Raw genomic sequence first — 56274 nt, forward strand, 5'->3', positions numbered from 1 at the left:
CTGAGCCAGGATCAAACTCTCCATAAAAGTGTTTGACTTGCTCATTTGTAATGCTGACGAAATTCATTGCTGAATTTCTTATATCAAACGTTTCACTCGTTGTTCAGTTTTCAAAGAACAATTTCGCTCAGATCACTTATCTTTCGACTCATTTTCTTTCGCTCTCGTCCGCCGTGTTTCTCAGCGGCGACTCTTATAATATATCATTTCGTTTCTTTTATGTCAACAACTTTTTTTAAGTTTTTTCAAAAGTTGTTTTTCGACTTGTTTGAAACTTGATGACTTGTCCCTCTCACGAACAATGTCGTTCAGAAGGGAACAAAAAATAATTTATCATAAATGCCAACCCGCGTCAATCATTTGATACAGTCCACTTTATGGTAATTTAAAGAGAGGTATTCATTTCACATTGGGATGATACGATGGTTCCTTACGTAACGAGATAAATCCTTAGGCGTAGCTATACGAGCATACATTCGAAATACCGTTCTGTATCTATTAGCAATAGCTCTTCTTACTTCTTTATCTAGACGGTTATCACCTAGATCAAGCAGCATTTCATCAAGTTCCTTTCTAAGCATATACCCCAGTTCCTTGCATTCCTTTTCGTTGAATAAGAATCCTAGCACAAACGTTATCCTCCTCTGACAACAACTAAAACATTTCTCTTATGTTGGAACAAAAGCGGCCCTAATCCCTTATCTAAGGATTGCGTTACCTTAGATAAGTGATGGACCGCTTTACTGTTATGCACAAATTCGCATCATTTTATCACATAATCATCTGAATAAAATTATCTTTCTTCTCAAGACCACACTATTTCATCTAAATGCTTGAGCGATAAAGCTCCATAATCCACAATGTCACTGTACTTTCGATTAAAGCTGCCACAAGCAGTATAATCGTAATCCACACTGCAGCTGCCCCTGTTTTCTTCGACCATTCCTTGATCGTCATCCCGCTACCGCGTTTAGAGCGTGTCATTCGCTGAATAGCCAACACCCCAAATCGAATACCGAAGGCAGCAGCTATTATGATAGCTGGCAATTCTAATATACCATGAGGAAGTATTCCCACAGTAAACTGCATAAAGACGTTCAATCCTTCGCGGTGCATATCAAAGAATAAATACCCCAATACCATTCCATTCACTACTAAAAGATATAGTGGGAATATTCCGAACACGATACCAGAGAACATAACGAGTACGGCTTTGATAGCATTATTGAAAAATATAAATATAAACAACGTCACAATAGGATTGGCAGATTGGTGTAATGATTTTGCTATTTCCCCAAGCTGGGATATCTGGCTGTCTAAAAACTCGTGGAATCCTGTCCACATCCATCCCACCATTATACTTCCAACGAATAAAAAGGCTGAAAACAAGATATACCCTTTTATCTCACCTAACGTTCGTACAAACGAGCGCCAACTTAACACATCCATTCACTCCTTCATGTCGTAAACTCACAATATAACCCGCTCCGGGATATGATTGTTTGTCATATCTATGTATAACTCAAGCATACAGTGTATTAAACAAGCGTGACAAGCCATGCAAGTACTTGAGTTCACGCATCATAGCATCGTTATATGAGAGGAGCGCACGCTGCATGAACAGTTTTTATGTGATTAGCGGAAAAAAGGTAAAGCGCATCTTCTTCATCATCGTCGCCGCGTTGTTTGCAGCCGGTGTCGTCGTGGTGGAGAGCGACAACATCACAGTCTTCTCCGAAGGTAGTCCTTCAGCCATCTATAGTGTTCCTACCGATAAAAAAGTTGTAGCACTAACGTTTGATATTAGCTGGGGAGAAACTCGAGCACAACCTATACTTGATATTTTAACTGAGAAGAAGCTTGAGAAGGCCACGTTCTTCTTATCTTCCCCTTGGAGCAAAACTCATCCTGAGATTGTAAGAAAAATGGTTGATGCCGGCTATGAAATAGGCAGTCATGGTCACAAGCACGTAAATTACAGCAGTCTAAACGATGAAGAAATCAAAAAGCAAATTAGTACAGCACATACCATTTTAAGCGAGCTCACGGGTAAACAACCTAACCTGATCCGCTTACCTAACGGCGACTTCGATAAACGAGTGCTTAAAATAGCGAATCAAATGAATTATAAAGTAATCCAATGGGATACCGATTCTCAAGATTGGAAAAATCCTGGCGTGGATACGATTGTAAAACGTGTTGTGGATCGTGCCCATAATGGCGATATTATTTTGCTCCATGCCAGTGATTCGTGCAAACAAACTCATCTTGCCCTCCCGGCCATTATTGATCAGCTTAGAGCAAAGGGCTATGAGTTCGTTACCGTATCAGAACTTATCCAACAAACAGAGATGAATAATAAAGCGATTCAAGACACTAGCATCCAGCCCGTGCAACCTCAACCGCATATTCATGATGCCGCTGGAGCGTAAGTTTCCAACATCAATAATAAAGAGCTGACCACTATTGGTCAGCTCTTTACTGTTTTTGCAGCGAATCCCGCTTCTTGGGGCAATTCCATCTTGTTCTTTCCTATTCTTCCTTCCAATACTCGTGAAAGGATAAGAATTTGATAAGCATTGCATGCTACTAATGGGATAAACAAGAACCAAGTCGCAATTGGACTCATGTTCAATGCAAACGTCATTTCAATTGTCGTTCCAACAATCATATAAAACAAAGTGGGAATCAATGCTGATGACGTTGTTATTTTCATTTTTACAATCGCAATCCCTACGGAAAACACGAGTAAGGTTAAACCTAATACAACATCTTGGATCAAATCCCGCTCTTGTCCAAGTAAAGTACGTAAAAACATGACATCCAATAAAACGATGACCGTAAGAACAACTTGTATATACGGCCACGCTCGTCTAAACATTCCATTTGCAAGCAAATTAAGAGTCAAATAAGCAAAAAAGCCCATCTGCGCAAATACACTAATTGTAAAGCCACTTAAAATAAGCTGAAAAATGTTCATTAGTACATCTGCAGGACCTCTAAGATTGGACAATTCCTGTTGATAAAGCTGCATGGACAAGCCTGTTATCAACATAACTGCCCCACCCAGACAAAGTGTCGTCCAGAATAAGTAAGACCATTTTTTTAAATTCAAGCTGCTCCACCTCCGCAATATTCATATTTTACCAGCGTTATCAGCAAAAGACTATCGTTATCGAACATAATTCATAATTTTTTCCCCATACTACATGAAGGTGCTTCTGTAACCGATCCCTACTGACAGCACGTTGAAAGGAGACCTGTACATGCGATCCGGATTTATTCGACTTGGTATAGCTTGTATTGTACTTATGCTTGTCGCTACATCATGCAGTCAAGAGCCACAATCATCAGGAAATAAAGTGGAGTATAAAGAGCTAAAGTCGATGGTTGTAGATATTTTAAAGACGGAAGAAGGACAAAAAGCAATTGAATCTGCTCAATCCGGCGGCGGAAGTTCCATGCAGATGAAAACATTGAATACCCAACAGGAGGAACAAATCCGACTTGCCGTTAAAGACACACTCGTGTCCCCTGATTACGAAAAGGTAATTGAAAAGATTATGAAGGACCCTAAGTTTGCCGGGGAGTTCGCTAAAACCATCAGTAAAGAAGACAAACAAATTCATAAGGATTTAATTAAAGACCCTACTTATCAAAAAGCTGTAGGCGATATTTTGAAATCACCTGATCTCATGAATGCTTATTTGGAAGTTACAAAATCACCTGAATACCGTAAACAATTAATGGCTTTAATGAAAGATGCGATGAATAGTCCATTATTTAAACTAGAGGTAATGGATATGATGACAAAAGCAGTAAAAGAAGAGCTCCAGCCTAAAGAGAATAAAAAAGAAAAAGGTGGTGAAGGCGGAGTTAGTGAGAAAGAAGATAGTGGCTCAAGTGAAGGAGACGGCTCTGACAGTGGTGGAGGCGGAGGTCAAAAAGGTGGGCAATAACTCTGGGTACGATTTTCTTTGTACTACTTACTTCTACAGGATGACAAAAGCGGACCCATATTGGTCCGCTTCTTTATATAAGTTGCGCTATTCACTTAGTCAATTAGTCAACTAAGATACAACACCATTATCAATTAAACGCTGTGCCAATTCATTGTATAATTGCCCAATTGGATGTGACTCACGATATACAGAAGGTGAGAAATCCGGCTCCGAAGGATGGTTCTCTGGCGCCCCTAATGGAATCTGAGCTAGCAGAGACGTGTGCAGCGCCTCGGCTAATTTACCGCCACCGCCACGACCGAATACATATTGCTTATCCCCACATGCTCCACACTCTAGGTAAGCCATATTTTCAACAACACCAATGATTTCATGCTTCGTCGTTATTGCCATAGCCCCTGCTCTTGCCGCTACAAACGCAGCCGTGGAATGTGGCGTTGTTACGATAATTTCCTTCGTTTGCGGAATCATCTGATGAATATCTAATGCGATATCTCCTGTACCTGGTGGTAAGTCGATAAGCACAACATCAAGCTCTCCCCAATTAACTTCTTGGAAGAAGTTGCGCAGCATCTTGCCTAACATAGGTCCCCGCCAAACGATTGGACTGTTATCTTCTACAAAAAAGCCCATCGACATTACTTTAACACCAAAGCGTTCGATCGGAATGACTTGTTCGTCTTGAATAACGGGTCTGTCTTCAATCCCCATCATATCAGGTACACTGAAGCCGTAAATGTCGGCGTCTATGATACCAACCTTCTTACCTTGTCTTGCTAGTGCAACAGCTAAATTTACAGTGACAGTAGATTTCCCCACTCCCCCTTTGCCGCTTGCTACACCAATAAATGCAACGTTCGAGGAAGGCGATAGTAATGGACTAAGCACTTCTAGACCAGCTCCGTGCCCTTGAGGGGTAGATTGTCCGGAATTTGAACCACGTTCAGCATTCCCCTGACTCGCAGATCCAGCAGTAGTCCGATGACCCAAGCCAGCAGCCGTCATCTCTTGATCAGATGCTAAACGAATTCGCACATGAACATCCGCAACTCCACCGCTGACTAGCTTTGATTTAATTTGCGCTGTCAATTCATCACGTATAGAATCGCTAGCCCCATCCGGTGCCAGTATAATCGTAAGTGCCACTTGCTCAGGTTTGACCATAATATCCCGTATCCATTGCAGCTCAATAAGGTCTTTTCCTGATATCGGTTCTTGCAATCCATGCAACAGGTCTAAGCATTGTTCTCTTGTTATCATAAGATGCACCTCGTCTCTATGCGCTCAAATGCTTGTGCGATGTTTCCTTCATCCTCATTTATTATAGCACACCGTTAATCTTTACCAAGCTTTTCTCCTGATAAATAACGAAGAATTCCTTTATAAATGGAAGCGGATACTTTGCGCTGATATGCACTGTCCGCCAACATCCTGGACTCATCCGGATGAGAAAGAAAGCCAACCTCCACAAGTGCAGTAGGTACATTTACAGACTTGAGCAAATACAGCCCTCTATCATCCGATTTTGCCACACGTTCTGTATTTTCTAAATTGCGACGTATTTCTGCTTGTATAAACTTAGCCAACGCTTCATTATCTGGAACATGGTTTGAATAAAACGTCTGGGCCCCCCGCCAACGATTCGAAGTGATACTATTCATATGAACTGAAATAAATACGTCTGCCTTCTTCTTCTCTACAAAAGCTACTCTGCGCTGTAAATCCTCGGACTTTCTTTTCGCCATTTTCTTCGTACTTTGATCGGCAAGGTCGTGGTCAGCCTCTCTCGTCAAATAAACAACAGCTCCTGCTTGCTGTAGGTAATCCCGCAAATATAAAGCAATTAACAGATTAATATCCTTCTCGATAATCCCCTGTTTGCTTACTGCGCCTCCATCTGCTCCTCCATGCCCAGCATCAATAGCAATCACTTTACCTGACAATGGAAGCGACCATTGATTCCAACTTTTCTTGGACGGCGCCTCAGAGATTAGCAATCCAATAACCAATACAAATAGGCCCAAACAAATAAACCATTGTTTCATTGAACCCAGATTAATAGATAAAAAACGCGTTCTCCGCGGTTTATTGTTGTCGTTCCACACGAAAAAGCCCACCTCCGCTCCAATAGCATCTCTAATCACTATATGGGCAGTGGTGGACAAATATACTACGCATGTCCTTCGGTTATTTTCGATATTAATTCCTTATACGGTTGTTGGTTCTATAGCCATGCCTTCAATAAGTATTTTCGCAACCTCAGGACGTGAGAATTCTGGTGGCGGGCAAATACCATCTCGCAGTAAGGCACGAACCTTGGTTCCTGACAGAGTTAAATGATCTTCTTTGCCATGTGGGCATGTTTTGTTTGATGCCATGTTGCCGCATTTCGTACAGAAGAAGCTGTGTTCAAAAAATAATGGAGAAATACCAAGCTCACTCGCTTCAAAGTTCTTGAATATCTCTTGAGCTTCGTACGTTCCATAGTAATCACCTACTCCTGCGTGATCACGACCTACAATAAAGTGAGTACAGCCGTAGTTTTTGCGAACAATCGCATGGAATATCGCTTCACGTGGACCCGCATAACGCATAGCCGCTGGGAATACACCAAGGAATGTACGATCTTTAGGATAGTAACCTTCTAGCAAAGCAACGTAGCTCTTCATGCGAACATCTGCAGGGACATCATCTGACTTCGTTTCACCAACAAGCGGGTTAAGGAACAATGCATCTACGATTTCCATTGCACTTTTCTGAATATATTCATGTGCACGATGCACCGGGTTACGAGTTTGGAAACCAACTACTGTACGCCAGCCTCGTTCTGCAAATAGCCTGCGCGTTTCTGCTGGGTCAAAATAATACTCTTGAAAACGATCGGGTTGGGGGCGCTCAAGCAGGCGTATGCTTCCGCCAACATACGTATTAGGACGTTCAAATAATTTTTGTACACCAGGATGTTCACTATCATCTGTCTTAAATACCTGTACAGCTTCATGCTTCTGATCAACTGTATAAATGGACTCTACTTGAATAGAGCCATATGTGATACCGTCCTCTTCACCAACTAGAGCAGCGATCTTACCAACTGATAGAAGCTTAACTGTATTGGCATCAACCGCAAGCGTAATCGGAATGCTCCATACCGTACCATCAGCAAGTCTCATGCGATCTACAACACTGCGATAATCCCCTTCATTGAGAAAGCCTGTTAGAGGAGAAAATGCACCTACACCGATTAAATCAAGATCAGATATGGTCCAACGGTTTATCGGAATGACTGGAGCGTGTTGTAATTGCGTTAGAAGTGCCTCTCGTTCTGTATTAGATACACGAAGATCCACTAATGATCCTCCATGTGCAGGTATTGCTGTCATGCTTCTATTCCTCCCTACTTTTTTTATAACGTATCGTATTACTTATGCAATCCACACTCTACCTTGCCTGTTCCTGACCAACGTCCTGCACGAGGATCCTCGCCAGGCATAACTTGTCTTGTGCAATGAGAGCAGCCGATACTCGGATAGTGATTGTCATGAAGTGGGTTGTAAATAATATTATTATTACGGATATATGCCCACACATCTTCCCAAGTCCAATGTGCAATAGGATTGAACTTTACAAGGCCAAATTTCGTATCATATTCGATTTTTTTAGCATTAGCACGAGTAGGTGCTTGATCACGGCGAATACCAGTAATCCATGCATCGTATTTGCTTAATATTTGTGTTAAAGGTTCTACTTTACGGATGTTGCAGCATTTGTTGGGATCACTCTTCCATAATTCAGCTCCAAACTGCTCATCTTGTTGTTCTGGAGTAATTGCTGGTGCTGCACGTACAAATTCTAAGTTGTAATGAGATTGTATTTGGTCGCGAGTGTGGTAGGTCTCTTCGAAGTGAAAGTCTGTATCGAGGTAAAAAATATCAGTTGAAGGACTAATCTTCTGTACCATATCAACCAGAACGACATCTTCTGCCCCAAAGCTGCATGCAAACGTTATATTCGGAAACGTTTCTATTGCCCACCGAATGATTTCTTCAGGGCTAGACGTTTCAAATAACTCAGCCTTCTCAGCTATTAAAGCTTCTTTCTCCAATAAGTTCATTACCGCATCCTCCACCATCTTTAAATTCCTAGTATTTAGGTGTGTTTTATATACTTAATAAGTATAGTTTGATTTTAAGCAAAGTCAATCCATTTTTTGACTAATTGAGGCGTTTTAGCTATAACTTTTTCTTATTTTGGGTTAAAGGGCTTGTTCGTGATAACGAATAAACTTGATTTGGCCTTGGGATCCACGAGTGATCATGCTCTTGAAGGGGAAGATCATTGGGGTTTGATTTAAAGTATGCAAAAAACCTCTTCTGTGTAAACACAGAAGAGGTTTGATACCCATTGTAATCCAATATTAACGTTTGGAGAACTGAGGTGCGCGACGAGCTGCTTTAAGACCGTATTTTTTACGCTCTTTCATACGAGGGTCACGAGTCAAGAATCCAGCTTTCTTCAAAGCAGGACGAAGTTCTGGGTCTGCTTTAAGCAATGCACGGGAAATACCGTGACGAATTGCGCCTGCTTGACCAGAGATACCACCACCATGAGCCAATACCAAAACATCGTATTTGCCGATTGTTTCTGTAAGGTTCAATGGTTGCTTGACGATAAGTTTCAATGTTTCCAAACCGAAGTATTCATTAAGGTCACGCTTGTTGATTGCGATGCGGCCTTCACCTGGTATTAGGCGAACGCGCGCTACGGAATGCTTACGACGACCTGTCCCATAGTATTGTACTTGTGCCATGAAACTGTCCTCCCTTTTATTTATCCGCGAAGTTCGTAAACTTCTGGTTGTTGTGCTTGATGTGGATGAGCTGCGCCAGCATATGCTTTAACGCGAAGCTTCATTTTGTTACCCATGCGAGTCTTAGGAAGCATTCCTTGAACAGCAAGTTCAAGCATACGCTCAGGCTTCTTAGCAAGCATTTCGTGAGCTGGAGTCACTTTCAAACCACCGGAGTAGAGGGAGTGACTGTAGTAATTTTTGTTTTGCAGTTTCTTACCTGTCAAAACAATTTTCTCAGCATTGATGATGACTACGAAGTCGCCACCGTCAACATGAGGTGTGAATGTTGGCTTGTGCTTACCGCGGATAAGTGCCGCAGCTTCAGTAGCAAGACGACCAAGCGTCTTACCTTCAGCGTCGATAACGAACCATTTACGCTCTACTTCAGCTGGTTTCGCCATGTATGTTGTACGCATGAAACATCCTCCTAACAAGTTCATTGTTCGCTTTAATTCAAAAACCGTATATATCGTTCAATCTGTTACATTTAAATGTTAGCTGTTGCATTAGCGCATTTCTTTATTGGGGGCCGTGGGAAGCCATAAAGAAACACAAATCTTATTTTACAATACAAAGCTCGAATTTGCAAGTCGTTTTTGTTCTTTATAAAGTTTTAGATTCGTTCTTCCCCATCATATTCGACACTCCACAGCAATAAACCATGTGCTACGGCCATTGGCCCTGCAGCATCACGATGATGAGTCTTCATAATAGCTGGAATATCCTCAGGACGTAGTTTGCCTTCCCCAACCCACATCATCGTCCCTGCGATAATTCGCACCATATTATATAAGAATCCGTTACCTTTTAAGAACAAATGAATCCGACCACGGCCAGCTTCATCACTTCCTGCATGCTCGACTTCCACCCATGAGCGAAATATCGTGCGAACATTGGATTGCTTCGTTGACTTCGGCGATGTAAAAGATGTAAAGTCATGCTCACCTTCTAAATAAGCTATTCCTCTCCGCATTGCCTCGATATCAAGTGGACGCGGATGATGGAACTCATATAAACGTCGGAATAAGTCCGGGTTACGTTCTGCTAGAATGGTGTAACGATACGTCTTTACCTTCGCCGAATAACGAGCATGGAAGTCCAACGGTGCCTCCCAAGCTTCCTGAACGACAATGTCATTAGGCAGCCTAGAATTCATCGCCAGTACCCAGCGTTCGATCGGAATAGCGGATGTCGTATGAAAGTTGAACACTTGTCCCCTAGCATGTACACCCGCATCCGTACGCCCAGATGCCGATATCGTAATTTGATCGCTCGTAAGCTTCGTAATCGCTGCTTCGATTCGTCCTTGAACCGTGTCTTGATCAGGCTGTCTTTGAAAGCCGCTATATGCAGTACCATCATAAGACACAGTCATTCCGATATTTCGCATACTTCCCTCCGGTCTACGATATACACAAAAAGAAAAGCTCCTCGAGGGAGCCTTCTTCCACGCTGCTCATGCTGCGTTATTGCGCTATATCATATGCATCTTACCGCTATTAAGCGCGGTCAACTAGTTCCAAGTAAACCATTGGCGCGGAATCGCCACGGCGAGGACCCAATTTCATGATGCGCGTATAACCGCCTGGACGCTCAGCATAACGAGGTGCCAAATCCGAGAATAGTTTCTGGATTGCATCTTTCTCGCCATCTACAGTCTCACGACGAACGAATGCAGCCACTTGACGGCGTGCATGCAAGTCACCACGCTTCGCCAACGTGATAAGTTTCTCAGCGATAGAACGAACTTCTTTCGCTTTAGCTTCCGTTGTTTGAATGCGCTCGTACAAGAACAGATCAGTTACCAAGTCGCGGAACAACGCTTTACGAGCGCTGGAATCACGACCCAACTTTTGGTATGCCATATGTTTCCCCTCCTTCTAAGCCAAGTCCCGATTAATCTTCCATGCGAAGGCCTAATCCTAATTCTTCAAGCTTCTCTTGAACTTCTTCCAAAGACTTGCGGCCCAAGTTGCGGACTTTCATCATGTCTTCTTCCGTCTTCGTAATTAGCTCTTGAACAGTATTAATGCCTGCACGTTTCAAGCAGTTATAGGAACGAACAGAGAGATCAAGCTCTTCGATAGTCATCTCAAGCACTTTCTCTTTCTTATCTTCCTCTTTTTCAACCATGATTTCCGCATCTTTCGCTTCGTCCGTCAATCCTACGAAGAGCATCAAATGCTCTGTAAGAATTTTCGCACCAAGACTAACTGCTTCTTCTGGTTGAGTGCTTCCGTCTGTCCATACTTCAAGCGTAAGCTTGTCGTAGTTCGTCACTTGTCCTACACGCGTATTCTCTACACTGTAATTTACACGAGAGATTGGTGTGTAGATCGAGTCAACAGGAATGACACCAATAGGTTGATCTTCATTCTTGTTGCGATCTGCAAGGACAAAGCCACGGCCACGATTCGCATAAATACGCATATGGAGACGGGAGCCTTGTGACAATGTAGCAATGCGAAGATCCGGGTTCAAAATTTCCACATCGCTATCCGCGCGAATATCTCCGGCAGTAATTACCCCTTCACCTTCAGCATCGATTTCGAGAATTTTCTCTTCATCGGAGTGAATTTTGAGTGAAAGGGACTTCAGGTTCAAAATAACCTCTGTTACGTCTTCATAGACACCAGGGATTGTAGAGAACTCATGAAGTACGCCGTCAATTTGCACAGAAGTCACTGCCGCACCTGGCAAGGAAGAAAGCAAGATACGGCGCAGGGAATTCCCAAGTGTCGTACCGTAGCCACGTTCAAGCGGCTCGACTACGAACTTACCGTAAGTACCTTCTTCATTGACATCAACGGTTTCAATCTTCGGCTTTTCGATCTCAATCACTATATAACCCTCCTTCAAAACGTCGCTGGCGTTAAACCATTAAACACCTACGGTCGGTCGATTCATGCAGTATGCCTAAACAACCATTATTCCCAACAGGCGTCATTATAAACGACACGTTAGCCACACACGTAAATTATACGCGGCGACGTTTTGGCGGACGGCAGCCATTGTGAGGAACTGGAGTTACGTCTTTGATCATGCTAACTTCCAACCCTGCAGCTTGCAAGGAACGGATGGCAGCTTCACGGCCTGCGCCTGGGCCTTTAACCGATACTTCTACCGTCTTCATACCATGTTCCATAGCTGCTTTAGCAGCTGATTCTGCAGCCATTTGTGCAGCAAACGGTGTGGATTTACGCGAACCGCGGTATCCAAGACCACCGGAGCTTGCCCAAGAAATTGCGTTGCCGTGTGTATCCGTGATTGTTACGATCGTATTGTTGAACGTAGAACGAATGTGTGCCACACCAGCTTCAATATTTTTACGGTCACGACGTTTTGTACGTACGACTTTTTTTGGTTTAGCCATTGCTACTTATCCCTCCTTACTTCTTCTTATTTGCTACCGTACGACGAGGGCCTTTGCGTGTACGAGCATTAGTTTTCGTGCGTTGACCACGAACAGGCAATCCACGACGATGGCGAACACCACGGTAACATCCGATATCAACCAGACGCTTGATGTTCAAAGAAATTTCACGACGAAGGTCACCCTCAACCTTAACCGTTTTATCAATTGTTTCACGAATAGCGTTTACTTCGTCTTCTGTAAGATCACGAACACGCGTATTAGCATTCACACCAGTTGCTGCGATTACTTTTTGAGATGTTGTCTTTCCGATACCGAAAATGTATGTCAAGGCGATCTCAACGCGTTTATCACGTGGCAAGTCTACACCAGCTATACGAGCCATTTACGCTACACCCCCTTCAATTATCCTTGTTTTTGTTTGTGTTTCGGATTTTCACAAATTACCATAACGTTACCTTTGCGACGAATGACTTTGCATTTCTCGCAAATGGGCTTAACAGAAGGTCTTACCTTCATGCTGAATACCTCCCAGTCCTTAAGTTGCACGCGTAGAACCGTCTCGCATGCAGTCTGTTGGTTTGCAAGTGCATTGCAAGCGCTCCTTGAAGCTCCGAGTGCTAGTGCTACTTACGATATGTGATGCGACCTTTGCTCAAATCGTATGGCGATAGCTGTACGACCACTTTGTCCCCCGTCAGGATACGGATAAAGTGCATCCGCAGCTTTCCAGAAACATGGGCAAGAATCTGATGTCCGTTCTCTAACTCAACTCGAAATGTCGCGTTTGGCAACGGCTCGATGACCGTTCCTTCTACTTCAATCACATCTTCCTTGGCCAACGTGATTCTCCTTTCTATTCCGCATTTGCTTCATTCAACTGCTCCGCATACTTCTGAATGACGTAGCGAAGCTTGCTGTTTGTAACCCGTCCGCTTTCGTTTAAACTCTGGACAACTTCGCGGCTTATATCCTTCTGCAACTCCAGATGAAGCAGGTTTTTACGTTTCGGTTGTTCAAACTTGCGTTTGTCCCCGTCCGCGATAAAGACAAATCGCTCAGGCTCCAAGCCAACGATGATAGCGAGCTTGCCGGCGTCTCTGCCTTGAGCCACTTTGACAAACTGCCCGATCTGCGGGTTCAGAATATTATTCATCCCCTCACCTACTCTTGCAATCTCGTCAAAATTTCGCAACCGTCCGGTGTTACTGCAACTGTATGCTCAAAGTGAGCACACCATGTTCCATCCACCGTCACGACCGTCCAGTTATCCGCAAGTGTTTTCACATAACGCTCACCAATAACGACCATCGGCTCAATCGCGAGTACCATACCCGGCTTGAGTCGAGGCCCACGGTTCGGGCTACCGTAGTTCGGAATCTGTGGTTCTTCATGAAGACTCGCACCGATTCCATGCCCGACGTACTCACGTACGACGGAAAAACCTGCATCTTCAATGACACGTTGTATGGCATGAGAAATAGTGTACAACCGTTCATCTGGTCGAACTAGCTCCAAACCAGCGTAGAGAGAACGTTCTGTAACGTCCAGCAATCTCTGCGCTTCTTCAGAAATCTGTCCAACACCATATGTCCAAGCTGAGTCACCATGGTACCCACGATACTCTGCGCCGATGTCGATGCTGATGATGTCGCCTTCGTTTAATACGCGGTTACCAGGAATACCGTGCACCAGCTCTTCATTGACTGATGCGCAAATGCTTCCAGAGAACCCGTTGTATCCCTTGAAAGAAGGAGATGCTCCTTGGCTGCGAATGAATTGTTCCGCGATAGCATCAAGCTCCCGAGTCGTAATGCCCGGCTTGATCGATTGGGCCATAAGACGATGCGTTTCCGCAACGATTCTCCCTGCTTCTCTCATAAAGCCTAATTCCACTTCGGACTTACAAATGATCATTCGTTTAACCTCGCAGTAAAGATACGACTTCAGACGTCACCGTATCAATTTCCTTCTCCCCGTCAACATCACGCAACAAGCCTTTGTCACCGTAATAGTTAAGCAAAGGGGCTGTCTTGTTGATATATTCATCCAAGCGTGTGCCAACTTTCTCTTCGGAATCATCCGAACGTTGGTATAGCTCACCCTGGCACTTATCACAGACACCTACTTGTTGTGGCGGGTTAAAAATGACATGGTACGTCGCGCCGCAAGACTTGCAAATGCGTCTGCCTGTGAGACGTGCCAGTAATAATTCACGGTCAACGCTCAGGTTGATGACATGGTCCAATTTGCGACCTAGTGTTCCTAACATGTCGTCCAAAGCTTCAGCTTGAGCCAACGTGCGTGGGAAACCGTCCAATAAGAACCCTTTCTCACAGTCCGGCTGAGCGAGACGCTCTCGCACAATCCCGACTGTAACGTCATCAGGAACGAGCAGACCTTGATCAATGTATTCCTTTGCCTTTAAGCCGATGGGCGTTTCCTCGCGCATTGCTGCACGAAACGCATCGCCTGTGGAGATATGAGGAATACCGAACTCCGTTACAATGCGTTCAGCCTGCGTCCCTTTACCTGCCCCAGGAGGCCCCATGAATAGAATGTTCATCGAATGTCACTCCCTTTTTGGTAAGCATAGGCTTAACTTTCGTCGGAAGTGTATGCTTTCGATGGCATTCGTTAAGCCTCTGCTTTACAAGAAACAGCACAATAGGTGCCGACCTAAGTCAGTACCTATTGCCTATTTATTGATAAAACCTTTGTAGTGGCGTTTAATCAACTGGCTTTCAACCTGTTTCATCGTATCAAGCGCTACGCCGACAACGATAAGAAACGACGTTCCACCAAGCTGTACTTCACGCGGGAAGCCTGCAAGTGATCCAAGGAACACTGGTAATACTGCAATTAGAGCCAAGAAGATGGCACCAGAAAGAGTAATACGAGACATCACTCGTGTCAAGTAAGTAGCTGTAGCTTTACCCGGGCGAATGCCTGGAATATAGCCACCGTTCTTTTTCATTTGATCCGCCATTTGCTGTGGATTCAATTGAACGAACGTGTAGAAGAACGTGAAACCGATAATAAGCAGAACGAAAATGGTCATACCAAGCGGCTTATCAGAAGACGTATTGTTAATGATCCATTGAGCCCATGCTTTATCAGCCCAGAACTGAGCGATTACTGTTGGGAACATTAGTAATGAAGAAGCGAAGATTACTGGGATAACCCCTGCACCATTCACTTTAAGTGGAATGTGCGTATTCTGGCCTCCATACATTTTGTTTCCAACAACACGCTTCGCATATTGTACCGGAATCTTACGAGATCCTTGCTGGATGAAAATAACCGCTACAATAATTAGCAAGATCACAATTGCAACAATGACCATTTTAAGAATGCCAAGGAACAGTTGTCCATCACCGTTAACAAATTGTGATTCATACATCTTCCCGAGAAGTGTTGGAATACCAGCCACTATACCCGCAAAGATGATAATGGATATACCGTTGCCAATACCTTTCTCAGTGATTTGCTCACCGAGCCACATGAGAAATGCGGTACCAGCTGTCAAAACAATGGCGATCACTACGTAATCCGTCATGGTCGCGTTTGGTATCATCTGCATTCCGTACATTCTATTGAAACCAACAGCCGTACCGATTGCTTGGATTAAACCTAAGATTATTGTTCCATAACGCGTAAACTGAGCAATTTTACGTTTACCAACTTCGCCTTCTTTCGCCCATTGTGCAAACTTCGGAACCACGTCCATGGAAAGAAGCTGCATGATGATCGATGCCGTGATGTATGGAAAGATACTCATTGCAAAGATGGAAAATTGGAACAACGCACCGCCGGAGAAAGTATTCAGCAAGCTAAATAATTCTGTTCCAGCGGTGTTGCTTTGAAAGACCGATGGATCAACGCCGGGAACCGGAATAAAGGACCCGACGCGATAGATGATAAGGACACCAAGAGTAAACAAAATCTTGCTTCTCAGATCCCCTATTCGCCATATATTCGATACGGTCTTAAACATTAGATCACCTCGGATTTACCGCCGGCAGCCTCGATCTTCTCTACCGCAGATTGAGAGAACTTGTTAGCTTTAACCGTAAGCTTAACAGACAAGTCACCAGTACCCAAGATCTTGATTCCGCTCAATGGGTTCTTGATGATACCTTGCTCCATAAGCAATTCCGGAGTTACTTCAGTTCCTGCTTCGAAACGGTTCAAGTCCGCTACGTTCAACACAGCATACTCTTTACGAGTTGGATTCGTAAATCCACGCTTAGGCAAACGACGGTACAATGGGTTTTGTCCGCCCTCAAAGCCTGGACGAACACCACCACCGGAACGAGCATTTTGACCTTTGTGACCGCGACCTGCTGTCTTACCGTTACCGGAAGCGATACCACGTCCGCGACGGAAGCCATCCTTACGGGAGCCAGGTGCTGGAGAAAGTTCATGCAAATTCATCGTTCGTTGCACCTCCTTAAATATTTATACTGTTATATATCAATCGAGTGTTCGATCGTAATTCATTTGTTGAAATTGATTGTTTCAAAGCTTACGCTTCGATTTCTTTAACTTCAACCAAGTGAGTCACTTGTTTTACCATGCCGCGAATCGCAGGGCTGTCGTTCTGAACAACCGTCTGGTTCAGCTTGCGTAGGCCCAAAGTGTTCACCGTCTTACGGTGAGTTTCCGGGCGACCGATCAGACTGCGAACGAGGGTAATTTGCAATTTAGCCATTGTCGTCCCCTCCTTATCCTAACAGTTCCTCTACGGATTTGCCACGAAGCTTAGCTACTTGCTCTACAGTTTTCAAACGAGACAAACCTTCAAGCGTAGCGTTTACCATGTTCATGGAGTTTGAAGAACCTAGGGACTTCGTCAAGATGTCGCCTACACCAGCCAACTCCAACACAGCACGAACCGGGCCACCAGCAATAACTCCTGTACCTTCAGAAGCTGGTTTAAGAAGAACTTTACCAGCGCCGAAGTGACCAATTACTTGGTGAGGAATTGTTGTGCCAACGAAAGGAACATGAATTAGATTTTTCTTAGCGTCTTCGATACCTTTGCGGATTGCGTCTGGTACTTCGGATGCTTTACCGATTCCTACGCCAACCCAGCCTTTGCCGTCGCCGACAACGACAAGTGCGCTAAAGCTGAAACGACGTCCGCCTTTTACAACTTTAGAAACGCGGTTAATTTGAACAACTTTTTCAGATATTTCTAACGTGTTTGGATCAACTCGCAAGTCGTTAACCTCCTTTTGTTAAAATTCTTAGAACTCAAGACCAGCTTCACGAGCTGCGTCTGCCAATGCTTGAATACGTCCATGGTACAAGTAGCCACCGCGGTCGAATACCACATTTGTTTGGCCTTGCTCTTTAGCACGTTTTGCAATCAATTCGCCAACTTTAGCTGCCGCTTCTACGCTGCCGCCGTTTTTGATTTGATCACGCAATTCTTTGTCCATTGTCGAAGCGGAAGCAACAGTTACGCCCTTCACATCGTCGATCAATTGAGCGTAGATATGCTTAGAGGAACGGAATACGTTCAAACGTGGACGTGCAGTCGTTCCTTGAATTTTCTTACGCACACGAAGGTGACGTTTCAAACGAGCTTTGTTCTTATCGCCTTTTGTGATCATCGTTGTTTTCACTCCCTTCAGTTTAGCCATTAAGCTACAGAGGTAAGCGAGCTAGGCAAGATCTTACTTCTTCTTGCCTGCTTTACCTTCTTTACGCAGAATGCGTTCGCCTTGGTACTTGATACCTTTGCCTTTGTAAGGCTCTGGTGCACGTACAGCGCGAATTTTTGCAGCATACTCACCAACACGCTCTTTGTTAATACCTTTAACAATGATTTGTGTTTGAGTTGGTACTTCGAACTCAATACCAGCTTCTGGAGTGATCTCAACTGGGTGAGAGTATCCAACGTTTAGTACGAGCTTGTCACCAGTTTTGTTTGCACGATATCCGACACCAACTAGCTCCAAAGTTTTGGAGTAGCCTTCCGTTACGCCGTTGATCATGTTGCTGATGACGCTGCGAGTTGTTCCGTGAAGGGAACGGTGAAGTTTATGTTCAGAAGGACGAGTAACGTTAATCACGTTCTCTTCAAGAGATACTTGAATATCTTTATGAAGTTCACGAGTCAACGATCCTTTCGGTCCTTTAACCGTAATCACGCTATTGTCCAGAGTAACTGTTACCTCACCTGGAACGTTAATTGGTTTGCGACCAATACGAGACATGTGTTGTTGCACCTCCTATCATTATGCAGTAAATTACCAAACGTAGCAGATCACTTCGCCACCAGATTTGGATTGACGAGCTTCTTTGTCCGTCAAAACGCCTTTGGATGTCGAGATGATTGCGATTCCGAGACCGCCAAGTACACGAGGTACCTCGTTAGACTTCGTGTAAACGCGTAGACCTGGTTTAGAGATACGCTTCAAACCAGTGATGACACGCTCTTGGTTTTGACCATATTTCAAGAAAATACGGATGATCCCTTGTTTGTTGTCATCAATGTATTCTGCATCACGGATAAAGCCTTCACGCTTCAGGATTTCAGCGATTTGCTTCTTCATCGTAGAAGCAGGCATTTCCACTGTTTCATGACGTACTGTGTTAGCATTGCGAATGCGAGTTAGCATATCAGCAATTGGATCAGACATAACCATTAGTGTAAACCTCCTTCCCGCAACAGGGTTGATTACCAGCTAGCTTTTTTAACGCCAGGAATCTGGCCTTTATGTGCCAATTCGCGGAAACAAATTCGGCAAATTTTGAACTTACGCAATACAGAATGCGGACGACCGCAACGCTCACAACGAGTGTATGCGCGTACTTGGAACTTCGGCTTGCGTTGCTGTTTAACAACCATCGAAGTTTTTGCCACGTGTTGACACCTCCTATGAACTTTGTCGTGACATCATGGTCACCGGACAAATTCATGTCCTAATTTTATTCATCAAATGATGAGTTAGACCGACCTTACTTCACGAAAGGCATGCCGAGTTGCGTCAACAATTCACGGGACTCTTCGTCAGTCTTCGCTGTAGTAACGATGACGATATCCATACCGCGTGCTTTATCAACTTTATCGTACTCGATCTCAGGGAAGATCAATTGATCTTTAAGACCAAGCGTGTAGTTACCACGACCGTCAAACGCTTTGTTCGAAATTCCGCGGAAGTCACGAACACGTGGAAGCGTTACGTTGAACAATTTGTCCAAGAAGTGGTACATACGCTCACCGCGCAATGTAACCTTAACACCGATCGGCATTCCTTCACGAAGCTTGAAGCCTGCGATAGACTTTTTAGCACGTGTAATAACTGGCTTTTGACCAGCAATCAGTTGCAATTCAGCTACAGCTGTGTCCAGTACTTTGGAGTTCTGAACAGCTTCACCCATACCCATGTTGATAACAACTTTATCAACTTTAGGTACTTGCATGACTGTTGTATAGTTGAACTTCTGCATAAGAGCAGGAGTAATGTCGTTCAAATAACGTTCTTTCATACGAGCTGCCATTGTAAATGGACCTCCTTTCCTAGCAATTAGTCGATAATAGCGCCGGAACGTTTAGCTACGCGCACTTTTTTACCGTTCTCTACTTTGTAACCGATGCGCGTTACTTTACCGGACTTTGGATCCACGTGCATCACGTTGGAAGCGTGGATAGCAGCCTCTTGCTCAATAATACCGCCTTGTGGGTTCTTTTGGTTAGGCTTCTGGTGCTTCTTCACCATGTTTACGCCTTCTACAAGAACGCGGTTTTGACGAGGGAATGCTGCGATGACGCGGCCTTTTTTACCTTTATCTTTACCTGTGATAACGATGACCGTGTCGTCTTTTTTCACGTGCAATTTATTATTATGCGACTCGAGAATCTTCTTCAATCGTGGCATGTGTTACACCTCCTGAGTCTTGCCAGGCAGGCAAGTTGATTTAGATAACTTCCGGAGCCAAGGAAACGATCTTCATGAAATCTTTCTCGCGAAGTTCACGAGCAACAGGTCCGAAGATACGCGTTCCGCGTGGTCCCTTATCTTCCTTAACGATAACCGCTGCGTTCTCATCGAAAGCGATGTAAGAACCGTCTTTACGACGTACCGAACGTTTTGTACGAACGATAACTGCCTTAACTACGTCACCCTTTTTGACAACGCCACCTGGTGTTGCTTGTTTCACGGAGCATACGATTAGGTCACCGATGTGTCCTACACGACGTCCCGTACCACCCAACACACGGATACACATCAATTCTTTCGCACCAGAGTTATCTGCTACTTTCAAACGTGTAAATGGTTGAATCATTCTGATTTCCTCCTTTCGGTAGAGCTACCCGGACATTAAACGATTACTGCTTTTTCAACGATCTCCACGAGTCTCCAGCGCTTGTCTTTAGACAGCGGACGAGTCTCCATGACTTTTACAGTATCGCCGATTTTAGCTTCATTGTTTTCGTCGTGAGCTTTGAACTTTTCCGTATGTTTAATGCGTTTGTGGTACAAGTTATGCTTTTTGTACGTTTCAACCGCGATTACGATTGTTTTGTCCATTTTATCGCTGACAACTTTACCGATTTGCACTTTACGAGCATTACGTTGTTCACTCATCAGTGTATTGCCTCCTTCCTGGTTACAGGATGTCTATTTTCAGTCAAGACGTTGACTTCAATTAACTAGTGATCCCAAGTTCTCTTTCATGCAATACCGTTTTCGCACGAGCAATTGCTTTACGCACGTCACGGATACGAGTTGGGTTGTCAAGCTGTCCAGTAGCCAATTGGAAACGGAGGTTGAAAAGTTCTTCCTTGAATCCTGCAATCTTCTGTTCAAGTTCAGCAGTGGTCAAGTTGCGGAATTCACTAGCTTTCATTTGCTTCACCACCCAATTCTTCGCGTTTCACAAACTTAGTTTTGCAAGGCAGCTTGTGAGCAGCAAGGCGCATCGCTTCACGAGCGACTTCCTCAGGTACACCAGAAAGTTCGAACATAACTTTACCAGGCTTAACCACAGCTACCCATTTCTCAACATTACCTTTACCACTACCCATACGTACCTCTAGCGGCTTAGCCGTTATTGGTTTGTCTGGGAAGATTTTAATCCATACTTTACCACCACGCTTGATATAACGAGTCATCGCGATACGAGCGGACTCGATCTGACGGTTCGTAATCCAAGTTGGCTCAAGAGCTTGCAAACCGAATTCACCGAAGTGAACCGTTGTGCCGCCTTTAGCGCGACCTTTCAAGCTACCACGTTGTTGTTTACGATGTTTTACACGTTTAGGTACCAACATGATTAGTTGCCTCCTTCCTCAACAGCCTTTTTCTTAGCCGTAGGAAGTACCTCTCCACGATAAATCCATACTTTTACGCCGATACGGCCGTAAGTTGTATGAGCTTCCGCAGTTCCGTAGTCGATATCAGCGCGAAGCGTATGAAGTGGTACAGTTCCTTCGCTGTATCCTTCCGAACGAGCGATTTCAGCACCGCCCAGACGTCCGCTTACCGCAGTTTTAATTCCTTTTGCACCGGAACGCATAGTGCGTTGAATAGCTTGTTTAAGTGCACGACGGAAAGAAACGCGGCGCTCAAGTTGTTGAGCAATGCTCTCAGCAACAAGAATAGCGTCCAAATCTGGTGTTTTGATTTCCGAAATGTTGATGTGAACTTTTTTACCGTTAGCAATTTTAGTTACTTCACGGCGAAGTGCTTCAACTTCGGAACCGCCTTTACCGATTACCATACCCGGCTTAGCGGTGTGGATCGTAACGTTTACGCGGTTAGCTGCACGTTCGATCTCGATGCGCGATACTGCCGCATCTTTCAATTTATTTTTGAGGTATTCCCGGATTTTTACGTCTTCGATAAGTAATGTACCGAAATCTTTTTCAGCATACCACTTAGACTCCCAATCGCGGATAACACCCACTCGAAGTCCGACTGGATTTACCTTTTGACCCACACGTTTTCCCTCCTTATTTCTCAGATACTACTAGCGTAATGTGGCTAGTTTTCTTATTGATACGGCTTGCACGTCCCATTGCGCGAGGACGGAAACGTTTCAACGTAGGACCTTGGTTCACGAACGTTTGCTCAATAACGAGCTTGTTCACGTCCATAGAATAGTTGTGTTCTGCATTCGCAATAGCAGAGTTCAACAACTTCTCCACGATTGGAGATGCTGCTTTCGGCGTGTGACGCAGAATCGCGATTGCTTCGCCTACTTGCTTACCGCGGATCAAGTTAAGAACGATCTGAACTTTACGCGGAGCGATGCGAACCATATTCGCATGTGCTTTCGCTTGCATGGAAGTACCTCCCCTCAAGTGCTAGAATTCAGTATTAACGTCTTGTCTTTTTATCGTCGTCATGACCTTTGTACGTACGAGTTGGCGCGAATTCGCCAAGCTTGTGTCCGACCATATCTTCAGTTACGTACACCGGCACGTGTTTGCGACCGTCATAAACGCCGAATGTGTGACCAATGAATTGAGGGTAGATAGTAGAACGACGGGACCAAGTCTTAATAACGACTTTTTTACCGCTCTCGTTCATAACTTCAACCTTTTTCATTAGATGACCATCAATGAATGGCCCTTTTTTCAAACTGCGACCCATGTGTAAATCCTCCCTTCACGAAATCCGTTAATTTCGCTTATTACGCGGCTAATTTACTAACCAAACAAATATTACTTCGTACGACGACGAACGATGTATTTGTCGGAGTGCTTGCCTTTCTTGCGCGTCTTGTAACCAAGTGTCGGTTTGCCCCATGGAGACATAGGAGATTTACGACCGATTGGTGCACGACCTTCACCACCACCGTGTGGGTGATCAACAGGGTTCATTACAACACCACGTACGACTGGACGTTTGCCCAACCAACGAGAACGACCTGCTTTACCAACTTTGATGAGCTCATGGTCTTCGTTACCTACAGATCCGATTGTAGCGCGGCAAACTTTCAATACTTTACGAACTTCGCCAGAACCCAAACGAATTGTAACATAACGCTCTTCTTTACCAAGCAATTGAGCTTCCGTACCAGCTGCACGAACCAACTGACCGCCCTTGCCTGGTTTCAACTCGATGTTGTGGATAACTGTACCTACAGGAATGTTTTCAAGCGGCAATGCATTACCGATCTTGATATCAGCTTCTGGTCCAGAAACGATTACGTCTCCAACTTTCAAGCCTTTAGGAGCGATAATGTAACGCTTTTCACCATCCGCGTAGTTGATCAACGCGATGTTGGAAGTACGGTTTGGATCGTACTCGACTGTAGCAACGCGACCTGGAATGCCATCCTTGTTACGTTTGAAGTCGATAATACGATATTTACGCTTGTGTCCGCCGCCTTGGTGACGAACTGTGATTTTACCTTGGTTGTTACGACCTGCTTGTTTGCTAAGAGGCGCAAGCAACGATTTCTCCGGTGTGCTCGTTGTAATTTCTTCGAACGTAGATACGCTCATAGCACGACGAGCCGGGGATGTCGGTTTGTACTTTTTAATAGGCACTAGTTTTCCCTCCTAACTTTAAGAAATGTGTATTTATACCGTCTCAAAGAACTCAAGCGGTTTGCTGTCTGCAGTCAATGTTACGAAAGCTTTCTTCCATTCGGAAGTGTAACCGTTGTAACGACCATAGCGCTTAGGTTTAGCTGGAACACGCAACGTGTTCACACCTGCTACTTTAACTTTGAAGATTTGCTCGATAGCAGCTTTGATTTCCGTTTTGTTAGCACGGATATCAACTTCAAAGACATATTTCAAGTCGTCCATCATTTCAGCTGTACGCTCAGTGATGATTGGGCGCTTGATAATATCACGAGGGTTTTTCATTACGCGAACACCTCCTGTACCTTCGAAACCGCATCCTTAGTGATGATAAGCTTTTGATGGCGAAGAACGTCATAAACGTTTACTCCGTCAGCAGCTACCAATTTAACGGATGGGATGTTACGAGCGGACAAAGCAACGTTGTCGTTGTACTCAGGAAGCACAACTAGCGCTTTGCGGTCCACTTTCAAGTTGTTAAGCAATGCTTTGAATTCTTTCGTCTTCGGCGCATTGAATGCCAACTCGTCTAGAACGATGATTTGATTTTCCAACACTTTGGAAGAAAGTGCGGATTTGATCGCCAAACGACGAACTTTTTTAGGAAGCTTGTATGCATAGCTGCGTGGTGTTGGTCCGAAAACGACACCGCCGCCTTTCCATTGCGGCGCACGAATAGAACCTTGACGCGCACGACCAGTACCTTTTTGTTTCCATGGCTTACGGCCACCGCCGCGAACCTCGGAACGACCTTTAACTTTGTGCGTACCTTGACGCATGGATGCAAGTTGCATCACAACAGCATCATGAAGCACATGTTTGTTGGGTTCAATTCCGAATACACTGTCAGCAAGTTCAATCTCGCCAACTTGAGCACCGGAAATGTTGAATACTGCTACTTTAGGCATTCTGAGCTCCTCCTTTCCTCACCAATTACTTTTTAATTGCAGATTTAATGTTAATGAAGCTGTTTTTAGCACCAGGAATGGAGCCTTTAACGAGGATAACGTTACGTTCCGCATCCACTTTAACAACCTCAAGGTTTTGAATTGTAACTGTTTCTGCTCCCATGTGACCTGGAAGGCGTTTGCCTTTAGGTACGCGGTTCGCTTGAATGGAACCCATGGAACCAGGGCCACGATGGTAACGAGAACCGTGAGACATTGGTCCGCGGCTTTGTCCCCAGCGCTTGATTGTGCCGGTAAAGCCTTTACCTTTAGAAATACCTGTTACGTCAACGAACTCGCCTTCTGCGAAGAGATCAGCCTTCAATTCTTGGCCAACTTCGTATTGAGAAAGATCGATACCACGGTATTCCTTAATGTAGCGCTTAGGTGTTGTGTTTGCTTTTTTAGCGTGACCTTGTTCAGGCTTGTTAGCACGCTTTTCCTTTTTGTCAGCGAAGCCGACTTGGATTGCTTCGTAGCCGTCATTCTCAACGTCTTTCTTCTGAAGAACGACGCAAGGACCAGCTTCGATAACTGTAACTGGCAATACGTTACCTTCTGGGGTAAAGACTTGAGTCATGCCGAGTTTTTTTCCTAAGATACCTTTCATGTTGACACCTCTTTTCGTTTCCATGATCCGTTCATTTTAAGCTGTTATTACAGCTTGATTTCGATATCTACACCGGACGGTAGGTCTAGTCGCATAAGCGCATCAACCGTTTGCGGCGTTGGACTCACGATATCGATAAGGCGCTTATGAGTGCGCATTTCGAATTGCTCGCGAGAATCCTTGTACTTGTGCACCGCACGAAGAACCGTGATGATTTGCTTTTCCGTTGGCAACGGAATTGGACCGGACACTCCTGCACCGGAACGTTTCGCTGTTTCAACGATCTTCTCAGCGGATTGATCAAGAATTCTGTGGTCGTATGCTTTTAAGCGGATACGAATTTTTTGCTTTGCCATTGTATTCCCTCCTTTAATCGCCCAATTTTGCATCGGACATACTCCGTGAAAATTTTCCTTCACACTCCCCCATGGCAAAGGGGCCGGGTGTGTCGGTAACCTCTCACATCATCGCAACGTCGACGAACAACATTCACTATTATATATAATAGTCCCGACAATTGCAAGCATTTATTTAAAATCATTACGAAACAATTCCTTCTGTAATAAGGTTTGAACGTTCTGATGTCCTGCATCTGTCGGGAACTATTCGTCTTCTGCTGTTGTCCATTATATAATGAAGCAATTCAATTTATCTACGGAAATCTATTCCACCGTTATTTCACTATCATTGTAGATTAATAGAACGATCAAATAGACTATAAAGAACTAATTCGATTTAACTGCTCGGCTGATGAAGCAACTTGTTCGGTTGATTCGCTAATGCTTTGAATTGCATCAGATAAGCTTTGAATATTATTACTAATGACATCTAGTTGTGAAGCGCTTTCAGAAATTTCGCTAACGATATTCGAGATCTTCTCCATTGTGAGCTCTGCGTTCGTTCTTACTTGCCCAGCATTGCTTTGTACTGCTGAAATCACCTCTACTACCGTTTTTGTTACCTCTGTAGAATTTACAATTAGATTTTCAATATTATTGACGGTTTGTTTCGTACTTACAGCAAGCTTGTTAACCTCTTTAGCTACAATTGAAAAACCTGCTCCGCGGTCACCAGCATGTGCTGCTTCAATTGAGGCATTCAAAGATAATAGATGTGTATGATCAGCTATTGAAATAATAGACTGGGCAATTGATGCAATATGTTCAGTTGTCATTTTAAGTGCACTCATATGTTGTTCAACCTGCTGTATATCTGTGTCAATCTGTTGAATACTAACAGTTAACTGATCCATAAATATTTTGCCTTCTTCAGCATTTCGTTGGGTTGCTTTAGATGAATTTGCAGTATGTTGAGTAGAATTGTTCAGTTCAATCCCATACGAGACCATTTCTTGAATTGCATCATTGGTGCGAATAGATAACGAGGCTAATTGTTCACTTAGTTTACTAATTTGTTTATGCAGCTGTTCCTTTTGACGAATATGTTCTGTCTCTGCTTCTTGTCTTTTTATTTCAAAAAACTCAAGTACGAGCTGTTGTTCGAGATTCAATACTTTATTGAAACTATGTACAACTTGTATTGCTAACTGTGGGTTAGTTGCATGCAACATCAATCGCTCAAACACAACTGCTTGTACTTTTTGAAAAGCTCCCATGTACCACTTCGGTTCCAATCCAATTCGATAATGAATAGCAGCAATACGCATACGCTTTTCCAAATACGTTTCATTAATAAGACCATCAAACATTTCCTCAATGTGCTTGCGTAATGTTACTTTCAATTTCTCAACACTACTATGCTGATTGATCATTTGCTTTAGAGACTCCACCTGTAAAACAGAAGCATAAAATGCCTCACTGATTTCATCAAACCAGGGTAGAATATAAGGTTTAGCCAAATGAAGCATTCCTAGATCTTTGGTTGTAAGCTGGATCATGTGTAATTGAGACCATATCTGATGATCTTTAGAAAATTGTATAGTCCCCTCTTTATCAGCCCGTTCTAAATCAAAATCCCACTTTTCCATAGCGTCATTTCGATTAACAAACTCATTTCCTTTATCTTTATTATACCCCCATCGCTTAAACATTCATTGTACACTCCCCCGTAGGAATCTTTTGTGTTTATGGAGTTTTATTACATCCCTTTCATTATAATCATGTACATAGTCAATCGCATACAAAATATTCGAGCAATTATTAAAATAATTATATAGTGATATTTACAGAGTGATACAGCTGCATATATCAAAAAAAGTCCTTCTCCCGAAGGAGAAGGACTTTTATCAATATCGCTAAGCGATATTACTTGATGATTGTAGCAACTGCACCTGCACCTACTGTACGGCCACCTTCGCGGATAGCGAAACGTGTACCTTCTTCAATCGCGATTGGATTGATAAGGTTTACAGTAACTGTGATGTTGTCACCAGGCATAACCATTTCAGTACCTTCTGGAAGGTCGATTACACCAGTTACGTCAGTTGTACGGAAGTAGAACTGTGGACGGTAGCCAGTGAAGAAAGGCTTATGACGGCCACCCTCTTCTTTAGTCAATACGTACACTTGTGCAGAGAACACAGTGTGCGGCTTAACAGTACCTGGCTTAACCAATACTTGACCACGCTCGATGTTGTTGCGGTCTACACCACGAAGCAATGCGCCAACGTTGTCACCTGCTTGAGCGGAGTCAAGCAATTTACGGAACATTTCAACGCCCGTAACAACGGATTTGCGAGTTTCTTCTTGGATACCAACGATTTCGATCTCGTCGCCGACTTTGATCGTACCACGCTCTACACGACCTGTAGCAACTGTACCACGGCCAGTGATGGAGAATACGTCCTCAACAGGCATCAAGAAAGGCTTGTCAGTGTCGCGCTCTGGTTGTGGGATATAAGTGTCGATTTGTTTGAACAATTCAACGATCTTTTGAGCCCACTCACCATCAGGGTTTTGAAGAGCTTCACGAGCGGAACCACGGATGATTGGCGTGTCGTCGCCTGGGAATTCGTACTCGCTAAGCAAGTCGCGAACTTCCATTTCAACCAATTCAAGCAACTCTTCGTCTTCAACCATGTCGCATTTGTTCAAGAATACAACGATGTAAGGAACACCTACTTGACGAGAAAGCAAGATGTGCTCACGAGTTTGTGGCATTGGACCGTCAGCTGCAGATACAACCAAGATCGCGCCGTCCATTTGTGCAGCACCAGTAATCATGTTTTTAACGTAGTCAGCGTGACCTGGGCAGTCTACGTGTGCGTAGTGACGAGTATCAGTTTCGTACTCAACGTGTGCAGTAGAAATTGTGATACCGCGCTCGCGCTCTTCTGGAGCTTTGTCGATTTGATCGAATGCTACAGCAGCACCACCGTAAGTTTTGGACAATACAGTTGTGATTGCAGCAGTCAAAGTTGTTTTACCGTGGTCAACGTGACCAATAGTACCGATGTTAACGTGTGGCTTATTACGCTCAAATTTTGCCTTTGCCATTTGAACAATTCCTCCTTAAGTAGATGGAATAATATAGTGTGATGGTTGCCTGCAAGTTCTCACTTACAGACAATCCATGAATATAATTTAGTTAAGAAATAATCGTTAGATTATTGACCTTTAACTTTGGAAACGATTTGTTCAGCGATGTTGCGTGGTACTTCTTCATAGTGAGAAAGTTCCATTGCGAACACGCCGCGTCCTTGTGTACCGGAACGAAGAGTTGTGGAGTAACCAAACATCTCAGCGAGAGGTACCTTAGCACGGATTACTTGTGCACCAGCACGAGAATCCATACCTTCGATACGACCACGACGGGAGTTCAACATACCCATAACATCGCCCATGTACTCTTCCGGAACTGTAACTTCAACCTTCATGATTGGCTCTAGCAAGATAGGATTACATTTTTCCTTAGCAGCTTTAAGCGCCATGGAACCTGCAATCTTAAACGCCATCTCGGAGGAGTCAACGTCATGGTAAGAACCATCGAAGATTGTAGCTTTGATATCTACCATCGGGAAGCCAGCCAATACGCCGTTCTTCATCGATTCTTCGATACCAGCTTGAACCGGAGCGATGTATTCACGAGGAACAACACCACCGACGATTTTGTTGACGAACTCAAATCCTGCACCTGGCTCTTGAGGTTCGAATTCGATCCATACGTGACCGAACTGTCCACGTCCACCAGATTGGCGAACGAACTTACCTTCAACTTTAGCAGAAGATTTGAACGTTTCACGATAAGCAACCTGTGGGTTACCTACGTTCGTCTCAACTTTGAACTCACGACGCATACGGTCAATGATGATCTCCAAGTGAAGCTCACCCATACCCGCAAGAATCGTTTGTCCAGTTTCTTCATCTGTGTGAGCACGAAGAGTTGGATCTTCCTCAGTCAATTTACCGAGTGCTACACCCAACTTATCTTGGTCAGCCTTAGTCTTAGGCTCAACCGCGATCTCGATAACTGGATCAGGGAAGTTCATAGATTCCAAAATAATTGGATTCTTCTCTTCACACAGTGTATCGCCTGTACCTGTATCTTTCAAACCTACTGCAGCTGCGATGTCACCGGAGTAAACTACATCGATTTCTTCACGGCTGTTAGCATGCATTTGAAGGATACGGCCGATACGCTCGCGTTTGCCTTTTGTTGCGTTCAATACGTAAGATCCGGAGTTCAATACACCAGAGTATACGCGGAAGAACGTCAACTTACCAACGTAAGGATCCGTCATAATCTTAAACGCAAGTGCTGAGAACGCCTCTTCGTCAGAAGATTTACGGATAGCTTCTTCACCATCCTCCAATGTACCTTTAATGTCAGGTACATCAACTGGAGCTGGCAAGTAGTCAATAACTGCGTCCAACATAAGCTGAACACCTTTATTTTTGTAAGAAGAACCACAGATAACAGGGAAGATTTGAACGTTTACTACACCTTTACGGAGACCAGCTTTGATTTCTTCAATCGTAAGCTCTTCACCTTCAAGGTATTTCATCATCAATTCTTCGTCAAGCTCTGCAACCTTCTCGATAAGTTCCATACGAAGTTCTTCAACTTTCGCTTTGAACTCTTCTGGAACGTCAATAATATCAACATCGCGACCAAGGTCATCTTTAAAGATGTGAGCTTTTTGCTCAATCAAATCAATGATACCTTTGAAGTCGTTCTCTGCTCCGATAGGCAATTGAATAGCTACAGCATTCGCTTGCAAACGATCTTTCATGGTTTCAATAACGTTGAGGAAGTCAGCGCCAATGATGTCCATTTTGTTTACGTAAGCAATACGAGGTACGCTGTATTTATCAGCTTGACGCCATACTGTCTCGGATTGAGGCTCAACGCCTTCTTTAGCAGAGAATACGCCTACTGCTCCGTCCAATACGCGAAGGGAACGCTCAACCTCTACCGTAAAGTCAACGTGACCCGGAGTATCGATAATGTTAACACGATGACCTCTCCATGCTGCTGTTGTAGCAGCGGAAGTGATCGTGATACCACGCTCTTGTTCTTGTTCCATCCAGTCCATTGTTGCTGCACCTTCGTGCACCTCACCGATTTTGTGAGTACGGCCTGTGTAGAACAAAATACGCTCCGTTGTTGTTGTTTTACCGGCATCGATGTGAGCCATGATTCCGATGTTACGCGTATTCTGCAAGGAGAACTGTCTAGCCATTGTTGGGAGTCTCCCTTCAAAATAAGAGTTCGGAGAAACGAACTCGCATTAGCATCCTACCAACGGTAGTGAGCAAATGCTTTGTTCGCTTCAGCCATCTTGTGCGTGTCTTCGCGCTTCTTAACAGATGCACCAGTGTTGTTGGAAGCATCGATAATCTCTGCTGCCAAACGCTCTTGCATTGTTTTTTCACCGCGGTTACGCGAGTAGTTAACCAACCAGCGCAATCCCAAAGAAGTACGGCGCTCAGGCTTAACTTCGATAGGTACTTGATAGTTAGCACCACCTACACGGCGAGCTTTAACTTCAAGAACTGGCATGATGTTTTTGATTGCTGCTTCAAATACTTCCATAGGGTCATTGCCTGTACGTTCTTGGATAAGATTGAATGCATCATACAAGATTGTTTGAGCAACACCGCGTTTACCGTCGATCATAATACGGTTGATCAGACGAGTAACCAACTTGCTGTTGTATACCGGATCCGGCAACACATCACGTTTAGTAACTGGACCTTTGCGTGGCATGTGTATCCCCCTTTCTCAATAAGATCATGAATTATGTTCATGAGCTTTTTTCATTATGCTTTTTTCTTTGGACGCTTCGTACCATATTTGGAACGAGCTTGCATACGGTTGTTTACACCTGCAGTATCCAAAGCACCGCGAACGATGTGGTAACGTACACCCGGAAGGTCTTTTACACGGCCACCGCGTACAAGCACGACACTGTGCTCTTGCAAGTTGTGACCAATACCTCCGATGTAAGCAGTAACCTCTACACGGTTAGTCAAACGAACACGCGCATACTTACGAAGTGCGGAGTTCGGTTTTTTAGGCGTCATAGTACCTACACGAGTACAAACACCACGTTTTTGAGGTGCACTCAAGTCTGTCTCCGTACGCTTCAAGGCATTGAAACCTTTTTGCAAAGCTGGGGATTTAGACTTAGTTACTTTAGCTTGACGGCCCTTACGGACTAGTTGGTTAATAGTTGGCATGATTGCCACCCCCTCATTATAGAATCAACTGTTGTTACCTGGTATATTAAGCCCACAGATCCAGGCGGTTCATAAATGGGCAAATGAAAAGTTTTTGCTCCCGGAAACTTCAATACATTCCGTCATCCTTCACAAAAACAATGGGTTACCTATTCTTATTTGACGACTACTGCCATAGCAGCTCCGACTTCAATACCACACAGTTTACCAAGCTCTTGCATTGTGATGACTTCCGTCACTTTAACATTTCGCTTCGTACAAAGTGATGTTATCTTTGAAATCAGTTTCTTGTCGGCATCTAAAGCAACATAGACTTCAATGGCCTTACCTTGCTCTACCATCTTAGTTGTCTGTTTCGTCCCAATCTTGATGTTTGTGTCCTGTAGACTCTTATCATTAGACATGAATCATGTTCCTCCAAAAGTAACAGGTTAACCTCTTGGGCACACTTCGATATATTATCACTTGGTTTATTCCATGTCAAGAACATTTTTGATAAAGAATTTATCATTCGCTTCACGTACTAGACTACCATTAATACCGTTAAGCAACATTTTCTCGACTTTTCTACTATACCATCTTGTCCGAGATTTTCAATAACAAACGTTTGCCATTATATCTAGCAACAAGCTGCTTCATATCCATATAAAAACCGTTAGGAGGGGCTGTATGTACAGCCCTCTAACGGCTATATATTAAGCTATATTAACCAGCAGATAGATCTTTAGTGAATTAGTCAGCTACGCTAACTACTTCTTCCGAATCCAATGCCTCTTCATTCGTCTCTTCAAGCGGGTTGATTACTTTAACACTGCGGTAACGGTTCATACCTGTACCTGCAGGAATCAACTTACCGATGATAACATTCTCCTTCAGACCAAGCAATTGGTCTACTTTACCCTTGATCGCTGCATCTGTCAAGACACGAGTTGTCTCTTGGAAGGATGCTGCGGACAAGAAGGAATCTGTCTCAAGAGACGCTTTAGTAATACCGAGCAATACTGGTTTAGCAACAGCCGGCTCATTGCCAGCCAAGATCGCTTCTTTGTTCGCTGTTTCGTATTCATAAATGTCTACGAATGCGCCTGGAAGTAGCGTTGTGTCTCCAGCATCGATAATACGGATCTTACGAAGCATCTGCTTAATCATAACTTCAACGTGCTTATCGTTGATTTCTACACCCTGGTTACGGTATACGCGTTGAACTTCCTGAAGGATATAGTTCTGAACGCCACGAATACCTTTAATGCGAAGCATTTCTTTAGGGTCGATAGAACCTTCTGTAATCTCGTCGCCCGCCTCAATCGTCTGACCTTCATGTACACGGATACGAGATCCGTAGCTAGCTGCATAGACTTTTGTCTCAGCTTCGCCTTGCACTTCAACCTCACGACGATCTTTTGTTTCACGGATTTCTTTGATTACGCCGTCGAGCTCAGAGATAGTCGCTTGACCTTTCGGATTACGCGCCTCGAACAACTCTTGGATACGCGGTAAACCTTGTGTAATATCGTCACCCGCAACACCACCGGTGTGGAACGTACGCATTGTAAGCTGTGTTCCTGGCTCACCGATCGATTGCGCAGCGATGATACCAACTGCTTCCCCGATCTCAACGAATTTACCTGTTGCCAAGTTACGACCGTAACATTTCTTACACACACCATGACGTGCACGGCAGCTAAGAACGGAACGGATTTGTAGTTTCTTGACGCCAGCTTTAACAATTGCATCCGCTTTGTCAGAATCAATCAATTCGTTACGGTTAACGATAATTGAACCTGTTTCTGGATGACGAATCGTTTCAAAGGAATAACGACCTTCAACACGGTCATACAAACCTTCGATAACTTCTTTGCCGTCAGAAATATCCGCAACAAGGAAGCCTTTATCTGTACCACAATCGTCTTCGCGTACGATAACATCTTGTGCTACGTCAACGAGACGACGTGTAAGGTAACCGGAATCCGCTGTACGAAGTGCTGTATCGGCAAGACCTTTACGCGCACCGTGCGTGGAGATAAAGTACTCCAAGACCGTAAGACCTTCACGGAAGTTCGATTTGATTGGCAACTCGATGATACGACCAGACGGATTGGCCATGAGACCACGCATACCGCCTAGCTGAGTAATCTGCGATTTGTTACCACGGGCTTTGGAGTCAACCATAAGCATTATTGAATTGTAGCGTTCCATCGATTTCATCAAGATATCTGTAATGACATCCTTAGACTTCGACCATACTTCAATAACTCGGTCATAACGCTCTTCATTCGTGATTAGACCACGACGATATTGGTTCGTAATAACCTTAACTTTATCATCAGATTCTTTCAATACCTCGATCTTCTCTTGCGGTACGATAACGTCAGATACCGCAATAGAAATACCCGCACGAGTCGAGTACGTGAAGCCGAGCTGCTTGATTTGGTCCAAGATAACAGCTGTTTTAGTTGTATGGAACGTCTCAAAGCAACGTGCAATGATTTGACCCAAATAATCTTTACCTACTGCACCAGTCTGCGGAATATTTTCGATATACTCACGATAGTTCGCGCCTTTATCGTAAATAAAGTAGTGTTCTGGTGTTCCCTCGAACAAGTTTTGCTTCGTCGGCTCATTGATGTAAGGGAAATCAGCTGGGAAGATTTCATTGAATATAATACGCCCTACCGTTGTAACGAGAAGAGCATCTTGTTGTTTTTCTGTAAAGCACGTCTTACCAAGTGCTTTAACTGGAATGATGACACGAGCATGTAAAGAGGCAACATCACGCTGATAAGCGGAAACTGCTTCATTCATGTTCGACAAGATCATTCCTGTACCTTTAGCTTCTTTGTTATCCATCGTCAAGTAGAAGGATCCGAGGACCATATCCTGGGATGGTGTAACAACTGGCTTACCGTCTTTCGGGTTCAAGATGTTGCCGGAAGCGAGCATTAGCAAACGAGCTTCTGCCTGAGCTTCTGCGGACAACGGAACGTGAACCGCCATCTGGTCACCATCGAAGTCAGCGTTATAAGCTGTACATACGAGTGGATGAAGCTTTATCGCACGGCCTTCAACCAAAATTGGTTCGAATGCCTGGATACCGAGTCTGTGAAGCGTAGGTGCACGGTTAAGAAGAACTGGATGTTCACGGATTACTTGCTCGAGAACGTCCCATACTTCTGGACTAACACGTTCAACTTTGCGCTTCGCACTCTTAATATTGTGAGCCAAACCTTTGTTAACAAGTTCTTTCATAACAAACGGTTTGAACAATTCAAGTGCCATCTCTTTCGGCAAACCGCACTGATACATCTTCAAGCTCGGTCCTACTACGATAACCGAACGTCCGGAGTAGTCAACACGTTTACCCAGCAAGTTCTGACGGAAACGCCCTTGCTTACCTTTCAGCATGTGGCTGAGGGATTTCAATGGACGATTACCTGGTCCTGTAACTGGACGACCACGACGACCGTTGTCAATGAGCGCGTCAACAGCTTCTTGAAGCATGCGCTTCTCATTTTGAACGATAATGTCTGGTGCACCCAAGTCCAGAAGACGCTTCAGACGGTTATTACGGTTAATAACACGACGGTACAAGTCATTCAAGTCAGAAGTCGCAAAGCGACCGCCATCCAACTGTACCATTGGACGAAGCTCAGGTGGGATAACTGGCAATACATCGAGAATCATCCAATCCGGGAAGTTACCAGAGTTACGGAATGCTTCGATGACTTCCAAACGCTTAATCGCACGGTTACGGCGTTGGCCTTGTGCCGTACGAAGATCTTCTTTCAACGTTTCGAGATCTTTATCGAGATCAAGGTCTTGAAGCAATTTCTTAACTGCTTCAGCACCCATACCTGCTTGGAATGCAGGGCCGTACTTTTCACGGTAGCTGCGATATTCCTTTTCGGAGAGCAACTGTTTCTTTTCAAGAGGTGTATCACCTGGATCCGTGACCACGTAAGATGCGAAGTAAATAATCTCTTCGAGTGAACGTGGTGACATATCAAGTGCCAAGCCCATACGGCTTGGAATACCTTTGAAATACCAAATGTGAGATACTGGAGCTGCCAATTCAATGTGACCCATACGCTCACGACGTACTTTTTGACGCGTTACTTCAACACCGCATCGATCACAGACAACACCTTTGTAACGAACACGCTTGTATTTACCGCAATGACATTCCCAGTCTTTCGTCGGTCCGAAGATTTTTTCGCAGAACAAACCTTCTTTTTCCGGCTTGAGCGTACGATAGTTGATTGTCTCCGGCTTCTTTACTTCACCGCGAGACCACGAACGGATCTTTTCGGGAGAGGCAAGCCCAATCTTCATAAATTCAAAATTGTTGACGTCCATCTAGGAGCGACCCTCCTTAATCTGTACTTGAGATCACCGTCTACTGTTAGACGGCCTAGTGAACTTCGTTCTATCTTCGAGCAAATGTCTCCCTAAGAACAACAAATTCCCTAGAACAGACGGTTATACACCATGTAACGATAGTAGGCAGCTAATGCTGCCTGCTATCGTCCTGCTAGTTCTATTTATTCAGCTGCGTAATCGTCATCCAAACCAAGGTTCAGCTTGTCTTGAGGACCATCATCATCCTCATCGAGTTCACGCATTTCAATTTCTTCTTCATTCTCTGTCAGAATCTTAACGTCCATACCTAAGCTTTGAAGCTCCTTAATCAATACCTTGAAGGATTCTGGAACACCTGGCTCTGGCACGTTCTCACCTTTGACGATCGACTCGTACGTTTTCACACGGCCAACAACGTCATCGGACTTGACAGTAAGAATTTCTTGCAACGTGTATGCAGCACCGTAAGCTTCGAGTGCCCAAACCTCCATCTCACCAAAGCGCTGTCCACCGAACTGAGCTTTACCACCCAGCGGCTGCTGAGTAACGAGAGAGTAAGGACCTGTAGAACGCGCATGGATTTTATCGTCAACCATGTGCGCCAGCTTAATCATGTACATAACGCCGACAGTAACTTCACGCTCGAAGCGCTCACCCGTACGTCCATCGTACAATACGGTTTTACCGTTGCGTTGCATACCTGCTTCTTCCATTGTGTCGAATACGTCATACTCCGTTGCACCGTCAAATACCGGTGAAGCAGTATGCATACCCAAGTAACGTGCTGCCATACCCAAGTGAACCTCAAGTACTTGACCGATGTTCATACGGGAAGGAACGCCTAGTGGGTTCAATACAACTTGAACCGGCGTACCATCTGGCAAGAATGGCATATCCTCTTCAGGCAAGATACGAGCGATGACACCCTTGTTACCGTGACGTCCCGCCATCTTATCTCCCTCAGAGATTTTACGTTTCTGTGCAATATATGCACGCACGAGTTGGTTCACGCCTGGTGGCAATTCATCACCATTCTCACGTGTGAACACTTTGACATCAACAACGATACCGTCAGTTCCGTGAGGCACACGCAAGGAAGTATCACGAACTTCACGTGCTTTCTCACCGAAGATTGCATGGAGCAAACGCTCTTCAGCCGTCAACTCAGTAACACCCTTAGGTGTAACTTTACCAACGAGAATATCGCCTGCTTTAATCTCAGCACCAACACGGATAATACCGCGTTCGTCTAGATTTTTAAGAGCCTCTTCACCGACGTTCGGGATGTCACGCGTAATTTCTTCCGGTCCAAGCTTCGTATCACGAGCTTCAGACTCATACTCTTCGATGTGAATGGACGTGTACACGTCTTCTTTCACAAGTTTCTCAGAGAGAAGAATCGCATCCTCATAGTTGTAACCTTCCCACGTCATGAACGCAACGACAACGTTACGACCGAGTGCCAATTCACCCATTTCAGTGGAAGGACCGTCAGCCAGAATATCGCCGACTTTGACGATTTCGCCGCGCTTAGCAAGCGGACGCTGGTTGATACAAGTTCCTTGGTTAGAACGCATGAACTTCTGCAATTTATGCTTAACGAGATCTCCACGAACTTCGCGGCCATCTACCATTTGAATCTCACGAACTTGAATTTCGTTCGCACTTACACGCTCAACGACACCGTTAATCTTAGAGACAATACATACACCGGAATCTTTAGCCGATTTATGTTCCATTCCCGTACCAACAAACGGAGCCTGCGGAATAAGCAATGGCACCGCTTGCCGCTGCATGTTTGATCCCATGAGCGCACGGTTAGAGTCATCGTTCTCCAAGAACGGAATAAGCGCTGTTGCAACGGATACTACCTGTTTAGGCGAAACATCCATATAGTCAACACGTTCTGTTGGCATTGTAAGAATGTTATCCGATTGCTTGTTGTAACGAACGATTGTTGCATCATCACGGAATGTTCCATCTTCATTAAGAGGAGCATTCGCTTGAGCGACAACATAGTTATCTTCTTCATCCGCTGTCATGTAATCAATATGTTCGGTTACTTGACCTGTCTTAGGATCAACCCAACGATACGGAGCTTCAATGAAGCCATATTCGTTCACACGCGCAAACGTGGACAAGGAGTTGATCAAACCGATGTTCGGACCCTCTGGCGTCTCGATTGGACACATACGTCCATAGTGAGATGGGTGAACGTCTCGAACTTCGAAGCCTGCGCGCTCACGCGTCAAACCGCCTGGCCCTAGCGCGGAGAGACGACGCTTATGCGTCAACTCAGCCAATGGATTCGTCTGATCCATAAACTGCGACAACTGAGAGCTACCGAAGAACTCCTTAATTGATGCAATAACCGGACGAATGTTGATGAGCGCTTGTGGCGTAATCACATTCGCATCTTGAATGGACATACGCTCACGAACAACACGTTCCATACGGCTTAGACCGATACGGAATTGGTTCTGAAGCAATTCACCAACAGAGCGCAAACGACGGTTACCTAAGTGGTCGATATCGTCCGTGCTTCCGATGCCATGCAGCAAGTTAATGAAGTAGTTGATAGACGAGATAATATCTGCTGGAGTAATGTTCTTAACAGACTTATCGATAATCCCATTTGCAATCAACTTCACAGTTTTGCTGTCATCAATCGGTGAATATACGTTAATCGTTTGCAATGGAATATCGTCCGCTTCGTGTACTCCACCAGCTACATGATGAATCTTGAAGCCAATGTTGCTTTCCAAGCGCGGCAATATTTCATCTAACAAACGGCGGTCAATCATTTGACCTGCTTCAGCAACAATTTCACCCGTATCCGGATCAACCAATGTCTCAGCTAGACGCTGATTGAAGAGACGGTTTTTGATGTGAAGCTTTTTATTAATTTTGTAACGACCTACGTTCGCCAAGTCATAGCGCTTTGGATCGAAGAAACGAGCGATAAGCAAGCTTCTTGCGTTATCCAATGTCGGCGGTTCACCTGGACGAAGACGCTCATAAATTTCGATAAGCGCTTTTTCAGTAGAGTCTGTATTGTCTTTATCAAGAGTGTTGCGAATATATTCATCATGCCCGAGCAAATCTAAGATTTGTTCGTCAGTTCCGAAGCCCAATGCACGAAGAAGTACCGTTACTGGGATTTTACGCGTGCGATCGATACGAACATAGATAATATCCTTCGCATCGGTCTCCAACTCAAGCCATGCACCACGGTTCGGAATTACTGTAGCCGTATAGTTCTTTTTCCCGTTTTTGTCGATTTTTGTGCTAAAATAGACACTCGGGGAGCGAACTAACTGGCTGACAATTACACGTTCCGCACCATTGATGATGAACGTTCCGGTTTCTGTCATGAGCGGGAAATCTCCCATAAATACTTCCTGCTCTTTTACTTCACCGGTTTCTTTATTAAGAAGACGCACCTTTACACGAAGCGGTGCCGCATATGTTACATCGCGTTCTTTAGATTCATCGACCGAGTACTTTGGCTCACCTAAGCTGTAATCGATAAATTCCAGAACTAGATTACCTGTGAAATCCTGAATCGGAGATATGTCTTGGAACATCTCTCGCAATCCTTCATCCAAAAACCATTGGTACGATTTCTGTTGGATTTCAATCAAGTTCGGAACTTCGAGAACTTCTTCGATGCGCGCATAACTACGTCGAGTGCGTCGTCCATATTGAACAAGATGTCCTGCCAACTTATACTCACCCCTCATGTCTACTCAAAAAAATTGGATTGCGAATCCTTTTCGATATCCTTTATAATAAAGTCCACGAAAGAGACTCTAAAACACCTAAAGTAAGAAACAAACACAAAAAGAAAACATACGCTCATAACAAAAACGCTTATAACGCATATTTGCAATGGACGCCGTTTCCCCATTCCGCCGTTTCGGTGTTGTCATAGGTTCTTCATATTCGATAGATTTGCCCAAAATGTAAACATTATACGTCACTTCACGAAAATGTATGCATGCTTTTCATAAAAAAGCTTGACATTTCAGTAATTTAAAGACATGAAGACCATTCTAATACTGACATTCTATAATAATAACACACCAGAAATACCAAGTCAATTAAAAGTGGTCATTAATATACACTATACTTTTCTGAAGATATTGCCAATTAGGATTTGACAGCACGATAAATGCGGTATCCTTTATCTTTAGCTACTTCTTCTACACTATCTTCACCAAACAAGCTTTTAAGCTTCTCAACTGCGGATGGCGCACCCTGCTTCTTCTGGATTACAATCCACAGATTACCACCTTTGTTTAATTGATAATACGATTGTTCAAATATACGATGTACAACTTCCTTACCTGCTCGAATTGGCGGATTTGTCAAAATAACATCATACATTTTGCCAACCAACTCATTTAAACCATCACTCTCTTGGATAGTCACATTAGACAACCCGTTCAAGTGAGCATTTTCTTGCGCCAACGCAAGCGCACGTTCATTGACATCAACCATAGTCACATGACCACTTGGATTTAGTTTAGCTGCCATTAAGCCAATCGGACCATAACCGCAACCCACATCCAACACATGACTTTTAGCTGCAATTTCCATATGCTCTATTAGAACACGGCTACCATAATCAACACTAGCTTTTGAAAATACGCCAGCATCCGACCATAATCGCAATGAAATTCCACGCAAATCAAACGTCAGTTCACGTCTATTATGCACAACTTGCTGTTCCTTACTGTAATAGTGAGCCATCTACGGCACCCCCTATCTCCCTTTCCTCTCTTGCCTAGGATGCGTCAAAGACATAACAATGTCATCCGTCGTATCCTAGACAACGAACCCCTTGAAGTCAAGTTCAAGGGGTTCGTATCAAGGAAGTAGCTATTACTTAACTTCTACAGATGCGCCTGCTTCTTCAAGCTTAGCTTTAACTGCTTCTGCTTCTTCTTTGCTTACTTTTTCTTTCAAAGCTTTTGGAGCGTTGTCAACTAGGTCTTTAGCTTCTTTCAAGCCAAGGCCTGTGATTTCGCGAACTACTTTGATTACGTTGATTTTGCCAGCGCCAGCGCTAGTCAAAATTACGTCAAATTCAGTTTGCTCTGCAGCAGCTTCACCAGCGCCACCAGCTACAACTGCTACTGGAGCAGCAGCTGTTACGCCGAATTCTTCTTCGATTGCTTTAACAAGATCGTTCAATTCCAATACGGACATGCCTTTAATGGCTTCCAAGATTTGCTCTTTGCTCATTAGGATAACCTCCATTTAGTTCTTTTATAAGTTTAGGACACATTCTTGACGAATAAGTCTCTTACGCTTCGGCCTCTTGCTTCTCTGCAACTGCTTTGACTGCCAATGCGAAGTTGCGAACAGGTGCTTGAAGCACGCTGAGCAACATGGACAGCAAACCATCGCGAGACGGCAATGTTGCCAATGCTTTGATTTGATCTACGTCTACGACGCGACCTTCTACGATACCGCCTTTAATTTCAAGAGCATCGTTTTTCTTTGCGAAATCATGCAAGATTTTCGCAGGAGCAATTGCGTCTTCACGGCTGAACGCGATCGCTGTAGGTCCTGTTAGAACTTGGTCCAACTCAGACAATTCAGCTTCCGCTGTCGCACGACGAACCAATGTATTTTTCAATACTTGGAATTCAACGCCTGCTTCACGCAATTGTTTACGAAGTTCAGTTACCTGAGCTACGCTCAATCCGCGGTAGTCCGCTACAACCGTAGTTGCGCTGCCACGCAATTTCTCAGCGATTACTTGAACGGATTCTTGTTTCGCTGCGATTACTTTTGCGTTTGCCACTCGATCCACCTCCTACAAGATTAATGACCGCATGTATTCGATGAGTTTTTTTATGCGTCAGCATAAGAAAAGCCTCTGTAGTGTTCTACAGAGGCATACGAAGCGAATGGCGGGCGGGCTACGCCCAGCCTTCGCACTCATTCTATTCGAACACCTCGGTAGGGAATTAAGCCTCACGGCACCTACTGTCTACGGTACGTTTATTCAAATTTAATTAATCACGTTGTCAACAACAACTCTATTAGACTAACACGTCCAGTCGATTTATGTCAACCTTTAGCGTTAATTACCAATAGGTTATCTCATCTTAACGATAAGAAGTTGTGTTTACGCGTGCTGCAGGACCCATCGTGGAAGAAACCGCAATGTTTTTCATGTAAACACCTTTAGCCGCTGCTGGCTTAGCACGGTTTAGAGCATCGATTAGAGCTTTCAAGTTTTCGTTCAACTGTTCAGCACTGAAAGATACTTTACCGATAGGTGCGTGAATTTGACCTGCTTTGTCTAGACGGTATTCGATTTTACCAGCTTTGATCTCTTGAACCGCTTTTGTAACATCGAAAGTAACCGTACCAGCTTTAGGGTTTGGCATTAGGCCTTTACCACCAAGGATACGACCCAATTTACCAACTTCACTCATCATGTCTGGTGTTGCTACGCAGACATCGAATTCGAACCAGCCTTGTTGAATTTTGTTGATAAGATCTTGATCTCCAACAAAATCAGCACCAGCTGCTTCTGCTTCTTTAGCTTTCTCGCCTTTTGCAAATACGAGAACGCGTTTAGTTTTACCAGTACCGTGTGGCAATACAACTACACCACGAACAGCTTGGTCTTGTTTACGAGGGTCTACACCCAAACGAACTGCAGCTTCAACAGTCTCGTCGAATTTAGCAGTCGCTGCTTTTTTCACCAATTCAATGGCTTCAGCTGGCTCGTAGATTGCATCTTTATCAATCAACTTAGCAGCTTCAAGGTATTTCTTACCGTGCTTTGCCATGATATTTCCTCCTTTGTGGTAATAACGGATAAACCTCCCACATGTGCGTACGAAGACGAATTAGTCTTCTACAACAATACCCATGCTACGAGCTGTACCTTCAACCATACGCATAGCCGCTTCTACGGACGCTGCGTTAAGGTCAGCCATTTTTTGCTCAGCGATTTCACGAACAACGTTACGCTTTACAGTCGCAACCTTCTTCTTGTTAGGCTCGCCAGAACCTTTTTCCACTTTAGTAGCTACTTTCAACAATACTGCAGCTGGTGGAGTTTTCAAGATGAACGTAAAGGAACGATCTTCGAATACAGAAATCTCAACAGGAATAATAAGACCTGCTTGATCAGCTGTTTTCGCGTTGAACTCTTTACAGAACGCCATGATGTTAACACCTGCTTGACCCAATGCTGGACCTACCGGTGGTGCAGGATTCGCTTTACCTGCTGGAATTTGCAATTTGACAACTTTAATGACTTTCTTCGCCATGTTGTACACCTCCTTGCGCTAATATGCGGGTAGAATCACTTCGCCCACAATAGAAACCTTTTAGAAAGATTTATTAAATCTTCTCCACTTGGTGGTAATCCAACTCAAGCGGGGTTTCTCGACCAAACATGTTTACATGAACCTTGAGTTTTTCTTTCTCTGTCACAATCTCTTCGATTGAACCTACAAAGTTTGCAAAAGGTCCTACTTTAATGCGCACTGATTCTTTCAGTTCGAAATCGACTGTCGGCTTCGGCGCTTCCATACCCATTGTTTTCAGAATCTGATCAACTTCTTCTGGTAACAACGCTGTTGGTTTGGAGCCCGATCCTGTTGAACCAACGAATCCAGTAACACCCGGCGTATTACGCACAACGTACCACGATTCATCAGTTTGGATCATTTCGACAAGTACATATCCCGGATAAACTTTACGCATGACAGTTTTTTTCTTACCGTCTTTGTTTACCAGTTCTTCTTCCATAGGAACAAGAACACGGAATATCTTATCTTCCATGCCCATCGATTCGACGCGCTTTTCGAGATTGGCTTTCACCTTGTTTTCATACCCTGAATAGGTATGAACAACGTACCATCTTTTTTCCATACTCGTTCCACCTTGGGACTTTTATTAAATAATCGCTTCGACAATCGCCGAAATGCCGATGTCCAACACCCAAAAATAAAGTGTAACAAAAATGACCGTAGACAAAACGACGATCGTATAGCTTGTCAACTCTTTACGGTTAGGCCAGCGAACTTTCTTCAATTCGCCCCAGCTGTCGGAGAAGAAGGAAAACATCGAACCAAAACTACGCTTCACATTCCCTAAGAAAGCCACGGACTGCACCTCCACCTAGCTTATCTTGTTTCACGATGAGAAGTATGCTCGTTGCAGTACTTGCAGAATTTCTTGAACTCGATGCGGTCTGGATGATTGCGCTTGTTCTTTGTTGTCGTATAGTTGCGTTGTTTGCAGCTTGTGCAAGCCATCGTAACGATTACGCGCATGTTGTACACCTCCTGAAGACACCTTTTAATGATAAGAAGCGTCGGAATTTTATCCTAAAAACGTACGCATATTTAGGGCTACCTAAAACACTTTATCATACGGGTAATTTCATGTCAATGAAATTTATGTTGACGCCATGGGGGTTTATGCCCTTTACTCTATCATATCCGACAGCTGAATACAAAGGTAAAGATCGTCAAACTTTTACTGCTATCAGTATGGTAGTTTTCTTTTCAAACTAAACCTGTACAGGCGATATACAATCCTAAATCAAAAAAAGTCTACTTCTTTACATAAAAGAAGTAGACTTAAATCTGTAAATAATTGCGAATTCATAACTTGTTATGCCAGTTCAACACCGTCACGCACTTCCAAATACCGCTCTAGCTTGCGCTTTACACGTTGTAGTGCATTGTCAATCGACTTCACGTGCCGATCCAAATCCACTGCAATCTCCTGATATGATCGACCATCCAAATACAGCATCAGCACTTTCCGTTCCAGATCACTTAATATTTCTGACATCTTATCCTCAAGGCCAACAAACTCTTCTTGATTGATAATAAGCTCTTCAGGATCAGAAACCCTTGAGCCACCGATTATATCTAATAACGTACGATCTGAGTCTTCATCATATATCGGCTTGTCCAACGAAACATAAGAATTAAGAGGAATGTGCTTCTGACGCGTCGCAGTCTTAATGGCAGTTATAATCTGCCGGGTAATGCAGAGTTCAGCAAATGCCTTGAATGAAGCCAACTTGTCTCCTTTGAAGTCACGTATCGATTTGTATAGGCCGATCATACCTTCCTGTACAATATCTTCACGGTCAGCTCCAATGAGAAAGTAAGAACGGGCCTTAGCACGAACAAAATTACGGTACTTGTTAATCAAATATTCCAAAGCATCGCAATCACCTTCACGGACAGCGTCCACGAGTTGTTCATCCGTCCATTTATCGTATGGGAACGTGCTCAATTCTTTGAGGTCTACACTCACTAGCAATCCCTCCGGCCTGCAACGCAATCCACCCGTTACATCACAAATGATAGATTTAGTATATAGAATAGTTGGTATACCGTCAACCGCGAGAAAGCTTGATCCCATGCGAAAAAAACACTTTCGGTTAGAAGATCAACTGGAAACTATTGAAACTACCTACCAAGAAGGTCAAATATTTGCTCATTTGCTGTAGAGTTGCTTATTTCGTTTTCCCACGCCTTAGCTGCTCTAACTTTAACAAAACATCCAGACTTAGCTTCTCTTCTAAAGGATTCCGCTTCACAGGATAAAGAGCTTGATCACGAATACGAATCTGAACTTCTTGGCGAGCCTGTTGAATGATAAGCTGCAGCTCACGCGCAGAAATTCGCAATGCTCCTTGGGCAAAAGCTACATTTTGCTCTGTCATATCTGACGTAGCTACATAGATCGCTCGGCGCCGGTGCTTCAACTCTGCTACGAGTCGCTCTATACATTCATCTGCCGTTTCTTTTTCCTTTGTGAATGTTATGTTCACATCTCCTTGCTTGTAGGAAGCCCCTAGTCCAGGTACACGGTATGCATCAAACACTGTAATGACTCGACGACCTGAATATGCCTGATAATCATCAAGCATATCCAGTAATCGATTGCGGGCTTCCTCCAAGTCTTGATCAGCCAGCTGCTTCAGATTAGACCATGCTCCAATCATATTGTAGCCGTCAACAAGCAGCACATCACGAAAGTCAGACTGTTGTGCCATAAAGGTCACCCACGGCGACGACGCACAACCTCATACATGAATATTCCCGCTGCAACCGATGCATTCAATGAGTTAATCTGTCCAGCCATCGGAAGCTTCAGCAATACGTCGCAAGATTCGCGAATAAGACGCCCCATTCCCTTATTCTCATTGCCAATTACAAGTGCAACTGGAGAATCGAACACATTCGTGTCATATATCTCTTCACGTGCAGACACATCTGTTCCTACAATCCAAACTCCACGTTCTTTCAAATCAGCGATCGTCGACGCCAAGTTCGTTACTCGTGCCACTGGTACATATTCAACTGCCCCAGCTGAAATTTTGGAAACAGTAGCAGTCAAACCAACTGAACGACGCTTTGGAATGATTACCCCATGAACTCCCGTACAGTCTGCGGAACGTAGAATGGAACCTAAATTATGAGGATCCTCAATCTCGTCCAAAATAAGCAGAAACGGCTTCTCTCCACGCTGTTCTGCACGAGCAAGCAGCTCGTCCACTTCGAAGTAAGCATATGCCGCAGCTTGAGCGACTACACCTTGATGCTGTATTCCCTCAGCCATTTGATCAAGCTTGCGCTTATCTACAAACTGAACGATAACGCCTGCTTTTTTCGCCTCTGCAATGATCGGCAGCGTTAAATGCTTTTGTGCTTGCTCTGCAATCCATATTTTATTGATCGTTCGGCCAGAACGAAGCGCCTCTGTTACTGAGTGCTTCCCGGCGATGAGTTCTTGTTCTTCCATGTGTATATCCTCCTAGCTATTGCATCCTTCTTCCATTTCCAAGCATTTTACCTATTCGTTATCCTCAGGAACGACGTCTGTCTCATGAATAGAGTTATCATCTTCAGACATCATCAGTTCCACTAGCTCACGGAGCCGTTCCATCCGCTTCTCATAATACAAAAATCCGAACAAAGCTTCCAATGCAGTAGCTTGACGGTATTCATTCACGTTAGCACTCTTTGGCACATTGGATTTTGTATTGCGACCCTGCCGCACGACATTTGCCTCTTCCTCAGACAAAAACGGTACAAGTTTCTGCAAATTACGAGCTTGCGCCTTAGCAGACACTAGCTTAATCGACTCACGGTGCAAATGATTCGGTCGATGATTCGCCTGTGAGATCACATATTGGCGCACAGCCATCTCGTATACCGCATCCCCGATGTACGCAAGTACAATCGGATTAAGCTGTTTCGTATCTTTAGAAGGACGATAAGGGAACAGCCAATCCAGCTGTCCCGCTTCTACCTGTCCCAGCTGACGCTCATGCTGCTGCTTCTCATCTACCATCGTCAACTGCACTCCTTTCATGCCCGCTTCCAGCGAACACCTTGCGGTGTATCTTCAAGTACGATACCACGAGCTGTTAGCAAATCGCGAATTTCATCTGCTCGAGCCCAATTTTTCGATTGGCGAGCTTCGATTCGATCTTGAATCAACTGATCAATCTCTGCATCAAGCAGCTCTTCTTGTTCCACTACAATACCTAACACTTCATTCATTGCATCAAAGGCATCAATAAGCGCAAACAGATCAGCTACCTGCAGCGTGTTGGCTTGTGCATGCTGCTGCACCCAAACATTTGCTTCGGTAGACCACTCAAACATCGCTGTTATTGCATCAGCCGTATTGAAGTCATCCTGCATTTTCGCATCAAATGTCTCAAGTATGTTTGCCAGCTTTATTTGAAGCTCTTCATTCGGCTCACCATGACTGGACACATCTCCCGCTTCATCCTGCGTGGATACACCTAGAGATTGCAAAGCATGCTTTACATTTGCTACTGCATTGTCCAAACGCTCAACTGATTTTTCCGCTTGCTGCAATGCTTCAGCAGAGAAGTTCAATGGATTGCGATAATGAGTAGATAAAATAAAGTAACGAAGCGCACTTGGCTTATATACCTTTACCAACTCTTTAACGAGTACGCCGTTCCCAAGAGACTTCGACATTTTTTCGTTATCCATATTAATATAGCCATTATGCATCCATACGTTAGCCAAAGGCTTACCTGTTACTGCTTCAGACTGTGCCACCTCGCACTCATGGTGCGGGAACGTCAAATCTTTACCCCCGCCATGGATATCAAGCGTATCACCAAGGTAACGACGAGCCATTGCCGAGCACTCGATATGCCAGCCCGGACGACCTTCCCCCCATGGGCTAGCCCACGAAATTTCTCCAGGCTTAGCACCTTTCCACAGTACAAAGTCTTCTTGATTTTCTTTGCGTTTATCCACTTCGATACGAATGCCGAATTGCAACTCGTCGATTTTTTGATGCGATAACTTACCATAATCCTCAAAATGCTTCGTACGGAAATAAACATCCCCACCGGACTCATATGCAAAGTCTGTCTCCACTAATTTGGAGATAAACTCAACAATTTCTTGAATGTGCTCAGTCACACGTGGATTAATCGTCGCACGACGAATACCAAGCGCATCGCAATCTTCTAAGTATGCTTCGATAAATGTATCAGCTACTTCATTAACGGTAACGTTCAACTCTTGAGATTTTGTAATAAGCCTATCGTCTACATCCGTAAAGTTCATCACGTATTGTACATCATACCCGATTGTCTCTAGGTAACGACGTACCACATCAAACACCATAGCTGGTCTTGCATTACCAATGTGAATATAGTTGTATACAGTTGGACCGCATACATACATCTTTACTTCCCCCGCTTTTTGCGGTGTGAAAGTCTCCTTCTCACGCGTCATCGTATTGAATATGTTTAATGTCATATCTGCTTTACCTCCTTCAAGTCGGGTTGTCCCGTACTATTGTTCATTGATTCTTTCATCGTTCTTTCATATGTTACATCATTCACCGAAGAACCCGAGCTTTTCACTTGTATATGCTGACGCATCTGTTCAAGTTCCGCCTTCAATCCAGTTATCTCATCCTCCATCGAACGGAGCATGTCAATGACAGGGTCAGGCAACTGCGTATGATTCAAGCGATCAATCTTAATTCCATTTTGCTTAACAATGCGTCCTGGATTACCAACCACTGTACAATTGGATGGCACTTCCCGCAGTACAAGTGAATTCGCACCTATATTAGAATTATCCCCTACTGTAAAAGAACCAAGCACTTTCGCACCAGAACCGATAACAACATTGTCGCCGATTGTAGGGTGACGCTTGCCTTTTTCTTTTCCCGTTCCACCAAGGGTGACACCCTGATAAATAACAACATCATCACCTATAATACAGGTTTCACCGATAACAACTCCCATACCGTGGTCGATAAACAACCTTTCTCCAATCGAAGCGCCAGGGTGTATTTCAATCCCCGTCATAAATCGGCTCACTTGGGAAATCATTCGGGCAATCGTAAACCAGCGGCGTCTAAAAAACCAATGTGCAACTCGATGAGCCCATATCGCATGCAATCCTGAGTAGGTAAACACAACTTCGAACTTGCTACGTGCAGCTGGATCATTCTCGAATACTGTTTGTATGTCGGACTGGATTAGCTTTCGTATACGTCCCATAATTTGTTAATTCTCCCCCTGAACCGCCATTTTGTATGGTTGGTCATAAAAAAACGCCCCTGTAGCTATGCTACAGAGACGCGACGCGTGGTTCCACCCTGTTTGGATTGAAGATAACTCCCCAATCCCACTCCTGCGTTCTGTAACGTGAACGACTCGTCATTCTTTACCTTAGTCCTTCTCTTTGCAGAGATGGCCTATATCAAAAATGAAGCTTCCGGGTGCAATGCATACAATTAGCATGGGGTCACTCACACCTTACGAAGCAACCTTCGTAATAGACCCTCTCTGGACATGCCATTTATTTGTATGCTCTCCCGTTCAACGCTATTTCAATTATTCATTGTATTTCATTTCGTGTATACACCAGTATACGAGAAATCATCTTATCTTGACAATCCTTGGATTGCAAAAGCTGACGAATTAAGCAGGCACTCCATTTTGCAGGCGTTTCAACACTGTTTCACGACCAAGCAAAATAATCGTCTCATTTAAATCACGACCGTGCATTTGTCCAGAAACCGCTACGCGTACAGGCATAAACAATCCTTTACCTTTAGCGCCCGTCTCCTTCTGCACTTCCTTCAGTGCGCCTTTAACCGTTTCAACATCCCAAGCGGATGCCGCTTCCAACTTACTATGCAAAGCCGCAAGTACAGTTGGTACTTGTTCTTCGGACAGCACCGCACGAGCTTCATCATCGATAATGAGTTCATCACGGAAGAACAACTCAGACAACTCCACGATGTCCGAAGCACAATTCATCTGCTCTTGATAAAGCTTCACGAGCGCTTTTGCCCATGCCGCTTGTTCTTCGTTAAGCGATTCAGGCAGTCGTCCTGCTTTCTGAAGATATGGAATAGACATGTCCGCAATGCGATCCGGATCTGCTTTTTTCATATACAAGTTGTTCAAATGCTTCAGCTTGTTCGTATCGAATACAGCCGGGCTCTTAGAGAGACGGTTTGCATCGAAAATTTGAATAAGCTCTTCACGTGAGAACATTTCTTCTTCGCCTTCTGGAGACCAACCAAGCAATACGATGAAGTTGAACATTGCTTCTGGCAAATAGCCAAGTTGATCATATTGCTCAATAAACTGAACGATCGATTCGTCGCGCTTACTTAGCTTCTTGCGATTTTCGTTTACGATAAGTGTCATATGGCCGAATATTGGAGGCTCCCAACCGAGCGCTTCATAAATCATCAACTGACGAAGCGTATTCGTAATATGATCCTCTCCACGGAGAACGTGAGACATTTTCATCTCATAGTCATCAACAACGACAGCAAAATTGTACGTCGCAATACCGTCTTTCTTAATGATAACCCAGTCTCCCGTTGTATCGGACTCGAACGTAATTTCACCTTTAACGACATCGTCAAATGTATACGAACGACCTGCTGGTACTAAGAAACGAATGCTTGACTCACGGCCTTCTGCTTCAAGACGAACGTGATCGTCAGCTGTTAAATGACGACAAGTACCAGCGTACTTAGGCGTTTCGCCACGTTCCATTTGTGCATCGCGCTCTTTCTCAAGCTCCGATTCCGTACAATAACATTTGAAAGCATGACCGCGATCCATAAGATCTTGCGCGTACTTGCGGTACGTTTCCAAACGCTCAGTCTGGCGATATGGACCGAAGTCACCGCCAACATCAATACTCTCATCCCACTCGATACCGAGCCATTTCATATATTTGAACTGGCTTTCTTCTCCACCAGCTACATTACGCTTCACGTCTGTATCTTCAATACGAACAATGAACTTCCCGCCATGACGGCGAGCGAATAAATAGTTGAACAATGCTGTGCGTGCATTACCAATATGCAAGTGTCCTGTAGGACTAGGTGCATACCGGACGCGGATGTCTTTTGTCATTTATGTATCCCTCACAATATGCCTTATTTTCATCGTACCATCATATCATACCGCTATCTTAGCGGACAAGACAGATAACAGCTTGCGCAGCGATCCCTTCGCCTCTACCTGTAAAACCTAGCTTCTCTGTAGTAGTCGCCTTTACATTAACTTGCGAAGTCTCAGCTTCTAGTACACGCGCTAAATTTTCGACTATTGCCGGAATATGCGGCAGCATTTTAGGAGCCTGAGCAATAATCGTACAATCCACGTTCCCTAGACGATAGCCCCGCTCCTTCGCCAAGTTCCACACATGCTCCATCAATTTCATGCTATCTGCATCTTTAAAAGCAGGGTCTGTATCCGGAAAATGTTTACCGATATCCCCTAATCCCAGCGCTCCGAGCACCGCATCACTAACCGTATGCAGCAATACGTCTGCATCAGAATGACCAAGAAGTCCTTTTTCATATGGAATATGAACGCCTCCAATAATACATGGGCGACCTTCTACTAATTGATGAACATCGAAGCCTTGTCCTACTCGAATCATTGTCTCTCTCTCCCTTAACCAGATTAATTTTTACGATTGCTAAATCATTGTTACAGCCTATTAGCCTATTGATAAGCTATTGCTCGTTCCCCTTATTTGCACGACGCTCTAGCCACCACTCCGCCCAATCCAAATCCTCTGGAGTCGTCAGTTTTACATTTGTATAACTGCCCTCCACGATATGAACGGGTATACCGATCTGCTCAACGAGCACAGCATCATCGGTGCCAAGTCTTTGCGCAGCACTGGCCTCATCGTGAGCTTGGATTACATCCTCAAGACGAAAAGCTTGTGGGGTCTGTATCGCCCACAAGCTGCTCCGATCTGGGGTAGCCGTAATGACTCCCGCTGCGTCCACTTGTTTAATCGTATCTTTAACAGGAACACCCAGCACAGCAGCACGATGTTCAACTGCACCTTGGCAGCATGCGAGAATATGATGCTCATCTACGAAAGGACGAACCCCATCATGGATAAGTACAATTTGAACTCCCCGCGCCTTAGCTGCCTGCAGTCCCGCATATACAGAATGCTGACGTTCCTTACCGCCGCTAACGATGTCCCTTACTTTGCTCAGTTGATATTGTTCGACCCAATGTTGGCAACGCTCACTGTCATGTGAAGAAGTGACAAGCACAATGCTCTCGCATTGCGACATCTGCTGGAACCTCTCTAACGTATGAATAACAACCGGCTTGTCCTGCAATTGCAAAAATTGCTTACTTTCCGATGTACCCATACGCGTTCCTTTGCCTGCCGCTACTACAACAACTCCAAAACTTTGTTGCATGGTTAACGCCCTCCATGGTGATAATAACAACATCATACCTGTTTTATTGGGCTTTTTCCAACAGTTTCGGCTTCGCAAATATCATACGACCAGCAGAAGTCTGTAATACACTAGTCACCAACACTTCCATCGTGGTCCCGATATAGTCGCGTCCACCTTCAACGACGATCATTGTACCATCGTCAAGATAAGCAACACCTTGCCCATGCTCCTTGCCGTCTTTAATAACTTGAACCACAATTTCTTCGCCAGGAAGTACAACAGGCTTAACGGCGTTAGCCAAGTCATTAATATTAAGAACCGAAACTCCCTGCAGTTCACACACTTTATTCAAATTAAAATCATTCGTAACCACTTTACCTTTTAGCAACTTCGCCAACTTAACAAGCTTGCTGTCCACTTCTGAAATTTCCTCAAAGTCGCCTTCGTAAATAAGCACCCTTACTTCAAGTTCTTTTTGGATCTTGTTCAAAATGTCTAATCCTCTGCGCCCGCGATTACGTTTAAGCAAGTCAGAAGAATCAGCAATATGCTGCAACTCCTCTAGTACAAACTCTGGTATAACAATTGTCCCCTCGATAAATCCTGTTTTGCAAATGTCTGCAATGCGTCCATCGATAATAACACTCGTATCCAAAATTTTATGCTCTTCAAAATCAGTGCTTGAGCGCTCATTTTCTCCTTTTTGGGGGAGTCGGACGGATGCTATCCATGAAGCTGCTTCCTCCAGCTTCCATGAAGACATTTGAACACCTGCAATCATACATCCTACTGTAATTATTGTTGCAGCAAGCTGACCTATAACTCCAAAATGGCTCAATAATGGCACGAGCAGCGCCGACACAGAGAGACCTACTAAAAGTCCGCATGTATAAATCAAAATATGTGGTGTAGACATTTCTGCTACTCTTTGACGAAATAGATTCCACCAATGCTGAACAGGTGAAGCTAATACCTGACAAAGCACTATACCTAATACTGAGCCCCCAAAGGCCCACATGATTCGACCTGACGTCCAACCTCCCGCTACTGCTGACCACTGCATGGTTTGAGCTGACATGCTGCTGTATAATTCCATCCCACCCCAAGCTCCAAGCAAACCGGCCAAAATGACCACAATTCGTTTAATCATGAACGTCCACCTCCTAGCTCCAATGTATATTCTTTACAATTATGGCCCAAGGAGGCGCGTCCTAATCCATCAGCTTTGCATTTTACAAAGAGTCACAGTTGAAAAATGGCAATTATTAGTCTTATAATGGGGGAGTAGTATGCATCCGTTCAACCTTAACGATTCGTGCCACTCCTTACTATGGAAGATCGGCACCATAACAAGAATAGAGGTGGAATTGCACATGAGCACTCCCAACTTGCAAGCATTTCAAGACCAAGTTGCCGATTTGCTGTTACGTCATCGAAGTTTGTTAGACGTATTATCCAAATACGGCCAATCAGACGCTTCTGTAAATCGTGCTGTAACGAAAGCAATTACAGAATGCGGTTGTTTGGAGCTACATGCCAAACGGCAACCATACAAAGAAGAGATGAATCTTCATGAAGCGAAAGACAGTATGGAAAGCCATGTAAAAGGTCAATTATGTGAGCATTGTACAGAAGTGATACGCTCTGAGCTAGGAAAGCATCTATTCTATATGTCTGCGTTATGTAACTTGCTAGATATTCAGCTTGAAGATGTCATAAAAGATGAAGCAAAGAAATGCCAGACGCTAGGGATATTTAACTTGTCATAATGAGCTTTCGTTGCAACCGCTGTGCTATTGGCATAGCGGTTATTTTGCATCCAGCAACAAAAAAAGATGCCTATCTCATCCTTTTCAGATGAAAATAAGCACCTTTTCGTATATCGATATACCCATTATTTATAAATGTTTCGATACTGTTTCTTCAGAGTCCACTTGGGATTTCCGACGGCGTCGCATCAGCATTCTAACGTTTTTTTTTAAGCCGAGCAGCGCGTATAGAACGAGCGGCACGAAAATAAGTACTGGCATTTGCTCAGGCTTCCACAAGGCAAGACCTACAGCAGCCGCAATAACGAACGGCGTAATCCAAATAGCTTTCTTAGGAATTCCGATCTTCTTAAAGTTCGGATAGCGTACTGTACTAACCATCAAGTACGATACAAGCAGCATCGCAATCAATAAGAAAGTCGTGGAAATATCATTATGGAATAATGCTAATGTACAAATAACGCCACCCGCTGCTGGAATTGGCAAGCCGATAAAATAACCGGGAGTGCCTTCAATCACGTTGAAGCGAGCCAAGCGAAGCGCACCGCAAATTGGGAAAATAGCTGTTACTATCCATGCTACAGCTGGATTCACATCCGTCAATGCAGTCACGTACATAATAAATGCTGGTGCAACTCCGAATGATATCACATCGGAAAGCGAATCAAGCTCCTTACCGAACTCACTTTGTGCATTTAATGCACGTGCTACACGTCCATCCAAGCCATCCAATAGCATAGCTATTATGACCATGAGCGCAGCCAGGTTATACTCCTGATCAAACGCAAGCATAATGGATATAATTCCGAGAAACAAGTTACCGATGGTAAACAAGTTCGGAATAGACTTTGTAATCATAGATTCACCTCTAATTATACTATGCCCAACGTTCGTGAATTCATTGTAGGTAAACTAAATTTGCCTGTCAATGAAAACCTGCTCCTGAATTCTTTTGAGTCCTTCTTTGATGTTGCGTGCTCTTACCTCGCCAATGCCGTCCACTTCATCCAACTCCTCAATTGTTGCGCTAAGCACATGAGGAAGAGTGGTGAAATTATCGACCAAATTCGTAATAATCACATTAGGAAGACGTGGGATCTTGTTCAGAACACGATATCCGCGAGGCGAGAACGACTCGTCTTGAGCAGCGCTCGTAACCGGATATCCAAGAAGTCGAATCAAATAATTTGTATCGAGCAGTTCGTCAGCTGTGCATTTTTTTAGTTGATTCAGTATTTCTTTAATCTTCTCATCGCTGTTGTCACGTGCATAATCCTTCAAAAGAAGCCATGCATCATCTTCTGTATTGCTGACCAATTCTTCAAGCTGCATACTAATGAGTCGCCCTTCAGTACCTAGTTCATTAATATATCGCTTGATCTCCAATTTAATACGTAATACCATCTCAGTTCGTTGCATAACATTCACAACTTCTTGCAAAGTGACCAATTC

72 protein-coding genes and 1 other annotated feature (1 of these 73 only partly in view) are annotated in these 56274 nt (G+C 44.2%); of the genes, 3 read left to right on the forward strand and 69 right to left on the reverse strand.

Features of this window, described 5'->3' with window-relative positions; translation table 11 throughout:
• Positions 1–404: 404 nt before the first annotated feature.
• Positions 405–629, reverse strand: a complete 225-nt coding sequence (locus tag FPZ44_RS25870; RefSeq protein WP_028595167.1) for a hypothetical protein — start codon at positions 627–629, stop codon at positions 405–407.
• Positions 630–825: 196 nt separating this feature from the next.
• Complete coding sequence (locus FPZ44_RS25875) at positions 826–1443, reverse strand: stage II sporulation protein M (RefSeq protein ID WP_144995495.1); 618 nt, start codon at positions 1441–1443, stop codon at positions 826–828.
• Between the two features lie 173 nt (positions 1444–1616).
• Between FPZ44_RS25875 and pdaB the strand changes: the two genes are divergently transcribed.
• Positions 1617–2432: a polysaccharide deacetylase family sporulation protein PdaB gene (pdaB, locus tag FPZ44_RS25880; protein WP_144995497.1), complete on the forward strand. Its 816-nt coding sequence runs from the start codon at positions 1617–1619 to the stop codon at positions 2430–2432.
• A 38-nt stretch (positions 2433–2470) separates the two neighbouring features.
• Here the strand turns inward: pdaB and FPZ44_RS25885 are convergent, their stop codons facing one another.
• Positions 2471–3115, reverse strand: a complete 645-nt coding sequence (locus FPZ44_RS25885) for a KinB-signaling pathway activation protein (protein ID WP_144995499.1) — start codon at positions 3113–3115, stop codon at positions 2471–2473.
• A gap of 151 nt (positions 3116–3266) precedes the next feature.
• Here FPZ44_RS25885 and gerD point away from each other — a divergent pair, with 151 nt between their 5' ends.
• Positions 3267–3959 (forward strand): spore germination lipoprotein GerD, encoded by a 693-nt coding sequence (gene gerD, locus FPZ44_RS25890; RefSeq protein WP_144995501.1) that lies wholly within the window; start codon positions 3267–3269, stop codon positions 3957–3959.
• A 111-nt stretch (positions 3960–4070) separates the two neighbouring features.
• On the opposite strand, the gene FPZ44_RS25895 is transcribed toward gerD, so the two are convergent.
• From FPZ44_RS25895 to FPZ44_RS26210, 64 genes are all read right to left on the reverse strand, one after another.
• Entirely contained in the window at positions 4071–5222 is a 1152-nt protein-coding gene (locus FPZ44_RS25895) for an Mrp/NBP35 family ATP-binding protein (protein WP_144995503.1), read from the reverse strand.
• Positions 5223–5296: 74 nt separating this feature from the next.
• On the reverse strand, positions 5297–6007 hold the full coding sequence (gene cwlD / locus FPZ44_RS25900; protein ID WP_144995604.1) for an N-acetylmuramoyl-L-alanine amidase CwlD: 711 nt from the start codon (positions 6005–6007) through the stop codon (positions 5297–5299).
• A 162-nt stretch (positions 6008–6169) separates the two neighbouring features.
• On the reverse strand, positions 6170–7342 hold the full coding sequence (gene sat / locus FPZ44_RS25905; RefSeq protein ID WP_144995505.1) for a sulfate adenylyltransferase: 1173 nt from the start codon (positions 7340–7342) through the stop codon (positions 6170–6172).
• A gap of 38 nt (positions 7343–7380) precedes the next feature.
• Positions 7381–8073 carry a phosphoadenylyl-sulfate reductase gene (locus FPZ44_RS25910; protein WP_144995507.1) on the reverse strand — a complete coding sequence of 231 codons (693 nt, stop codon included), beginning with the start codon at positions 8071–8073 and terminating at the stop codon, positions 7381–7383.
• Positions 8074–8376: 303 nt separating this feature from the next.
• Positions 8377–8769, reverse strand: coding sequence for a 30S ribosomal protein S9 (gene rpsI, locus FPZ44_RS25915; protein WP_144995509.1), 393 nt, complete (start codon positions 8767–8769; stop codon positions 8377–8379).
• A gap of 20 nt (positions 8770–8789) precedes the next feature.
• On the reverse strand, positions 8790–9227 hold the full coding sequence (rplM, locus tag FPZ44_RS25920) for a 50S ribosomal protein L13 (protein WP_144995511.1): 438 nt from the start codon (positions 9225–9227) through the stop codon (positions 8790–8792).
• 197 nt (positions 9228–9424) lie between these two features.
• Entirely contained in the window at positions 9425–10201 is a 777-nt protein-coding gene (gene truA, locus FPZ44_RS25925; RefSeq protein ID WP_144995513.1) for a tRNA pseudouridine(38-40) synthase TruA, read from the reverse strand.
• 109 nt (positions 10202–10310) lie between these two features.
• On the reverse strand, positions 10311–10676 hold the full coding sequence (rplQ, locus tag FPZ44_RS25930) for a 50S ribosomal protein L17 (protein WP_028595155.1): 366 nt from the start codon (positions 10674–10676) through the stop codon (positions 10311–10313).
• A gap of 31 nt (positions 10677–10707) precedes the next feature.
• Positions 10708–11652: a DNA-directed RNA polymerase subunit alpha gene (locus tag FPZ44_RS25935; protein ID WP_028595154.1), complete on the reverse strand. Its 945-nt coding sequence runs from the start codon at positions 11650–11652 to the stop codon at positions 10708–10710.
• 136 nt (positions 11653–11788) lie between these two features.
• Positions 11789–12184, reverse strand: coding sequence for a 30S ribosomal protein S11 (rpsK, locus tag FPZ44_RS25940; protein WP_028595153.1), 396 nt, complete (start codon positions 12182–12184; stop codon positions 11789–11791).
• A 16-nt stretch (positions 12185–12200) separates the two neighbouring features.
• Complete coding sequence (gene rpsM, locus FPZ44_RS25945) at positions 12201–12569, reverse strand: 30S ribosomal protein S13 (RefSeq protein ID WP_028595152.1); 369 nt, start codon at positions 12567–12569, stop codon at positions 12201–12203.
• A 20-nt stretch (positions 12570–12589) separates the two neighbouring features.
• On the reverse strand, positions 12590–12703 hold the full coding sequence (rpmJ, locus tag FPZ44_RS25950) for a 50S ribosomal protein L36 (RefSeq protein ID WP_003333770.1): 114 nt from the start codon (positions 12701–12703) through the stop codon (positions 12590–12592).
• A 107-nt stretch (positions 12704–12810) separates the two neighbouring features.
• Positions 12811–13026 carry a translation initiation factor IF-1 gene (infA, locus tag FPZ44_RS25955; RefSeq protein WP_006676514.1) on the reverse strand — a complete coding sequence of 72 codons (216 nt, stop codon included), beginning with the start codon at positions 13024–13026 and terminating at the stop codon, positions 12811–12813.
• Between the two features lie 14 nt (positions 13027–13040).
• A complete protein-coding gene (locus FPZ44_RS25960) occupies positions 13041–13340 on the reverse strand; it encodes a KOW domain-containing RNA-binding protein (protein ID WP_144995515.1) in 300 nt (99 codons plus the stop codon).
• Positions 13341–13348: 8 nt separating this feature from the next.
• The gene (gene map, locus FPZ44_RS25965) at positions 13349–14101 is read right to left on the reverse strand and encodes a type I methionyl aminopeptidase (RefSeq protein ID WP_144995517.1); all 753 of its coding nucleotides are present in this window, start codon (positions 14099–14101) and stop codon (positions 13349–13351) included.
• A 4-nt stretch (positions 14102–14105) separates the two neighbouring features.
• Positions 14106–14750: an adenylate kinase gene (locus FPZ44_RS25970; protein WP_144995520.1), complete on the reverse strand. Its 645-nt coding sequence runs from the start codon at positions 14748–14750 to the stop codon at positions 14106–14108.
• A gap of 132 nt (positions 14751–14882) precedes the next feature.
• Positions 14883–16181, reverse strand: coding sequence for a preprotein translocase subunit SecY (secY, locus tag FPZ44_RS25975; protein ID WP_144995522.1), 1299 nt, complete (start codon positions 16179–16181; stop codon positions 14883–14885).
• The gene (gene rplO, locus FPZ44_RS25980; protein ID WP_144995524.1) at positions 16181–16621 is read right to left on the reverse strand and encodes a 50S ribosomal protein L15; all 441 of its coding nucleotides are present in this window, start codon (positions 16619–16621) and stop codon (positions 16181–16183) included. The genes secY and rplO overlap by 1 nt, the downstream gene beginning before the upstream one ends.
• 91 nt (positions 16622–16712) lie before the next feature.
• Positions 16713–16898 carry a 50S ribosomal protein L30 gene (gene rpmD / locus FPZ44_RS25985; RefSeq protein WP_144995526.1) on the reverse strand — a complete coding sequence of 62 codons (186 nt, stop codon included), beginning with the start codon at positions 16896–16898 and terminating at the stop codon, positions 16713–16715.
• Between the two features lie 13 nt (positions 16899–16911).
• Entirely contained in the window at positions 16912–17409 is a 498-nt protein-coding gene (gene rpsE, locus FPZ44_RS25990) for a 30S ribosomal protein S5 (RefSeq protein ID WP_144995528.1), read from the reverse strand.
• 27 nt (positions 17410–17436) lie between these two features.
• Complete coding sequence (rplR, locus tag FPZ44_RS25995) at positions 17437–17805, reverse strand: 50S ribosomal protein L18 (protein WP_144995530.1); 369 nt, start codon at positions 17803–17805, stop codon at positions 17437–17439.
• Positions 17806–17868: 63 nt separating this feature from the next.
• Positions 17869–18411, reverse strand: a complete 543-nt coding sequence (rplF, locus tag FPZ44_RS26000) for a 50S ribosomal protein L6 (protein WP_144995532.1) — start codon at positions 18409–18411, stop codon at positions 17869–17871.
• 33 nt (positions 18412–18444) lie between these two features.
• Positions 18445–18843, reverse strand: a complete 399-nt coding sequence (gene rpsH / locus FPZ44_RS26005) for a 30S ribosomal protein S8 (protein ID WP_144995535.1) — start codon at positions 18841–18843, stop codon at positions 18445–18447.
• A gap of 32 nt (positions 18844–18875) precedes the next feature.
• Positions 18876–19061 (reverse strand): type Z 30S ribosomal protein S14, encoded by a 186-nt coding sequence (locus FPZ44_RS26010; protein ID WP_028595141.1) that lies wholly within the window; start codon positions 19059–19061, stop codon positions 18876–18878.
• A 95-nt stretch (positions 19062–19156) separates the two neighbouring features.
• Positions 19157–19699 (reverse strand): 50S ribosomal protein L5, encoded by a 543-nt coding sequence (gene rplE, locus FPZ44_RS26015; RefSeq protein ID WP_144995537.1) that lies wholly within the window; start codon positions 19697–19699, stop codon positions 19157–19159.
• A gap of 26 nt (positions 19700–19725) precedes the next feature.
• On the reverse strand, positions 19726–20076 hold the full coding sequence (gene rplX / locus FPZ44_RS26020; RefSeq protein ID WP_084509214.1) for a 50S ribosomal protein L24: 351 nt from the start codon (positions 20074–20076) through the stop codon (positions 19726–19728).
• A 40-nt stretch (positions 20077–20116) separates the two neighbouring features.
• Positions 20117–20485 carry a 50S ribosomal protein L14 gene (gene rplN, locus FPZ44_RS26025; RefSeq protein ID WP_028595138.1) on the reverse strand — a complete coding sequence of 123 codons (369 nt, stop codon included), beginning with the start codon at positions 20483–20485 and terminating at the stop codon, positions 20117–20119.
• Positions 20486–20520: 35 nt separating this feature from the next.
• Complete coding sequence (gene rpsQ / locus FPZ44_RS26030; protein ID WP_144995539.1) at positions 20521–20787, reverse strand: 30S ribosomal protein S17; 267 nt, start codon at positions 20785–20787, stop codon at positions 20521–20523.
• Between the two features lie 61 nt (positions 20788–20848).
• Entirely contained in the window at positions 20849–21049 is a 201-nt protein-coding gene (gene rpmC / locus FPZ44_RS26035; RefSeq protein ID WP_028595136.1) for a 50S ribosomal protein L29, read from the reverse strand.
• Positions 21039–21473, reverse strand: a complete 435-nt coding sequence (gene rplP, locus FPZ44_RS26040; RefSeq protein ID WP_028595135.1) for a 50S ribosomal protein L16 — start codon at positions 21471–21473, stop codon at positions 21039–21041. The genes rpmC and rplP overlap by 11 nt, the downstream gene beginning before the upstream one ends.
• Positions 21474–21475: 2 nt before the next feature.
• Positions 21476–22141, reverse strand: a complete 666-nt coding sequence (gene rpsC, locus FPZ44_RS26045; RefSeq protein ID WP_028595134.1) for a 30S ribosomal protein S3 — start codon at positions 22139–22141, stop codon at positions 21476–21478.
• A gap of 13 nt (positions 22142–22154) precedes the next feature.
• Positions 22155–22487 carry a 50S ribosomal protein L22 gene (rplV, locus tag FPZ44_RS26050; RefSeq protein ID WP_028595133.1) on the reverse strand — a complete coding sequence of 111 codons (333 nt, stop codon included), beginning with the start codon at positions 22485–22487 and terminating at the stop codon, positions 22155–22157.
• 34 nt (positions 22488–22521) lie between these two features.
• Positions 22522–22797 (reverse strand): 30S ribosomal protein S19, encoded by a 276-nt coding sequence (gene rpsS, locus FPZ44_RS26055; protein ID WP_028595132.1) that lies wholly within the window; start codon positions 22795–22797, stop codon positions 22522–22524.
• 71 nt (positions 22798–22868) lie between these two features.
• On the reverse strand, positions 22869–23699 hold the full coding sequence (rplB, locus tag FPZ44_RS26060; protein ID WP_144995541.1) for a 50S ribosomal protein L2: 831 nt from the start codon (positions 23697–23699) through the stop codon (positions 22869–22871).
• A gap of 33 nt (positions 23700–23732) precedes the next feature.
• Entirely contained in the window at positions 23733–24023 is a 291-nt protein-coding gene (gene rplW, locus FPZ44_RS26065; protein WP_028595130.1) for a 50S ribosomal protein L23, read from the reverse strand.
• Positions 24023–24646 carry a 50S ribosomal protein L4 gene (gene rplD / locus FPZ44_RS26070; protein ID WP_144995543.1) on the reverse strand — a complete coding sequence of 208 codons (624 nt, stop codon included), beginning with the start codon at positions 24644–24646 and terminating at the stop codon, positions 24023–24025. The genes rplW and rplD overlap by 1 nt, the downstream gene beginning before the upstream one ends.
• Before the next feature lie 25 nt (positions 24647–24671).
• Complete coding sequence (gene rplC / locus FPZ44_RS26075) at positions 24672–25295, reverse strand: 50S ribosomal protein L3 (RefSeq protein WP_144995545.1); 624 nt, start codon at positions 25293–25295, stop codon at positions 24672–24674.
• A 47-nt stretch (positions 25296–25342) separates the two neighbouring features.
• Positions 25343–25651, reverse strand: a complete 309-nt coding sequence (rpsJ, locus tag FPZ44_RS26080) for a 30S ribosomal protein S10 (RefSeq protein ID WP_028595127.1) — start codon at positions 25649–25651, stop codon at positions 25343–25345.
• A 359-nt stretch (positions 25652–26010) separates the two neighbouring features.
• Positions 26011–27345 (reverse strand): globin-coupled sensor protein, encoded by a 1335-nt coding sequence (locus tag FPZ44_RS26085; protein WP_144995547.1) that lies wholly within the window; start codon positions 27343–27345, stop codon positions 26011–26013.
• 214 nt (positions 27346–27559) lie between these two features.
• Entirely contained in the window at positions 27560–28750 is a 1191-nt protein-coding gene (tuf, locus tag FPZ44_RS26090) for an elongation factor Tu (RefSeq protein ID WP_144995549.1), read from the reverse strand.
• Between the two features lie 110 nt (positions 28751–28860).
• Entirely contained in the window at positions 28861–30936 is a 2076-nt protein-coding gene (fusA, locus tag FPZ44_RS26095) for an elongation factor G (protein WP_144995551.1), read from the reverse strand.
• A 56-nt stretch (positions 30937–30992) separates the two neighbouring features.
• On the reverse strand, positions 30993–31463 hold the full coding sequence (rpsG, locus tag FPZ44_RS26100; protein ID WP_144995554.1) for a 30S ribosomal protein S7: 471 nt from the start codon (positions 31461–31463) through the stop codon (positions 30993–30995).
• A 53-nt stretch (positions 31464–31516) separates the two neighbouring features.
• The gene (rpsL, locus tag FPZ44_RS26105) at positions 31517–31936 is read right to left on the reverse strand and encodes a 30S ribosomal protein S12 (protein ID WP_028595122.1); all 420 of its coding nucleotides are present in this window, start codon (positions 31934–31936) and stop codon (positions 31517–31519) included.
• A gap of 155 nt (positions 31937–32091) precedes the next feature.
• Positions 32092–32340: a ribosomal L7Ae/L30e/S12e/Gadd45 family protein gene (locus FPZ44_RS26110; protein ID WP_144995555.1), complete on the reverse strand. Its 249-nt coding sequence runs from the start codon at positions 32338–32340 to the stop codon at positions 32092–32094.
• 328 nt (positions 32341–32668) lie between these two features.
• Positions 32669–36289: a DNA-directed RNA polymerase subunit beta' gene (rpoC, locus tag FPZ44_RS26115; RefSeq protein WP_144995557.1), complete on the reverse strand. Its 3621-nt coding sequence runs from the start codon at positions 36287–36289 to the stop codon at positions 32669–32671.
• Positions 36290–36474: 185 nt separating this feature from the next.
• Positions 36475–40017 carry a DNA-directed RNA polymerase subunit beta gene (rpoB, locus tag FPZ44_RS26120; RefSeq protein WP_144995559.1) on the reverse strand — a complete coding sequence of 1181 codons (3543 nt, stop codon included), beginning with the start codon at positions 40015–40017 and terminating at the stop codon, positions 36475–36477.
• Positions 40018–40444: 427 nt separating this feature from the next.
• On the reverse strand, positions 40445–41047 hold the full coding sequence (locus tag FPZ44_RS26125) for a class I SAM-dependent methyltransferase (RefSeq protein ID WP_144995561.1): 603 nt from the start codon (positions 41045–41047) through the stop codon (positions 40445–40447).
• A 132-nt stretch (positions 41048–41179) separates the two neighbouring features.
• Positions 41180–41542 (reverse strand): 50S ribosomal protein L7/L12, encoded by a 363-nt coding sequence (gene rplL, locus FPZ44_RS26130; RefSeq protein ID WP_144995563.1) that lies wholly within the window; start codon positions 41540–41542, stop codon positions 41180–41182.
• Between the two features lie 61 nt (positions 41543–41603).
• Positions 41604–42107, reverse strand: coding sequence for a 50S ribosomal protein L10 (gene rplJ, locus FPZ44_RS26135; RefSeq protein ID WP_144995565.1), 504 nt, complete (start codon positions 42105–42107; stop codon positions 41604–41606).
• Between the two features lie 56 nt (positions 42108–42163).
• Positions 42164–42320, reverse strand: a sequence feature (ribosomal protein L10 leader region).
• 94 nt (positions 42321–42414) lie between these two features.
• Positions 42415–43107 carry a 50S ribosomal protein L1 gene (gene rplA, locus FPZ44_RS26140; protein ID WP_144995567.1) on the reverse strand — a complete coding sequence of 231 codons (693 nt, stop codon included), beginning with the start codon at positions 43105–43107 and terminating at the stop codon, positions 42415–42417.
• A 60-nt stretch (positions 43108–43167) separates the two neighbouring features.
• Positions 43168–43593: a 50S ribosomal protein L11 gene (rplK, locus tag FPZ44_RS26145; protein ID WP_144995569.1), complete on the reverse strand. Its 426-nt coding sequence runs from the start codon at positions 43591–43593 to the stop codon at positions 43168–43170.
• 73 nt (positions 43594–43666) lie between these two features.
• Positions 43667–44200 carry a transcription termination/antitermination protein NusG gene (gene nusG / locus FPZ44_RS26150; protein ID WP_144995571.1) on the reverse strand — a complete coding sequence of 178 codons (534 nt, stop codon included), beginning with the start codon at positions 44198–44200 and terminating at the stop codon, positions 43667–43669.
• A 24-nt stretch (positions 44201–44224) separates the two neighbouring features.
• A complete protein-coding gene (secE, locus tag FPZ44_RS26155; RefSeq protein ID WP_028595112.1) occupies positions 44225–44416 on the reverse strand; it encodes a preprotein translocase subunit SecE in 192 nt (63 codons plus the stop codon).
• A gap of 38 nt (positions 44417–44454) precedes the next feature.
• Positions 44455–44604, reverse strand: a complete 150-nt coding sequence (gene rpmG / locus FPZ44_RS26160) for a 50S ribosomal protein L33 (protein WP_028595111.1) — start codon at positions 44602–44604, stop codon at positions 44455–44457.
• Positions 44605–44947: 343 nt separating this feature from the next.
• Entirely contained in the window at positions 44948–45604 is a 657-nt protein-coding gene (gene sigH, locus FPZ44_RS26165; RefSeq protein WP_028595110.1) for an RNA polymerase sporulation sigma factor SigH, read from the reverse strand.
• 202 nt (positions 45605–45806) lie between these two features.
• Positions 45807–46349 carry an NYN domain-containing protein gene (locus FPZ44_RS26170; protein WP_144995573.1) on the reverse strand — a complete coding sequence of 181 codons (543 nt, stop codon included), beginning with the start codon at positions 46347–46349 and terminating at the stop codon, positions 45807–45809.
• A 5-nt stretch (positions 46350–46354) separates the two neighbouring features.
• The gene (rlmB, locus tag FPZ44_RS26175) at positions 46355–47098 is read right to left on the reverse strand and encodes a 23S rRNA (guanosine(2251)-2'-O)-methyltransferase RlmB (protein WP_144995575.1); all 744 of its coding nucleotides are present in this window, start codon (positions 47096–47098) and stop codon (positions 46355–46357) included.
• A gap of 51 nt (positions 47099–47149) precedes the next feature.
• Positions 47150–47671 (reverse strand): Mini-ribonuclease 3, encoded by a 522-nt coding sequence (locus FPZ44_RS26180; RefSeq protein WP_418789211.1) that lies wholly within the window; start codon positions 47669–47671, stop codon positions 47150–47152.
• The gene (cysS, locus tag FPZ44_RS26185) at positions 47668–49110 is read right to left on the reverse strand and encodes a cysteine--tRNA ligase (protein WP_144995577.1); all 1443 of its coding nucleotides are present in this window, start codon (positions 49108–49110) and stop codon (positions 47668–47670) included. Before cysS ends, FPZ44_RS26180 begins: the two co-directional genes overlap by 4 nt.
• Positions 49107–49865, reverse strand: coding sequence for a serine O-acetyltransferase (gene cysE, locus FPZ44_RS26190; RefSeq protein WP_144995579.1), 759 nt, complete (start codon positions 49863–49865; stop codon positions 49107–49109). Before cysE ends, cysS begins: the two co-directional genes overlap by 4 nt.
• A gap of 423 nt (positions 49866–50288) precedes the next feature.
• Positions 50289–51749 carry a glutamate--tRNA ligase gene (gene gltX / locus FPZ44_RS26195; protein ID WP_144995581.1) on the reverse strand — a complete coding sequence of 487 codons (1461 nt, stop codon included), beginning with the start codon at positions 51747–51749 and terminating at the stop codon, positions 50289–50291.
• Positions 51750–51807: 58 nt separating this feature from the next.
• A complete protein-coding gene (gene ispF / locus FPZ44_RS26200; RefSeq protein WP_144995583.1) occupies positions 51808–52281 on the reverse strand; it encodes a 2-C-methyl-D-erythritol 2,4-cyclodiphosphate synthase in 474 nt (157 codons plus the stop codon).
• 76 nt (positions 52282–52357) lie between these two features.
• Positions 52358–53071, reverse strand: coding sequence for a 2-C-methyl-D-erythritol 4-phosphate cytidylyltransferase (gene ispD, locus FPZ44_RS26205; RefSeq protein WP_144995585.1), 714 nt, complete (start codon positions 53069–53071; stop codon positions 52358–52360).
• Positions 53072–53114: 43 nt separating this feature from the next.
• Positions 53115–54203: a PIN/TRAM domain-containing protein gene (locus tag FPZ44_RS26210; RefSeq protein WP_144995587.1), complete on the reverse strand. Its 1089-nt coding sequence runs from the start codon at positions 54201–54203 to the stop codon at positions 53115–53117.
• A gap of 223 nt (positions 54204–54426) precedes the next feature.
• Here FPZ44_RS26210 and FPZ44_RS26215 point away from each other — a divergent pair, with 223 nt between their 5' ends.
• Positions 54427–54822 (forward strand): nucleoside triphosphate pyrophosphohydrolase family protein, encoded by a 396-nt coding sequence (locus tag FPZ44_RS26215; protein WP_144995589.1) that lies wholly within the window; start codon positions 54427–54429, stop codon positions 54820–54822.
• Between the two features lie 129 nt (positions 54823–54951).
• On the opposite strand, the gene pssA is transcribed toward FPZ44_RS26215, so the two are convergent.
• Both pssA and disA read right to left on the reverse strand, forming a co-directional pair.
• Complete coding sequence (gene pssA, locus FPZ44_RS26220; RefSeq protein ID WP_144995591.1) at positions 54952–55680, reverse strand: CDP-diacylglycerol--serine O-phosphatidyltransferase; 729 nt, start codon at positions 55678–55680, stop codon at positions 54952–54954.
• 54 nt (positions 55681–55734) lie between these two features.
• Positions 55735–56274 carry the 3' portion of a DNA integrity scanning diadenylate cyclase DisA gene (gene disA, locus FPZ44_RS26225; RefSeq protein WP_144995593.1) on the reverse strand. It continues 540 nt past the right edge of the window, so only the last 540 of its 1080 coding nucleotides appear in the window; its start codon lies beyond the right edge, outside the window; the stop codon is at positions 55735–55737.

The sequence above is a fragment of the Paenibacillus agilis genome (assembly GCF_007786455.1).
GTDB lineage: Bacteria > Bacillota > Bacilli > Paenibacillales > Paenibacillaceae > Paenibacillus_B > Paenibacillus_B agilis.

What these genes read in the sequence shown, in the direction of transcription:
- rpmJ (WP_003333770.1), bottom strand. Translation starts at nt 12,703, where the DNA reads ATGAAGGTAAGACCTTCTGTTAAGCCCATTTGCGAGAAATGCAAAGTC.
- rplK (WP_144995569.1), bottom strand. Translation starts at nt 43,593, where the DNA reads ATGGCGAAGAAAGTCATTAAAGTTGTCAAATTGCAAATTCCAGCAGGT.
- gltX (WP_144995581.1), bottom strand. Translation starts at nt 51,749, where the DNA reads ATGACAAAAGACATCCGCGTCCGGTATGCACCTAGTCCTACAGGACAC.
- rpmD (WP_144995526.1), bottom strand. Translation starts at nt 16,898, where the DNA reads ATGGCTAAATTGCAAATTACCCTCGTTCGCAGTCTGATCGGTCGCCCG.
- rpsL (WP_028595122.1), bottom strand. Translation starts at nt 31,936, where the DNA reads ATGCCAACTATTAACCAACTAGTCCGTAAGGGCCGTCAAGCTAAAGTA.
- fusA (WP_144995551.1), bottom strand. Translation starts at nt 30,936, where the DNA reads ATGGCTAGACAGTTCTCCTTGCAGAATACGCGTAACATCGGAATCATG.
- rplR (WP_144995530.1), bottom strand. Translation starts at nt 17,805, where the DNA reads ATGATCACAAAAGGCGATAAGAACAAAGCTCGTTTGAAACGTCACCTT.
- rpsH (WP_144995535.1), bottom strand. Translation starts at nt 18,843, where the DNA reads ATGGTTATGTCTGATCCAATTGCTGATATGCTAACTCGCATTCGCAAT.
- map (WP_144995517.1), bottom strand. Translation starts at nt 14,101, where the DNA reads ATGATCATTTGTAAGTCCGAAGTGGAATTAGGCTTTATGAGAGAAGCA.
- secY (WP_144995522.1), bottom strand. Translation starts at nt 16,181, where the DNA reads ATGTTTAAGACCGTATCGAATATATGGCGAATAGGGGATCTGAGAAGC.
- rpsK (WP_028595153.1), bottom strand. Translation starts at nt 12,184, where the DNA reads ATGGCTAAACCAAAAAAAGTCGTACGTACAAAACGTCGTGACCGTAAA.
- rpsJ (WP_028595127.1), bottom strand. Translation starts at nt 25,651, where the DNA reads ATGGCAAAGCAAAAAATTCGTATCCGCTTAAAAGCATACGACCACAGA.
- ispF (WP_144995583.1), bottom strand. Translation starts at nt 52,281, where the DNA reads ATGATTCGAGTAGGACAAGGCTTCGATGTTCATCAATTAGTAGAAGGT.
- rplV (WP_028595133.1), bottom strand. Translation starts at nt 22,487, where the DNA reads ATGCAAGCGAAAGCACATGCGAATATGGTTCGCATCGCTCCGCGTAAA.
- rplE (WP_144995537.1), bottom strand. Translation starts at nt 19,699, where the DNA reads ATGGCAGCTCGTATGAAAGAACGTTATTTGAACGACATTACTCCTGCT.
- rplD (WP_144995543.1), bottom strand. Translation starts at nt 24,646, where the DNA reads ATGCCTAAAGTAGCAGTATTCAACATTTCCGGTGCTCAAGTTGGCGAG.
- rplF (WP_144995532.1), bottom strand. Translation starts at nt 18,411, where the DNA reads ATGTCTCGTATTGGTCGCAAACCAATTAACGTTCCAGGTGAGGTAACA.
- rplO (WP_144995524.1), bottom strand. Translation starts at nt 16,621, where the DNA reads ATGAATTTGCATGAACTTTCTCCAGCACCTGGCTCCCGTAAGGATGGC.
- FPZ44_RS25970 (WP_144995520.1), bottom strand. Translation starts at nt 14,750, where the DNA reads ATGAACATTCTATTCATGGGGCCTCCTGGGGCAGGTAAAGGGACGCAG.
- FPZ44_RS26125 (WP_144995561.1), bottom strand. Translation starts at nt 41,047, where the DNA reads ATGGCTCACTATTACAGTAAGGAACAGCAAGTTGTGCATAATAGACGT.
- FPZ44_RS26215 (WP_144995589.1), top strand. Translation starts at nt 54,427, where the DNA reads ATGAGCACTCCCAACTTGCAAGCATTTCAAGACCAAGTTGCCGATTTG.
- cwlD (WP_144995604.1), bottom strand. Translation starts at nt 6,007, where the DNA reads ATGAAACAATGGTTTATTTGTTTGGGCCTATTTGTATTGGTTATTGGA.
- rpoC (WP_144995557.1), bottom strand. Translation starts at nt 36,289, where the DNA reads ATGGACGTCAACAATTTTGAATTTATGAAGATTGGGCTTGCCTCTCCC.
- rlmB (WP_144995575.1), bottom strand. Translation starts at nt 47,098, where the DNA reads ATGGAAGAACAAGAACTCATCGCCGGGAAGCACTCAGTAACAGAGGCG.
- rplM (WP_144995511.1), bottom strand. Translation starts at nt 9,227, where the DNA reads ATGCGTACAACATACATGGCGAAACCAGCTGAAGTAGAGCGTAAATGG.
- rplL (WP_144995563.1), bottom strand. Translation starts at nt 41,542, where the DNA reads ATGAGCAAAGAGCAAATCTTGGAAGCCATTAAAGGCATGTCCGTATTG.
- rplQ (WP_028595155.1), bottom strand. Translation starts at nt 10,676, where the DNA reads ATGGCATACCAAAAGTTGGGTCGTGATTCCAGCGCTCGTAAAGCGTTG.
- rpsQ (WP_144995539.1), bottom strand. Translation starts at nt 20,787, where the DNA reads ATGAGTGAACAACGTAATGCTCGTAAAGTGCAAATCGGTAAAGTTGTC.
- rplP (WP_028595135.1), bottom strand. Translation starts at nt 21,473, where the DNA reads ATGTTGGTACCTAAACGTGTAAAACATCGTAAACAACAACGTGGTAGC.
- ispD (WP_144995585.1), bottom strand. Translation starts at nt 53,071, where the DNA reads ATGCAACAAAGTTTTGGAGTTGTTGTAGTAGCGGCAGGCAAAGGAACG.
- nusG (WP_144995571.1), bottom strand. Translation starts at nt 44,200, where the DNA reads ATGGAAAAAAGATGGTACGTTGTTCATACCTATTCAGGGTATGAAAAC.
- rpsG (WP_144995554.1), bottom strand. Translation starts at nt 31,463, where the DNA reads ATGCCACGCAAAGGTCCAGTTACTAAACGTGATGTGTTGCCGGATCCG.
- rpsI (WP_144995509.1), bottom strand. Translation starts at nt 8,769, where the DNA reads ATGGCACAAGTACAATACTATGGGACAGGTCGTCGTAAGCATTCCGTA.
- FPZ44_RS26180 (WP_418789211.1), bottom strand. Translation starts at nt 47,671, where the DNA reads ATGAAAGGAGTGCAGTTGACGATGGTAGATGAGAAGCAGCAGCATGAG.
- FPZ44_RS26085 (WP_144995547.1), bottom strand. Translation starts at nt 27,345, where the DNA reads ATGTTTAAGCGATGGGGGTATAATAAAGATAAAGGAAATGAGTTTGTT.
- rplC (WP_144995545.1), bottom strand. Translation starts at nt 25,295, where the DNA reads ATGAAAGGTATCTTAGGAAAAAAACTCGGCATGACTCAAGTCTTTACC.
- rpsM (WP_028595152.1), bottom strand. Translation starts at nt 12,569, where the DNA reads ATGGCTCGTATAGCTGGTGTAGACTTGCCACGTGATAAACGCGTTGAG.
- rpsS (WP_028595132.1), bottom strand. Translation starts at nt 22,797, where the DNA reads ATGGGTCGCAGTTTGAAAAAAGGGCCATTCATTGATGGTCATCTAATG.
- rplX (WP_084509214.1), bottom strand. Translation starts at nt 20,076, where the DNA reads ATGCCACGATTGAAGAAGATTCTCGAGTCGCATAATAATAAATTGCAC.
- FPZ44_RS26110 (WP_144995555.1), bottom strand. Translation starts at nt 32,340, where the DNA reads ATGTCTAATGATAAGAGTCTACAGGACACAAACATCAAGATTGGGACG.
- FPZ44_RS25910 (WP_144995507.1), bottom strand. Translation starts at nt 8,073, where the DNA reads ATGAACTTATTGGAGAAAGAAGCTTTAATAGCTGAGAAGGCTGAGTTA.
- FPZ44_RS25960 (WP_144995515.1), bottom strand. Translation starts at nt 13,340, where the DNA reads ATGAATAATATTCTGAACCCGCAGATCGGGCAGTTTGTCAAAGTGGCT.
- rplW (WP_028595130.1), bottom strand. Translation starts at nt 24,023, where the DNA reads ATGAAAAACCCTCGTGATATTATCAAGCGCCCAATCATCACTGAGCGT.
- cysE (WP_144995579.1), bottom strand. Translation starts at nt 49,865, where the DNA reads ATGGGACGTATACGAAAGCTAATCCAGTCCGACATACAAACAGTATTC.
- rpmG (WP_028595111.1), bottom strand. Translation starts at nt 44,604, where the DNA reads ATGCGCGTAATCGTTACGATGGCTTGCACAAGCTGCAAACAACGCAAC.
- gerD (WP_144995501.1), top strand. Translation starts at nt 3,267, where the DNA reads ATGCGATCCGGATTTATTCGACTTGGTATAGCTTGTATTGTACTTATG.
- FPZ44_RS26170 (WP_144995573.1), bottom strand. Translation starts at nt 46,349, where the DNA reads ATGGCACAACAGTCTGACTTTCGTGATGTGCTGCTTGTTGACGGCTAC.
- rpmC (WP_028595136.1), bottom strand. Translation starts at nt 21,049, where the DNA reads ATGAAAGCTAGTGAATTCCGCAACTTGACCACTGCTGAACTTGAACAG.
- tuf (WP_144995549.1), bottom strand. Translation starts at nt 28,750, where the DNA reads ATGGCAAAGGCAAAATTTGAGCGTAATAAGCCACACGTTAACATCGGT.
- FPZ44_RS26210 (WP_144995587.1), bottom strand. Translation starts at nt 54,203, where the DNA reads ATGATTAAACGAATTGTGGTCATTTTGGCCGGTTTGCTTGGAGCTTGG.
- FPZ44_RS25895 (WP_144995503.1), bottom strand. Translation starts at nt 5,222, where the DNA reads ATGATAACAAGAGAACAATGCTTAGACCTGTTGCATGGATTGCAAGAA.
- sat (WP_144995505.1), bottom strand. Translation starts at nt 7,342, where the DNA reads ATGACAGCAATACCTGCACATGGAGGATCATTAGTGGATCTTCGTGTA.
- rplN (WP_028595138.1), bottom strand. Translation starts at nt 20,485, where the DNA reads ATGATTCAACCATTTACACGTTTGAAAGTAGCAGATAACTCTGGTGCG.
- pdaB (WP_144995497.1), top strand. Translation starts at nt 1,617, where the DNA reads ATGAACAGTTTTTATGTGATTAGCGGAAAAAAGGTAAAGCGCATCTTC.
- cysS (WP_144995577.1), bottom strand. Translation starts at nt 49,110, where the DNA reads ATGACATTAAACATATTCAATACGATGACGCGTGAGAAGGAGACTTTC.
- pssA (WP_144995591.1), bottom strand. Translation starts at nt 55,680, where the DNA reads ATGATTACAAAGTCTATTCCGAACTTGTTTACCATCGGTAACTTGTTT.
- rplA (WP_144995567.1), bottom strand. Translation starts at nt 43,107, where the DNA reads ATGGCAAAGCACGGTAAGAAATACCTTGAAGCTGCTAAGTTGATTGAT.
- truA (WP_144995513.1), bottom strand. Translation starts at nt 10,201, where the DNA reads ATGCGAAATATCGGAATGACTGTGTCTTATGATGGTACTGCATATAGC.